This is a genomic window from Coleofasciculus sp. G1-WW12-02, from assembly GCF_040219735.1.
GTDB lineage: Bacteria > Cyanobacteriota > Cyanobacteriia > Cyanobacteriales > Coleofasciculaceae > Coleofasciculus.
Window position 1 is genome coordinate 1 of record NZ_JAVJRX010000140.1, and the last position, 53,757, is coordinate 53,757.

Consider the following 53,757-nt stretch of genomic DNA (forward strand, 5'->3'; position numbering starts at 1 on the left):
CCCACTCAGTTAGTTCTCTCCGTGCCGGAGCAAAAGGGGCAAGCCTTCGCCTCTGCCAAACTGCTGTACTCGACTCATAGCCAAAACGAGGCGAAGCCTTCCCCCTTCATCGGATTTCCACGACCCCTGAATCCTTACGATAATTGTTGATTTATCCCCATTATCAAAGCTAGAGTGCTGATTTTCATGTTGCCAGAGGCTGAACTTGGGGGCACCAGTAATCTAACTGAAGTTCAGTTCACTCGCAGTAGCGGTGTCCGTGACACCACTTATAAGCATAACTCATTAAGGTTATCAGGTTAACTGATAGTTGAGGAAGCGATCGCAAAATCTTCGGGATTGCTCTGGTATCGGCGATTCATCGATATCCGCTCCATGGGGTCAGGTTGCCTCTGCTCAATCCCCTATCTGCCTATCTGGTAGTCACTCATCTGAGATCGGCAAAGGAATGCGATCGCGCCAGCTACTTTTTGCATAAATCTGAAATCGAGAGGCAATACGCACGATGGCTACACCGATACAGACACTGAGGAGGATTGAACCTAAAATCAGTATTTTGGATCGCCGAAACCTTTGATATACCCTAGGGTGGGCAATGCCCACCAGCCTTAACCATGAAATCGACTAACGCCGTTGTTCTGATCACAAGTGTCTTCATGTTCAGTGTCTGGGGATGGGGAATCACTCAAGCCGCCGAACCCAGTCTGGGGAGTTCTTTTCGGGATTTTTGTCTTCAAAAAGAAAGTTTGTCAGCCGAGACGAGAAAAACGGTGGAGGTGCTTTTAGAAGCAGCAGGCACGAGTGATTGTGAACTAGCTACTAAAAATCTGTCAAGTCGTACTGAGCTTTACCTAAACAGAAACAGAACAGGAATCAGTGACCTGAGTCCTTTATCAGGACTCACTAACTTAGAGGTGCTTTACTTAGATTACAACCAAATTACCAATATTAGTCCTCTAGCCGGACTCACTAACCTGAATACACTTGTCCTTAATCAAAACCAAATTAGCGATATTAGTCCTCTAGCCGAACTCACTAACCTTGAGACACTTCAACTCATCAACAATAAAGTGAAAGATATCCGTTCTTTAGTCGGATTAACCAGCCTGAGTTGGCTTCTACTTGATGACAACCAAATCACCGACATCCATCCACTAAAAGAACTCAAAAACCTTGAGACAGTAGTCCTTAACAACAATCAAATAGCTACCGTCCACCTCGTGAAACTCACCAACTTGAAAGAGCTTCACCTTAGCAATAACCAAATCACCGATATCACTTTAGCAGAACTTCCCAATCTTTATTGGCTTAGTCTTAATGATAATAAAATCAAATATATTAGCTTTCTAGCGAGACTCACTAACCTTCAGACACTTCAACTTGATGATAACCAGATTGCAGATATTAACCCATTAGCGGGACTCACTAACCTCAAGTGGCTTGCCCTCAGTGAAAACCAAATTACAGATGTTAGCCCGCTAGCGGGACTCACAAATCTGGAGATGCTTCTGCTCAACAACAATCAAATCAAAGATGTCAGCCCTCTATCAGGACTCACAAATCTGACGATGCTTTTTCTTGAAGGCAATGAGATTTCTTTGGATAGCTCCGCTAATGCACAACCAACTTGCCCAGTCAGTCCCCCAGATATTTGCCAATTTTGAAAACGTAGCAAGAGTGTTATTTTGACTCAATCTATGTCTAATCAAAATGAAGTTTTTGAAATTCTGAAGGGATTTCTGTTACTTCTACTCTTTTATCTCTGTGCTGGTCGGAGCCAATAATAGCATTACTCCCATCTATGGCTACTGAATTACCAAATCGGTAGGTAGAACCCATAAATTTTTTAATGAAGTTATTAGTATTCTATAAAGTTATTTTAGAAATAACATCTCGTAAAAAAATACATTTTTTTGGACTTTTATCGACAAGCTATCTCTGGCAGCGAGAGCAAGCGCTTGAACTTGCCGAGCTGATCCGTAGTTTTCTGAATACATCTTATGGAAAACCACTTCAGCAGCAAGTTTCTAATAATCTAAAGCAAAAGTGGAATGTAGATGGAGAAATTCCCATAAAAATTTTACAACATACTCCGACTCACTTAACTCTTAAAGACCAAAGCAAATGGATTTGGGCAGTGAAATTGATATCTAGTCCCTTTTTGATTCTTGGTGGTTTTGGACTCTTCTTATGCATTACTGAAAAAACTTATCCCAGTTTATTTATCATTTGCTGAGCGTTTCAACAAAAAGTTCACCTCCTTCAATTACCAGGAAGGTTGACTCCCCGTCAGAACCCAAACAAACCCGATTCAAATAGTTGAGTTATTCCGATGAAAAGTTTAACAGTTTTTTGGGCAACAATTACGATGATTTCTGTATCGGCTTTAAGCTTACTATCTCGGGCAGATACTCCCGCTTACTGTGATTTTTATCCCATCGGGGAAGATAGGGCATCCTCTAGTATGCCCTGCATATTTTCCCAACACCAAGGTTTTATCGCGATTGCCATAAACGGTGATGTCTTGTACGAATTTAACCCTGTGGGTAACTCTCCTGGCAACTATACAGATGCGGCTGGCGATGCTGTCTATCGGCAGGCAGGATTAGGCAGTCGGGGTCTGATTTTCCAACTCCGCTACGAAAAGATATACGTGTATTGGTTTCCAGATACTCGGATTGGCACCTTAAGAGGAAACAATGTTGGATCGCGCATTAACCTGCGGCAGCAGCCCACCCTTAACTCTGGCACGAATGGGTATGGACTCGTGGGCGATCGCGTCACCGTTTTGGAATGTCGCCAAGACAACGACACACTGGGCAGCAACCTCAACTGGTGCAAGGTGCAGTTTCCCAAGTCCACAGAGATCGGCTGGATTCGTAGCGACTTTATTATCTTCCCCGTAGAGATTGAACGCTGGAGTTGATTTGAGGGAGAAGGTGATCACTGTCCACTCTTGAATCTTTTGGCTATTGGGACAATGGCTCTAGCGTACTTGAACAATTTAACGCAGCAGGCTGTATTGCCGAAGAATTTAAATAACAAAAGCTGTCGATTAATTGAATTTTTTGATAATGTTTCATCTATCTATCAATTGGGTTGATGTGAGGGAAGTCTCAATGCCTAAAAGAATAAGTTAGGTTTCCTGCGTCAACCCAACCTACAAAATACCAACCCAATCAGACTTGATGGCATCCTATCAACATTGTAGAGACGTACCATGGTACGTCTCTACAGTCGGAATAATCTAAGAAGCAGCCTTAGCTGCTGTACGCTGACGCCGACGTCCTACCGTTTTCACAGGAGCTTCCTCTGGATTTTGTAGTAAGAAAACCACTAGAGGACGGCTTTGAAGTTCGCGGCGAGTTAACCGTTCTATATCCCGCTCAATTTTCTGTTGCAATCCTGTCCAGTCAATTTCTGGTTGTTTTTTGTCATCAAAGGATTTGGCAAAGTCTGTCCACCCATCGCTCAATGTTCGTTCAATCGTCTTAATCACTAACTGCTGAAGCAAGGATTTCTCCACACTGGCGACCACACCCCGCAGGTGTATTTCCGGTTGGGCGAGGAGTTTACCCTCCCAACTTACGGCGGCGGCGACAGTCACTACACCATCTCCTGCAAGCTGCTGACGTTCCTTAAGCACTTCATGATGCACGATACCTGATCGATCCACTAGCTCAATACCAGAGGGGACTTGACCGACAACGCTAATACTATCCTCGGTTAATTCCACCACATCCCCGTTATCGGTAATCACAATATTTTCTGCTGGTATACCCATACTTTGTGCCATTTTCCCATGTTGGATCAGCATCCGATGTTCCCCGTGAACGGGCATGAAAAACTTGGGTCGCGTCAAGGCGAGCATCAGCTTATGATCTTCTTGAGCGCCATGACCCGAAACGTGAATCCCTTGATGGCGTCCATAGATCACGTTTGCCCCTTGCATCATCAGGCGATCAATTGTATTTACAACGGCGATTGTATTACCGGGAATGGGATTAGCAGAGAAAACAACCGTGTCACCTTCTTGAATTTTCAGTTTCCGGTGTTCTCCTTTGGAAATACGGGTGAGAGCAGCCAGGGGTTCACCTTGAGACCCAGTGGTTAAAATTAACACTTTTTCTGGGGGTAAACTATGGGCGGCGTGGAGTGGCTCAAATAAGCTATCGGGACATTTTATATACCCCAGATTCCGAGCTTGAGCAATAACATTGAGCATGGAACGACCGACAACCGACACCACTCGGTTTTGTTTTTGTGCCAGATTTAAGATGAGTTGCACTCGATGAACCGATGAGGCAAATGTGGTGACCAGGATTCGTCCCGGTGCTTGGGAGAAAATGCGATCCAGGTTGGGATAGACGGACGCTTCGGAAGGGGTGTGTCCGGGAACTTCAGCGTTGGTAGAATCGCTGAGGAGACAAAGCACTCCTTTTTCACCGTGTTCGGCTAACCTCTGGAGATCAAAGTATTCACCATCGACCGGGGTATGATCAACTTTAAAGTCTCCGGTGTGGATAACAACCCCAACGGGCGTGTGAATCGCTACGGTAAAACTATCGGCAATGGAGTGAGTGTTGCGAATATATTCAACCATAAAGTAAGAACCGATCCGCACCATGTCACGAGGACTAACCGAATTTAACTTTGTGCGATCGGCAACTCCTGCTTCCTCGAGTTTGCCTTTCAGCAGCGCCATCGCCAGTCGAGGTCCGTGAATGACGGGAATATCAAATTGCTTCAAGTGATAGGGAAGTCCACCAATATGATCTTCGTGACCATGGGTGACAATCATGCCCTTGATTTTATGGCGATTTTCCCGCAAATAGGTCATATCGGGCAGAACGATATTAACCCCGTGCATTTCATCATTAGGAAATCCTAATCCTGCATCCAAGAGAATAATTTCATCGTTGAACTCGAAAATACAGGTATTTTTGCCAATTTCATGCAGCCCACCTAAGGGAATTATTTTTAGAGCGGCTGAAGATTTATTACTAGTCAATTTGCCTCCTTTGAGATTTCTATTTCTCATTAATTACAACGTTAAACCTGAATTGAAAATTGCCGTTTTTTAGAAAATAAATTTTGGGCAATAAACTAATCTTAATCTAATCTAGACTAACTCAAGTTTGTTAGAAGTGGTAGTCATTCTTATTCGAGTTATGCGTGAACCTATCGAAAAGAAAGAACATAAGATCTGATCAATAATTGAAAACGGCTATCAAAAACCGACATGAAAGAACAAGAGGTTACCATTCAAAACGATATCCTTGGCTTAATGCCTGCTGTCATGAATTCAACTGGACTAACAAGTCGTTTTATTATGAAAACTGAGCTTGTTTCTAGAGTTTATCGATAAAAATATGGAATTATCGATCAATGATCACTCTAGCACCTCAATGGGCAAGGGGCAGATAATAGGCTACTTTAGCCAAACAATTAAGAGCCGTTCATAGATAAATGTTTTGTTTTATTTTAAGGGCAATTTAACTCTCCTAATATGAACATTGATGAGAATTTATAGTAAAGAAAGCTCTTGGAGAACCGTCTTGACTTGTTGTTGCAATTCCATAGGCAGATCACTCAATGGTGGACGCGGTGAACCGACATCCCATCCTTGGAGTTTTAATGCAGCTTTGAGTGGAATAGGATTGGCAGTACAAAACAAGACTTTAAATAAAGGAAAAAGCTTTAAGTGAATGTCTTTGGCTAGGTCTGTTTGACCCGCTTGGAAAGCCTGGATCATCTGCTGGAGTTCTCGACCAACTAGATGGGAGGAAACACTGACTACGCCACTTGCCCCTAGTGCTAATAAAGCTAAGGTAAAGGAATCTTCTCCTGAGTAAATGGCAAAATCCGGTGGTGTTAAACGTCGCACTTGACTGCCTTGCTCGAAGCTGCCACTTGCCTCTTTAATCGCTACAATATTGGGAATTTCCGCTAAACGGGCAACGGTTTCCGGTTGGAGGTTTTGACCCGTGCGGCTAGGTACATTATAGAGCATCACAGGCAAGTCAGGACTGGATTTGGCAATTGCCTGGAAATGATTATAGAGTCCCTCTTGTGGGGGTTTATTGTAATAGGGAACGACTTGTAATGAACCATCTACCCCTAGTTTAGCGACTTTTTGGGTAGCTGAGATCGCTTCTTGGGTGGAATTTGACCCTGTGCCAGCAATTACCTTGGCTTTACCCGCCACCGCTTTTTGCACCACCTGAAATAACTGGCACTCTTCATCCCATGTCAATGTCGGTGATTCACCCGTCGTACCACAGACGACGACGGTATCGGTACCCTGCTGTACTAAATGAGCCGCTAATTCCTCAGCAACCTGATAATTCACACTGCCGTCTTCTTTAAACGGCGTAATCATTGCCGTTAATACACGTCCAAAATTGACCACCCTTATTTCACTCCTCTTTGGTCATTAGTTATTGGTCATTGGTCATTAGTCATTAGTTATAAGCCATTGGTCATTAGTTATCGAGCTAAGCAACTCTCAACTAACGACAATAGACGCACAACTGCTTTGCCACAGGATTGAACAAAGGACAAATGACCAAGGACAAACAAATTAATAAGCCATCATTGCTGTTGCTGGCTTTAACCAATTCCGTTCCACCAACAACTCGGCAATTTGTACGGCATTCAAAGCTGCCCCTTTGCGAATTTGGTCACCACTCAACCAAATCTCTAATCCACACGGATGAGACAAGTCTTGTCGAATGCGTCCCACCAGTACATCGTCCTTACCCGTAGCATCTATAGGCATGGGGAAATAATTCGCCTGCCAATCTTCCACCAGTCGCACTCCCGGTGCATTGGCAAGTAGATCCTTGGCTGTGGCGACAGACATAGGTTGAGCAAACTCTAGATTAATCGCTTCTGAGTGAGCTCGCAGCACAGGAACTCGAACACAAGTAGCGCTGATTCGGATCTGGGGATCATTGAAAATCTTGCGGGTTTCATTAACCATTTTCATCTCTTCCTCACAATACCCCTGATCATTCAACGGAGAATTGTGGGGAAACAGGTTAAACGCCAAGGGGTAGGGAAAGCTTTCCGTTGGTGGCGTTTGCTCCTGCAAAATTGCCTGCGCCTGTACTTTTAGTTCTTCCATCGCCCGTCTACCTGCACCGCTAGCCGATTGATAGGTAGCGGCAATAATCCGTTGGACGGGTTGCACCCGATGCAGAGGCCAAACGGCTACTGCCATTAGTATTGTCGTGCAGTTGGGATTGGCAATAATCCCTTTATGCTTCGCCGCCGCTTCCGGATTGACCTCAGGAATAACCAGTGGTACATCAGGATTCATGCGAAAAGCACTGGAATTGTCAACAACCACAGCTCCCTGCTCAACTGCTTTAGATGCCCAAGCTTTAGATGTTGAACCACCAGCCGAGGCTAAAACCAAATCCACCTCTTTAAATGAATCTTCCCCCACGGCTTCCACCGATAGGGATTCGCCTCGAAACTGGAGAGTTTGTCCCGCCGACCGGGGTGAGGCTAAGAGTTTTAGATGGGTAAGGGGAAAGTTGCGGGTTTCTAGTAATTCCAGTAACTCGGCGCCGACTGCACCCGTTGCGCCCAGTATAGCAACGCGAACTTGACTAGACAAATGATCTACCTCCAATTTTTTTTAACACATCGATCCTGTTGAGAGTGATTTAACTGAGCCAGAAAGACCAAGTGAACTACCCAGCGCTCACCCTATCGGGTATAGCATGGGCTTCTGATTTCATTGGGGAATGCCTTAGTTTAGTACAGACCCGCCATGGCGCGTCTGTACGTCCACGCTTCGGTCTTATTTCCCCTCCCTCAGCACAGACGGCTGTCCCATCCGCCTGTATTATTCTGATGCCTTCAGCTCCGATATTTGCTGAAGCGTTACCATCTCTATCATGGTGAGTACCACAACCAGGGCAAGTCCACTCCCTCACTTCTAGCGGCATTTCATCAACCTGGTAGTAGCAGTTTGAACAGAGTTTAGAACTGGGAAACCATCTATCAATCTCTACCAAGACCTTACCCTCTTTCTCTAGTTTGTACGATAGAAAATTGACAAACATCCCCCACCCAGCATCCGATTAAGGAAATTATCTAATCTATATCCTGACAAAATCCATAAGATTTTAACAAAAAAGATGTTTATCTGTGATAACACGATAGACCTAGGTTCGCGCCAATTGACTGAGATATTGCCGTTGGCTTGCCCTTAAAGGGACAGATTAACGATAACAGTTCTCGTTCGGACTTGATGAGTAGGCTAGCTCAATGCATTAGTACAGGGTGACATAGATAACTCATTCGTCAAAATTATTTCCCAGCTTCCAGACGAAGCCGACTACGTCTGCTGGAGAAGGCTGCCCCAGTTCTCCCGGCTTCGACAGTGGAAAACGTCTGCCGAGCTGGTCTAGAGGGTAGATTCGCTGCTGTAGACGCTCTGAATGTACTATCATCAGATACGGAAACCCCTCCAGACAGACTCCATCTATGTCTCTTTTATACCCTGAAACAATGACTAGAACTCAAATTAACTAGTTGTCAGACTAGCATATCATGAGGTGTTTGGATTAGCCTGTGACAGCTCTACACACTGACTCTTACGAGTACAGCGTGGGCTTGTAGAGGAGCCTTTGTCATTAGCCTGAGTGTTTCGCTCTCTTACACAAGCACGCTCGTTATCCCAGGATAGATACTTGGTGAACGTACAGACTGTCTATGTTTGGTCGGGAACTTGTTCCAGTTTTGAACAATACGGTTCTTTGATTTTACATTCGGCGCTGTGGAGAGGGGAAGTGTTGAGAACAGAAAACTTAGGGATAACATGGGCGAGGAACACCACATCCATTCTGGATGCCATGCCACTATGATTGGCATTACTGGCGATTTATCCCACCTCTGCAACAGCAGTAGGGCGTGGGAAACCTATCGCCGGATTCGCTAAAGAGCTAAAATTCAGTTGTCTCCAAAAAAAGCGTCAATGAAAGTTACTCAGGAAAAACTCCCCAAGAGCCAACTCGGTCTGGAAATTGAGATTCCCGCCGAAACGACCAAGAAGGTCTACGAGAAGGTCGTGCAAAATCTTGCCCGCTCTGCCAACATTCCTGGGTTTCGCAAGGGAAAGGTGCCGCGTCAAATTTTGCTCCAGCGCCTCGGTCCGGGACGGATCAAAGAAGCCGCGCTGGAAGATTTGGTACAAAATAGTTTACGGGACGCCCTGAGCCAAGAAACCATTGAGGCACTGGGCAACTATAAGTTGGTTTCCACCTTTGAAGAACTGCTGAGTCAGTTCCAGCCGGGACAACCGTTAACATTCTCGGCATCGGTGGATGTGCCTCCAGAAATCAATTTGGGAGACTACAGGAATCTCAGCGTCAAAGCCGAAGAGGTTAAGTCAGACCCTGAGGCGGTGGATAAATTTTTGGCAGAACGTCAGGTTCAGCACGCCACGCTGATTCCCGTCGAATCGCGCCCCGCCCAAATGGGTGATGTGACGGTTGTGGATTATAAGGGTCGTTTGACACCTGAGGGAGAGGAATCTGTTGATATTTCTGGCGGTGAGGCGACTGACTTTCAGCTGGAACTCGAAGAAGGACGGTTTCTGGCTGACATTGTGCAGGGAATTGTGGGCATGACACCGGGGGAAACCAAAGAGGTGCCGGTGACGTTTCCGGAGGATTATCCGCGAGAGGATTTAGCCAGCAAGAGTGCTGTCTTTACTCTTACCCTCAAAGAACTCAAGGAAAAAGAGTTACCCGAACTCGACGACGACTTCGCCCAAGACATTAGCGAAGAGGAAACCATCAGCGAATTGCGCGACTCCTTGGCAGAACAATTTACCGAAAAAGCCGAGCAAGAAACCAAAACCAATAAAGAAAACGCTCTGATCGAAGCGCTGGTGGCACAAGTTGAGATTGACCTACCCGAAACCCTGATTGAGCGGGAAGTCCAGACGATATTAACCCAGACTGCGATCCAGATGGAGAACTACGGGATGGATCTGCAGAAAGTGTTTACAGCGGAAATGATGCCCCAACTGCGTCAGCGTTCGCGTCCCGATGCGATCGCACGCCTGCGCCAATCCCTTGCCCTTGAGGAACTGGCTAAACGGGAATCACTTACTGTGGATGATGAACAGATGGATGCCAAATGTCAAGAAGTGATGAAACAATTGGCAGGGCAAGATGTCGATCCGCAACGCTTGCGGGAGTACGTTAAAGCCGATTTGCTCAAAGAGAAAGCCCTTGAATGGTTGGAAGAACACGCTACCATTGAACTGGTTCCTCAAGGCTCACTAGCGACAGAAGAAACAACGGATACACCGGAAACTATCTCTGAGGCAAGTGAAGACGCCGCCGATCAGCCTGAAGCCACGGCTGATCAAGACAGCGAGGAAACATCACCCACCCCTGATGCTTCTGAACAAACGGCAGCGAGCGAATAAACTTGGGGTTTGGGGAGTTAACCCAGACAAAGCAGGAGCTCTCAGTCTTGGGAAAAAGATTTAATCGCCAACCTCAGCACTTATTGATGTTGCTAAGGCATAATGGTGAGTAGAAGTTAACGTGGGTTAACTCCCGCCCAATGTGTTCAAACCTGCCTGCCGGGAAAAACATTCACTTGTTGACACCAATACTTTACTCCTTGTTCTATGCTGCAATCCCAGTTCCCTGACCACTCATTTACAAGCTGGAGTTCCCCGGAAATTGACTCGGTTAGTACAAACAGTCATTCAAGCAACGTCGTACCGATGGTGATTGAACAGTCTGGCGTAGGGGAACGGGCGTTTGATATTTACTCGCGGCTACTGCGGGAGCGGATTGTGTTTCTGGGAACAAGAATCAATGACGTGGTGGCTGACTCGATCATTGCCCAGCTCCTGTATTTAGAAGCCGAAGATCCAACCAAGGATATCCAAATTTACATTCACTCCCCCGGCGGACCTATTCTCGGATTAGGGGGAGTGATTGCTGGGATGGCAATTTATGACACAATGCAACAGATTCGTCCCGATATTGTCACAATATGTTTTGGTGCGGCGACGGATATGGGCGTGATTCTGCTAACGGGAGGAACACCCGGAAAACGCATGTCCCTGCCCAATGCACGGATCATGATCAGCCAACCGCTAGGCGGCGCCCAAGGACAAGCCGTTGACATCGAAATCCAAGCCAAGGAAATTTTATATCATAAAAATCAGCTCAATGAGCTAATGGCGTATCATACAGGTCAACCTTACGAAAGAATCGCCACGGACACTGAGCGCGACTTTTTTCTGTCAGCAGCGGAAGCCAAAGAGTATGGTTTAGTTGACCAAGTTATCTCGCGAGAGAATCTCAAGAGCGACGCCACCGTCACTTCTATTAAGTAAGAGGCTCCTTATGTCTAAATACGACTCCCATCTAAAATGTTCATTTTGTGGCAAGTCTCAAGAGCAGGTTCGCAAGTTAATTGCTGGACCGGGAGTCTACATTTGCGACGAATGTGTAGATTTGTGTAACGAAATTTTAGATGAGGAGTTGCTCGATTCCAGCGCTCCGGCTCCCCAGCAAGTTCCCCGCTCGGAACCCCCACAAAAACGTCGCACTCGCACATCAGCTTTGTCACTGAATCAGATTCCTAAACCTCGGGAACTGAAAAAGTATCTTGATGAACATGTCATCGGTCAGGATGATGCTAAAAAAGTCCTCTCTGTAGCTGTTTATAACCACTACAAGCGCCTAAGTTTTCTCGAAGCCAAGGCAAAGGGTAAAGCTGGGGTAGACGATGCGGTGGAACTGCAAAAGTCTAATATTCTGCTCCTCGGACCCACTGGTTGTGGTAAAACATTACTGGCTCAAACCTTAGCGTCTGTACTCGATGTCCCCTTTGCTGTCGCCGATGCAACAACGCTGACGGAAGCCGGTTATGTGGGTGAAGATGTGGAGAACATCTTACTGCGGCTGTTGCAGGTGGCGGATTTGGATGTTGAAGAAGCGCAACGGGGAATTATTTATATCGATGAAATCGATAAAATTGCCCGCAAGAGCGAAAATCCTTCGATTACGCGGGATGTTTCTGGGGAAGGGGTTCAGCAAGCTTTACTGAAGATGCTAGAGGGAACCGTTGCCAACGTGCCACCTCAGGGCGGACGTAAGCATCCCTATCAAGACTGCATTCAGATTGACACAGGCAATATATTATTTATCTGTGGTGGTGCCTTTGTCGGCTTAGAGAAGGTGATTGAACAGCGTTTAGGGAAGCGCTCAATCGGCTTTATTCAACCGGGAGAAGGTCACTCGAAAGAAAAACGTGCGGCGGATTTACTGCGACATTTAGAACCCGATGACTTGGTGAAGTTCGGGATGATTCCGGAATTTATCGGTCGTATCCCGATCGCGGCTGTGGTTGATCCTTTGGATGAAGAAGCTCTGATCGCGATTTTGACTCAGCCGCGCAATGCTCTGGTGAAGCAATATCAGAAATTATTGAAGATGGATAACGTGCAGCTTGGGTTTACTGAAGACTCGCTGCGAGCCATTGCTCAGGAAGCGTATCGGCGAAAAACGGGAGCGCGAGCGCTTCGGGGTATTGTGGAAGAGTTGATGCTAGAGGTAATGTACGAATTACCCTCGCGTAAAGATGTGACTCGCTGTACGATTACCCGGGAAATGGTGGAGAAACGTTCGACAGCCGAACTGCTGGTGCATCCGTCATCCCTACCCAAGCCGGAATCGGCATAAACTTATCAGTGGTGGTATCAAAACGAATTAAGAATGCCTCTAGTTAACGTTCGCGGCGTCGATCATTACTATGAGTGGATTGGTGCGTCTCAGTCGTTGGATGATAAGCCTGTAATGGTTTTCATTCATGGGTGGGGCGGTTCTGCTCGGTATTGGCAAAGTACGGCTGAGGCGCTGTCGGATCAGTTTAATTGTTTGCTTTACGATTTGCGCGGATTCGGGCGATCGCGGCTTCCTCTAGAACCCGTCGGGTTACTCTATGAAATGGAGGACTATGCCCAAGATTTGGCAGCGTTGTTAGAGAAGCTCGCTCTCAAGCGCGTCTATATTAATGCTCATTCTATGGGCGCATCCGTGGCGACGATGTTTCTCAACCGCTATCCGGAGCAAGTGGAACGGGCAATTTTAACCTGTAGCGGTATTTTTGAATACGAGAAAAAATCCTTTGCCGCTTTTCATAAATTTGGCGGTTATGTGGTAAAGTACCGCCCACGCTGGTTTTTACGCATTCCCTTTGCTGGGGCGTTATTTATGGCGCGATTTTTACATCGTCCTCTACCGGGAACGGTGAGTCGGGCATTTTTGGAAGATTTTATCATGGCGGATTATGATGCCGCCTTGGGGACGATGTTAACGTCGGTGAGTAAGTATGCGGCGGAGGTAATGCCATCGGAATTTGCCCAGTTAACAGTACCGACGCTATTAGTGGCGGGGGAATATGATCAAATTATTCCCTCTGCCTTAGGACAACGGGCAGCCGCTTTGAGTGACAAGGTGGAGTATTGGGAAATTCCAAATACGGCTCATTTCCCGATGTTGGAAGCCCCGGATGTTTATCTCAAAGGGGTGCGGCAATTTTTAAAGGGTGATCAAGAGATAAAAATTTGACAATACGCGATGTAAAAATTGTTGTAGAGACGTTCCGGCGGAACGTCTCTATTATTAGGTGCGGTCGCTATATCAATAAACGTAACGTTACTTTACGCCATCAATAAGAGTGAGTTATGAGAATATAGGGCTTTATGAAGAGCGGGTTTTTCAGGGAAATGAGCGGATTATCTCGCCAATGCTGCCAGATTTGGAGTTAATGACTGAGATGGTACTGAATGCGGGAGGATGAGATGAGGAATTGCTGTGATCAATATTGCTATAAATCCAGCTTGTATCGGTCGGTTGATTGGCTAATCCATTCTGGCATCTCTCTTGTTTGATTCTTCGATAAATTTAGTTGTCTCAGCCTCGATATAAAAGTGTTTTTGGCAATACTTTCTGGTATCTATCTTATCTGATTGTTCGATAAATATAGCTCTTTCAGGCTCAGCATGGAAGTGCTTTGAATAATACATTTTGGCATCTCTCTTATCTGATTGTTTGATAAAATAAGCCACCACCGGTTAGTGAGTTTGGTAATAAATTCTGGTATCTCTCTTATCTGATTGTTCGATAAAATAAGCCATTCTAGGTTAGCGAGTTTGGCAATAGTTTCCGGTATTTCCCTTATTGTTGGCTAAATTCAGCGATCGCAGATTCGTGAGTTGGGAAATTCCTGCGGGAATCTCTGTTAGGTGACTATTGGCTAAAGTCAAGGAGTGCAGATTCGTGAGTTGGGAAATTCCTGCAGGAATCTCTGTTATCTGATTGTTAGCTAAATTCAGCGATCGCAGATTAGTAAGGTGAGCAATTTCATCAGGAATTTTGGTAATACGTTTGTTTGACAAATTTAGTTCCGTTATTCCCTGGTGGATAGCTTGAGTAATAATTTTGAGTAATTCTGCACGAGTTAGTCCGCCCACTGTATCAATTAATACATTATTCTGTTCATATTCTTCTTGGTTAGTCATGCTGTTATAACATCAGTATTACCCGTGAAACCCTCGTTCTATCTAGTTTATTTCTGGCATCTGCCTCAAATTAGATAATACCCCTTGGAGCCTCTCCTTTTCTAGATATTGGTATACTACCCACAGGCATGAGCCACGTTTTGACCTGAATTGACCTAGGCACATTGATATGGAAACACTGGTAAGAAGCTTAAATAGCATTGTTGTAAATATCTGCCAATTGCTGGCACTTTTTGTGATTTCCATTGGTATCATCAAAGCCTTATTTATTTTTCTCAAGCACAATCTGATCAATTTTCAATCCGCCACAGCGTTCCAAGAAAGTCGCCTGCAAATGGGTTACTCATTCTCCTTGGGATTAGGCTTTCTCATCGGTGCGAGTATCCTGAAAACAACGATCGCGCCGAAATGGAATGATATTGGACAGCTAGCGGCGATTATCGCGATCCGAACTGTACTAAACTATCTATTGCTACAAGCGATAACCAACAGTTCCGAACCCATGGAAAAGTCCCCAGACAGCCAGGATGCAGACAACTCAAAGCTAGTCAGTTCAGTTGATCGCTGATACTTTACCAACCATCTCCCGATGATGGGCTTCCAGAAGATTGGACACATCGGGACCACTGGGGATAATTCCGCCGGGATTCAGCGGAAACAAATTCCCATAATAATCTCGCTTAACACTCTCCAAATCACAGGTATCCGCAACCCCCGGAAGCTGATACAAATCGCGCAGGTAAGGACCTATGTTTTGATAGTCTTTAATCCGGCGACGGTTGCACTTAAAAAGTCCATAGTAAACAATATCAAAACGGAATAGGGTTGTAAATAGACGCACATCTGCCAACGTCACTCTATCCCCACACAAATAGCGATTCGTTTCTAATACCGCATCAATTTCATTGAGTGTGGTAAACAGTTCATCACAGGCTTGATCATAAGCTTCTTGAGATTGGGCAAAACCGCAGCGATAAACCCCATTATTGACCCTGTGGTAAATCTTATCATTCCACTCAGCGATCGCGGACTTCAGATCCTCTGGATACAAGTCAAGTACGGAATTTTGGGCAAACTGATTAAACTGAGAGTTGAGCATAACAATAATCTCTGCACTCTCATTATTAACAATCGTCTTTGTCTGGTTATCCCACAAGACTGGCACCGTCGAACGTCCACTGTAACCGGATTGGGCTAACTGGTATAATTCCGGCAAGGTGTGACAGCCTTCTTCGGGTTTCTCAAACACCCAGATTCCCTGATCTGAAGATGGCGAGACAATAGACACTCCGATAACCTCATCCAATCCCTTCAGCGCCCTAACAACAAGCGTCCGATGCGCCCAAGGACATCCGAGTCCCACAAAGAGAGTATAGCGCCCTGGGGCGGGTGGATAGGGATTTCCAGCATCTGTACCAATCGTCTGTCTAAACTGACTCTCTGGGCGAATGTATTCTCCCTTTTTGCTGGGTGGTGCCAGTTTGGACATCATAATCTGCCACATTGTCGTCCAGACAAACTTGCCAAACCGAATAATCACGGTTGACGGGAGAGATTTTCCTTTAGGTTTCCAAGAAGACGTTGCCATGAGTAGAGGATTGAGCTTTATCCTTACTTTATCGAATAGCGGTGATTAACAGCGATCGCACCCAGGAATGATAGTCTAGCTACTGTTGGGTTTTCCTGCTGATACCAACTTGCAGTCAAAGAGGTAATCTGTCATGGTTCGCCAAACCCAGTGTAGCGAAGTATCTCGGAGATTCTTCCCTTCGCTGAGAATGACACGAACGCAACTTGGGATGATTACCCAACACAAAAGCACACCAGACAAACGTTAGATATGGCTAACATCACCATCCAATCCGCCACTGAACTTGACAACGGCTGGTCTTTTCAGGTGAAACTAGAAAACAGTCGCGAGTATAACTACGACGTCACCCTAAATCAGTCAGACTATGACCAATGGTCTCAAGGTAAAGTGTCACCTGAACAATTAGTCGAGGCGGCGTTTGAATTCCTACTGGAACGTGAACCCGCCTCGTCTATTATGTCAAAATTTGATTGTTCCGTAATCCGCCGCTATTTTCCAGAAGTGGATAGCGAGTTACCGAAGAAACTTTAACGGTTAAAACTCAGGCTATTCATCATGTAGAGGAGCGATCGCTCTTTTCACTCACTCTGTTATCCCTTAACTCCTGCCGTATACGACAGAAGATTCCAAGCTTCCATAAATGCCTGATAATCTGCTGTCTATAATCTCTGTTTAATTAATTCTAGCATTAATTTACTCTCCAACCCGGTTCAGCGCTTCTTGATAGAGCGATTGGCTGAGGCGAAATTTACCTTGATTTTGTAAGGCGTCTAGTTGTTCCTTTAGAGTTATAATCAAACCCTGTTGTTTCGCCCAAATTAGAATTCCCACCGTACCTAATACAGGTAAACCCATTTGCCGCGCTACTCGCCGTGCGTTCTTCTCATCTAGTAAAATAGTGTCTACAGGGTTTTCAGCAAAAAGAGCGATCGCTTCAGCTTCCCCTTCATCCAGTTCTATCCTTAACAGCGATATTACAGAAGTGTTTGTCACTTGACGAATAGTCAGCCATGATGCTGAAGCCACATCCTGTGCGCCGGGTTGTCCTTTTCCAGTTTCGACAACTTCTCTCCAAACGGCTTGAGGGAGAAACACACCATCAGGAAATCGCTGGTGCAACAGAGAAAGCTGCCCAATTGTACTTAGGGCAATTAAAATTGAAGAATTGGTAACGGCTCTCAACCCAAAGACTCCAGTGTTTCAAGGTCTGCTTCCAATTCTTCTAGATCATAGCTCCGTTCAATCCTTTCTTGACCTAACAACTCGTGAAATTGCCATTTAGTCATTTGTGCGAGTTCTCGGGCTTTACCGAAGGATAGTATTCCCTTTTGGTATAATCGGATGGCGAGTTCCTGACGCAGACGGGGAAGGCGTTCGGTTGGTGGTACTCGCAACGCTTCGGCAAGGTTATCGGGAATTTCTAGAGTTAGTTTGGTCATAGTAATTATCTAATTTTGGCATTCTTCCTTAATTCTACCTATACTAAAGAGGTACTGCATAAATCCCCGTAACTATAACATGGAATTCAGTAATTTTAGCTCTTTTGATCCCCTGAAGGTTAAACTTACTGCTGGTACAGAGGCTCAAGCCAATGCACTAAGAAGAGAAATTGAAAATATTTTGAAATCTTACGTCGGTTGGTATGACCCCTTTTGTGAAGCAATTCAAAATGCTATAGATTCTGTTTAAAAGCGCAGTAAACTCGGCGAAGACAATTATCAGCCTTCGGTCTGGATTATCATTAACATACAGCATTATAAAATAACTTCTCTTTTAGACAAAAATAACTTAGATCTTCGGCAGTATCATGGTGTTACGCACACTATAACTAGCTTAAGTACAGGACAGTTAGAGATGGAACTCATAGTTATTGAAGAATTAATACACTATCTAAATGCTCCTGATGAAACACAAAAACAACAAGTTAATAAATATGAAGATGAATATTAATTTCCAAAAATAATTACACTTTCAGGAAAACAATTGAGACAATTACATTTAACAATTGCCACTTCATACAAGTCTAGGCATTGTGATACTCATTGCTGACTCTGAATCAGTACCAAGGAAGGTTGACAAAGCGGTAACGATCATCTTTCACAAGGTTTATAAGTATTTCTACTCAGAACCTATAAGGATTTCTGATAAAGCCTCTGGGGTTAATCGTGTAAAAATGAAGAAAAAATAAATCTTTTAATAAACGTTGCTGATACAGGAGTCAACATCAATGGTAGTACTCACCGATCGCACCCAGAAGCGCTTAACCATGCAGACGGGCGAAATCGCGCCAGATACAACGGCTATCCGTTCCCTAGATTGGGATCGCGATCGCTTCGATATTGAGTTTGGGCTGCAAAACGGCACCACCTATAACTCGTTCCTGATTCGGGGTGAGAAAATTGCTCTGGTGGATACCTCCCATGAAAAGTTTCGTGAACTTTACTTAGATACCCTCAAGGGACTCATTGAACCCAGCCAGATTGATTATCTGATTATTAGCCACACTGAACCCGATCACAGTGGCTTAGTCAAGGATATCGTCCAACTCGCACCAGAGATTACCGTCGTCGGCTCAAAAGTGGCGATTCAATTCCTGGAAGACTTGGTGCATCAACCCTTCAAACGGCAAATCGTCAAAAACGGCGATCAACTGGATTTAGGTAAAGGGCATATCTTGGAATTTGTCAATGCCCCCAACCTACATTGGCCCGACACCATCTTCAGCTACGATGCCGGAACCCAAGTGATGTTTACCTGTGATGCTTTTGGGATGCATTACTGTTCTGATAGCACCTACGACGAAGACATGAGTGCCATAGAAGCAGACTTCCGCTTCTACTACGACTGCTTAATGGCACCCAATGCCCGTTCCGTTCTCTCCGCCCTGAAACGGATGGATAAACTCCCAGAAGTAACCACCGTCGCCACGGGTCATGGTCCCTTGTTATCTCATCATGTCACCGAATGGTTGGATCGGTATCGGCGCTGGAGTCAAGCCCAGGCAAAAGCAGAAACCTCTGTGGTAGTCTTTTACGTATCCGATTACGGATATAGCGATCGCCTCTCCCAAGCGATTGCCCGAGGCATCACCAAAACAGGGGTGGGTGTGGAAATGATGGACTTAAAATCGGCTGATCCGCAAGAAGTCCAGGAAACCGTGAGTCGCGCCGGGGGAATGGCGATCGCGATGCCTCCCGCCTCCAATAAAGCCGCCACCGCCGCTGTGAGTACCATCCTCGCTGCCGTAAAATCAAAGCAAGTCGTGGGTATCTTTGAATCTTATGGGGGGGATGACGAACCCATTGACCCCCTGCTGAGTCAATTCCGCAACCTGGGACTCAAAGAAGGATTTGCCGCGATTCGGGTCAAAGAAACCCCAACCGAAGCCACCTATCAACTCTGCGAAGAAGCCGGAACCGATATGGGGCAACTCCTCACCCGCGATCGCGAAATTAAGCAACGTAAATCCCTGGATAGTGATCTCGACAAAGCCCTAGGACGGATCAGCGGCGGACTCTATATTATTACCGCCCAAAAAGGTGACATTAAGAGTGCCATGTTAGCCTCCTGGGTATCCCAAGCCAGCTTCAAACCCCTCGGCTTAACCATCGCCGTCGCTAAAGATCGGGCGATTGAGTCGTTAATGCAAGTTAGCGATCGCTTTGTGCTGAATATTCTAGAAGAGGGCAATTATCAGGCATTAATGAAGCACTTCCTCAAGCGGTTTCCCCCTGGTGCCGATCGGTTTGAAGGGGTGAAGACGCAAACAGCGACGAATGGATCGCCAATTCTCACTGATGCGTTGGCTTATGTGGAATGTAAGGTCGAAAGTCGGATGGAGTTGAGTGACCATTGGATTGTATATGCCTCCGTTGACGCTGGACGAGTGTCTAAGGCGGATGCGTTGACGGCGGTTCACCATCGCAAAGTGGGGAATTACTATTAAAACGCAGAGGTTCGCAGAGGTCAACGCAGAGGGGCGCAGAGGATGACTGAGAATGAGGTGTCGGGGAAGATCATTGGGTTGGCGATGAAGGTACACACGGCGTTGGGACCGGGTTTATTGGAGTCAGCTTATGAAGCCTGTTTGAGGTATGAACTGAACAAGGCTGGCTTAAACTTTGAACCTCAGAAACCATTACCGTTAGTCTATGAAGAGATTCGTCTTGAATGTGGATATCGAGTTGATCTCCTCGTCGAAAACAAAGTCATGGTTGAACTCAAAGCCGTTGACGCCCTGCATCCCATCCACACCGCCCAACTCCTAACCTACCTCAAACTCTCCCACCATAAACTCGGACTCCTAATCAACTTCAACGTCATCCATCTCAAAGACGGCATCAAACGAGTCGTCAATCACCTCTAACCCCCTCTGCGAACCTCTGCGCTTCCCTCTGCGCCCCTCTGCGTTAAAAAAAACCATTCACCCCAAACTAAACCATGAACTCTCCTACCCCTCGCGACGTTCAAGTCCTCCCCATCGCCTCCGACACCACTGTTCTCCGTTCCCGGACGTGGGATAGACTCAAATTTGAAATCGAATATGCCCTGCAACGCGGCACCACCGCCAATTCCTATCTGATTCAAGCGGATAAAATCGCCCTGATTGACCCTCCGGGCGAATCGTTCACCGAAATCTTTTTAACGGAACTGCAACGCCGGATTGACCCCAAACAAATCGATTATGTGATTCTCGGTCACGTTAATCCTAACCGAGGCGTTACCCTAAAAGCCTTACTCAAACTCGCCCCCCAGATTCAATTTGTCTGTTCCAATCCTGGTGCGATCGCGCTGCGTGGTATCTTAGATGCACCGGATTTAAAAATAACTGTGGTACGGGGGGATGAAACCCTGGATTTAGGTAAGGGTCATCATCTGCAATTTATCCCCACTCCCAACTCTCGTTGGCCCGATGCCCTTTGTACCTACGACCCCCATACAGAAGTTCTCTTTACCGATAAGTTATTTGGTGCTCATCTATGTGGTGATCAAGTATTAGATGAAGGTTGGACAACGATTAGCGAACACCGCCGCTATTATTTCGATTGCGTCATGGCACCCCATGCGCGACAGGTGGAAAAGGCGCTGGATAAGGTCGAGGAGGTGCAAGCAAGGCTGTATGCTACAGGTCATGGGCAATTGGTACGCTATAGCTTAATTCCCCTGACCCAATCCTATCGCCAGTGGTGTGAGAGGCAAAAAACCCAAGACATCACCGTCGCTCTGTTGTATGCTTCAGCTTATGGGAATACCGGTACCGTTGCCCAGGCGATCGCACGGGGGATGACTAAAGCTGGGGTTGGTGTAGAATCCATTAACTGCGAAATCGCTGACCCGGAAGAGATTCGCACCGCCGTGGAAAAGGCGGAGGGGTTTGTTATGGGTTCTCCTACTTTAGGGGGTCATGCACCCACCCAGATTCAAACGGCTTTGGGGATTGTTTTATCCACGGCGACAAAAACGAAATTAGCGGGTGTTTTTGGGTCTTTTGGCTGGAGTGGTGAAGCGATTGACTTAATTGAAAATAAGTTTAAGGATGCGGGGTATCAGTTTGGCTTTGAAACGATTCGGGTTAAATTTAAGCCCACTGAAGCCACATTGAAATACGCGGAAGAAGCGGGAACAGATTTTGCCCAAGCCTTGAAGAAAGCCAAGAAATCCCGTACTTCTCGCCAACCCGTCAGTGATGCCCAAGTTGCCCGCACAGAACAGGCTGTGGGGCGGTTAATTGGGTCACTTTGTATTATTACGGCGAAGCAGGGAGAACTCACTGGGGCGATGTTGGCAGATTGGATTTCCCAAGCCACCTTTACTCCACCGGGTTTAACGATAGCGGTGGCGAAAGACCGGGCGATTGAGTCGTTAATGTATCAAGGTGATCAATTTGTGGTGAATATTCTGGAGGAAGGGAAGCATTTGGGGTTAATGAAGCATTTCCTCAAACCCTTTGCCCCAGGGGAAGACCGATTTGCGGGGGTGGCGACGGAGACGGGTGAAAATGGTTGTCCGATTCTTAGCGATGCTTTGGCTTATGTGGAATGTACGGTGGATAATCGGATGGAATGTGGGGATCATTGGTTGGTTTATGGGGTGGTGACGAATGGCAAGGTATTATCGGAGGGGGTAACGGCTGTGCATCATCGGAAGTCGGGGACACATTATTAGTACAAGGTGATGGGGGGATGGGGTATTTTTTTAACGCAGAGGAACGCAGAGGGAAAGCGCAGAGGAACGCAGAGGGGGTTAGCGGTTGAGATGCAAGTTTTATCGGTATGGAGAAGATAAAGTTGGGTTGATAATTGAGAGGCGTTCAGGAGGAATGCCTCTATGTTTTACTTGCCACGAATGGCTATTACTGGACATATCCTAGAGGATGGCGGTTGGGTCAATGTCAAGATAGAGGTTAAGGCTATGGGATAGGAGACTGATGGGATGGAATTGATTAGCGGGTTAGGAGGGTTTGTTTTTGTCGCCGCCCTATCGGGGATTATTGGGAATAAGGCGGATTTGGGGTTAGATACTTTAATCAGGATGATGAATCGCCTGAAACCTGGAGAGACGCCGACGATACAAAGGGCGGTGGGGCGGGCGTTTTTGTTGGCGCAGCAAAGTTTGGTGGAAGAGTGTCTGAGTGAATTGATTGGTGAGAATAAAAGTATCTGGGATTGTCCACCTCAGTACAAAAATGAGGTAAGTTGGCTAGACCACAAGTTAAAACGGCTAAAGGCGGATTTGCAGAAGCAGGAATTGGGGGAATTTGGCGAATTAGCGGCGACACCTGTAGCGGATATTGACTCCCTGTTAACCCCAGATGGGGCGTTGGTTGGGGATACGGTTCAGGTGGTACGTCAGCAACTCAAGGTAATTTTACAGCAGGAGCATGCGATCGCACTTTACCAAACCAAGGCTGTAACTCCCCAGGTGGGCTTGTTTGAACGGATGTGTGCCTATTTTGCAGTGGAGATGCAGAACAATCCGGTACTGCGGGAGATGATTCAGGGACAATTGCTGACTCAGATTAACGGTAATTTGAAACGCCAGCAGGTGACAGTTGAGGATATCGAAACGTCTCTGACAAATCTAGGACGAGATATGGGCGAAATTAAAGGTTGGTTAGAACGCATCCATAACCAGTTATCTACACATCCGGCGGTTCCCCTACAGTTTCAATCCCTAATTGCGGAGAAGACAGAAGGATTTGTCGGGCGGGAGTTTGTATTTGGGGCAATTCAGGACTTCTTACAGCAGCAGCCCAATGGTTATTTTATTATTGAAGCTGATCCCGGTGTGGGCAAAAGTGCCATACTCGCCGAATATGTGCGACAGACCGGATGTGTGGCATACTTTAATGTGCGATCGCAAGGCATTAATCGCGCTGATGATTTCCTCAAGAGTGTTTGCCGCCAGTTAATTGAACGCTATCAGTTACCTTATGATTTGCCTTTGCATCCAGAGAATACCCGCGATGGCAATTTCTTAGCGCAACTGTTAACCGAAATTGCCCCTCACCATTCCCCCGTCGTGATTGCGGTGGATGCGTTGGATGAGGTGGAGATGAAGAGTCAGACGGATGGGGCGAATGTTCTCTATCTTCCCCAGTCTTTGCCCAATGGCGTTTATTTTATCTTGACAAAACGCCAGACTCATGTTCTCTTAACGGTGAATAAGCCCTACCTATTTAATTTAATGGAGTATGGGGCAGAAAGTTTACAAGACGTACAGCGTTATATTGAGCAACAGGTAAAGAAAAAGCCCGGATTACAACAGTGGGTAGAGAATCAGGGACAAGACACAGCCACCTTTATCACCACTCTGGCACAAAAGAGCGATCGCAACTTCATGTATTTGCGCTATGTCTTAGAAGATATCGAGTCTGGCGCGTATCAGGATTTAAATCTTGCCAACTTACCCCAAGGTTTACAGCAATATTATTACCAGCATTGGCAACGCATGGGGATGAAGGATAAACCGTTACCGCGAACCAAGATTAAAATCGTCTATGTTTTAGCGGAAGCCCGGAAACCCGTATCATCCTCACTGATTTCCCAATTTGCGAAGGAAGATGAATTAACCGTGCAGGAAGTTTTGGATGATTGGGATCAATTTTTACGGGAGGAACAGATTGAAGGACAAACCCGCTACAGTATTTATCATGCCAGTTTTCAGGATTTTCTCCATCGTAAGGAGATAGTTAAAAAGGCGGGGATAACGATTCGAGATATTAATACCTTAATTGCCGATAATTTAGCCGAAGAATTGGGATTGTAATTGAACGTAGGGGTGCACTGATGTGCGCTAAAGCCAGTAGGGTGGGCATTGCCCACCTTACCCCTATCAATAGGATTTGAATCCTCAAATTGCATAAATTATATTTTGAGTAATAATTCCCACCTCACCCCTATCTGAGTTATTACCAGTACAACCAAATTACAGATTATACAATTGAATTTTTAAGGAGACACAGCAATCATGACCATCACATCCCAGAAAATGACACTTGAGGAGTATCTTAACTATAACGACGGAACAGATACCCAGTATGAACTGGTTAATGGAGAATTAATCGTTATGCCACCAGAAAGCGATTTAAATCAGCGCATTGTCATGTTTTTACTGAGCCATTTTCTCCAACAAGGAATTCCCTCCTATCGCTTGCGAATTGGGGCGGAAATTGTGGTGAGTGGTTCACGAGCAACAACGCGCTTACCCGATTTAATGGTACTTTCTGAGGAACTGGCAACGGCGTTAGAGGGGGCAAGTCGGTCTACAATAATTATTGATATGCCCCCGCCTCAGTTAGTGGTTGAGGTGGTGTCACCGGGACGAGAAAATTCAGACCGAGATTATCGGTACAAACGTTCTGAATATGCAGCGCGGGGGATTGCTGAATATTGGATTGTTGACCCACTACAACAACGGGTTACAGTATTGGAGTGGGTAGAAGGGCTTTATGAGGAGAGGGTTTTTCAGGGTAATCAGCAGATTATCTCACCGATGCTACCGGATTTTGATTTAACGAGTGAGAGAGTGATTAATGCTGGAGGTTGATATTAACTCACCTGTTCAGTTTGTTATTATTGATCCATCAACTGTTGTGCCGATCCTCCTCTTCTTTTATAGATCCCCCTCTTCCCTTGAGATCCCCCTCTTACCTTTTTAGATCCCCCTTCCGTCCCCCTATTAGATCCCCCTTCCGTCCCCCTTCAAAAGGGGGAGACCAAAGGATGCTTCGCTTTTGTTCCATGGGTGAGACCAAATGTTGCTTCGCTTTTTGTTCCATGGGGGAGACCAGATGTTGCTTCGCTTTTATGGTACAGGAGAACAATAAATTACAGCATATTACAGGTTTATAAGGTATACCTAAATTACAGAAAAAGGATAACTAATCAGCGACAATGGATAAAATAACCAATAATTTACCTCACGAACTTAACAACCACTGGTATCAAAGTCCCCCTTAAAAAGGGGGATTTAGGGGGATCTACACGACTCAATTCCGTGAGTTCTGTGATACTCTTCTCCCCTTTGTCCTCGTCTCTCCATTTCCAGATATACTTCCAACCAAGATAGTCATGGGTGAATTAAAGCAAAAACTCGCAACAATGTCACCAGAAAAGCGACTCTATACCTTAGAAACCCTACCCACTCATTTTGGTGAAGCGGGACAGTTTGAGCGATTGTATCGTTTGCTAACTGATTTTGATTTTATCGAGGCTAAATTAGATGCATTGGATGTGCAGGCGCTGATTCAGGATTATGAATTCGTCGGCAATTTTACTCCCTCTCCTTTCTCGGAAAAGCCAGGAGACGAACTCCCCGCCCCAGCCAAAACCCTCACCTTAATTGAAGATGCGCTTCGGCTATCAGCGTATATCTTAGCCGCCGACAAAAACCAACTAGCCGGACAATTTTGGGGGAGGTTGATGGCGTTTGAATTGCCAGGAATTCAGGCACTCTTGGCGCAAGCAAAACCACAGAACTCGCCCTGGTTACGTCCTTTAACCTCTAGCTTGATGCCGCCAGGTACACCATTACGGCGTACTCTCACTGGTCATAGCGCAGTGGTAAATTCTGTAGCCGTGACACCAGATGGCAAACGAGTGGTTTCCGGTGCTGAGGATTACACTCTCAAAGTATGGAAGCTAGAAACGGGAAGGGAGCTTTTCAGTCTCAATGGTCATACGGGGATAGTCAAATCTGTGACAGTAACACCGGATGGCAAGTGGGTAATTTCTGGTTCAGTGGATAAAACTCTCAAGATATGGGATTTGGACACTAAAAAGGAACTTTTTACCCTAAAAGGTCATACTAGTTCGGTAGACACTGTAACGGTGACACCCGATGGCAAGTGTATTATTTCTGGTTCACATGATAAGACTCTTAAAGTCTGGAATCTGGAAATTGAAGAGGAAGTTTTCACCCTAATAGGTCATACAGACAGGGTAGCAGCTTTAGCCGTGACACCAGATGGTAAGCGGGTGATTTCTGCATCAGCTGACAACACCATAAAAATATGGAATCTGGCAACTGGTAAAGAATTATTAACACTCCATGGTCATACAAAATGGGTTGAATCTGTAGCCGTGACACCAGATGGTAAGCGGATAATTTCTGGTTCGCATGACGAAACTATCAAAATTTGGGATCTAGAAACAGAAAGAGAAGTTCTTACTATCAGAGGTCATAACTATTCAGTAGAATCCGTGGCAGTGACTCCTGATGGTAAGCGCTTGATTGCTAGTTCACGTATCATTATCAAAGTCTGGGATTTAGAGACAGGAAAAGAACTTTTACCGCTCATCGGTCATAGCGACTGGGTAGGAACTGTAGCAGTAACACCCGATGGTAAGCAGGTGATTTCTGGTTCATATGACGAAACTATTAAAATTTGGAGTCTTGAATCAGGACGAGAATTTTTTTATTTAAAAGGTCATACTGATTCGATATATGATTTGGCAGTGACACCGGACAGCAAGCACGCGATTTCGGCTTCAGAAGACAACACTCTCAAGGTCTGGAATTTAGAAACATCAGAATCAATTTTCACCCTAAAAGGTCATACTGATACGGTAAAGGCTTTGGCAGTAACACCAGACAGTAAACAAGTGATCTCGGGTTCACAGGACAAAACAATTCGAGTGTGGAATCTAAAAAGGGGAAAGGAAGTGTTCCGTCTAAAAGGATCTAATCGTTCAGTAGAATCTTTAGTGGTGACTCCGGATGGTAAAAATATAATTTCTGCTTCCTATGATGGAGTTATTCGCGTCTGGAGTCTGAAAGCTAGAAAACAAATATTTATCCTGAAAAGTCAAACAAGATTGATATATCCTGTAGCAATGACACCGAACGGCAAAGCGTTAATTACTGGGTTAGCTGCCAATAATATTAAAATTTGGAATATTAAAATTTGGAATATTAAAAAAATCGGAAATGTCAAAACAGCCAAGGAGCTTTTCACCCTAGAAGGACATACTGGTTCAGTAGAATATTTGGTAGTAACACCAGACAGCAAACAACTGATTTCCGCTTCCTGGGATAACAGTATCAAAATCTGGAATTTGGAAAGTGGAGAAGAACTTTTCACTCTAGAAGGTCATACCGAATTTGTAAATGCTGTGGCAGTCACACCGGATGGCAAACAGATAATTTCTGTTTCAAATGATAAAATGCTCAAAGTCTGGGATTTGGAGACTAGAAAGATTGTTGCCAGTTTTAAGGGAGATGGTGAGTTACTTGCTTGTGCTGTTGCACCTGATGGGATCACAATTGTTGCAGGTGAGGCATCAGGGCGGCTACATTTTCTGCGGTTAGAAAATAGCAACGCATTTGGTAGCGAATGTAACGGATAAGTCAAATTTGAGCGATCGCCTGATTGCAGATTAGATCAGCCAAACAAAGATTATCAAACACCGTCTCTTTACCTGCCGATCGCGGTATAATATGTTCAAACTCAACAGTCGTGGCAGTAATGTTACAAAGAAATGATCAGGCTGAATTAAACATTACCACCTAATAGTTGTTCAGCCGTAAGTTCGAGGCGAGGAAATATCCCCGATTGAATCAAATCGCTGCAAACAAACTCCACCGCGTCATACCAACCTTCGACTAACGTGAGAACCGTGACTTTAGCATTTAGAGGATCAACAATCCAATATTCAGGAATATCTAAAACGCTATATTCGGCTCGTTTTGCACGATAGTCGGTGCTTTTCGTTGATTCGCTGACGACTTCAACAACGAGTAGAGGTGGGGGTTCATTTAATTCAATAACGGCTTCGCGATTTTGCAGGTTACGCCACTGTTCTAGAGGAATCACAACGACATCGGGAATACGAACGGTATCCCATCTACCAGCGCGGGGAGAACGCACACCGACGACTCCAGCCAAGGCTGTCCATTCTTGTCCTACTTGAGCGCATTGGTTATCAAAGGTGCGTTCCAAGAATTTTAAAATGGCTCCATGTTTTCCAGTACCCAAGCTCATCGGGACTAGCTCTCCATTAACCAGTTCATAGCAAGTGTCTGTCCCGTCGTCATACTTCAAGTATTCTTCAAGAGTCAGGCGGTTGGTGGTTGTCAGCATGGCAGGTTGGGGAAGAGTATATCAAGTGGCGGTCAACTATAACAACTAGAGCAGTGGGCAAATAACTGGGGACAAGAGACGTTGCATGCAACGTCTCTACTAAATTCTGATGCTGCTATTCAAAATTAGATGGTAATCGCTGTACCATCAAACTTGGTTAGTGAGAAACAGCCATCCTCGTTATAGGTCAGCTTTTGCTCCTGCAAAATCCCGATCGCGATCGCTTCTCCCAATTTTATCGATTCTGTGTAGTCTGTACGCCAGTGTACACCTGCCATATTGCGACCAATGGAAATATTTGCCGCTACCTTATTCAATTCCCCGCCTACAGTGAGAACCTCTGTACCAGGTCCACTATAAGGCATGTAACAAACCAATTCAGTCCCATCCTCATTCGGCACCACTGGGTTGGGAATCTGATAGGACTCATCAAACCACGCCTTCAATATCGTTACACAAGCCCCCGCCACTGTCGCATGTCCTGCACCATAAGCAGGATGAGTCGGTGATCCTTCCGGAAACACTTGCGGTAGCAGATAAGTACCATTCTTATCAAACATCGCTTTAAGTGCTTGGGAATTGAGAATCTCTGGATGAATTGGATACTCTGCCTGTCCCGTCATAAGATTGTGAATCAGTCCACCAAAGGCTTCAGGGCGCAGCCGCCGATGCACAAACCATTTTTGATACCAAACCGCTTTTAAGGCTCGCGTCGCCACTTCTGTGACTAAACTGAGGATATGCGGTCCCCCATAAGTCCCAAACCCATCCTGATTCTCTGACGAAAGATATGGATTTCCCCGATCAAACGGTGCCTTCATATCCAACAAAATCAAACAAGCATTCAAATAGGCTTGATAGAGCGCATCAAAATGCACATAATTGCCTAAATCCCGCATATTCCGGATATAGCGTGGCACTTTGTCAAATTTATCCTGACCACTGAAATCAAAGCCATTTTGCACCGCCAACCACGTTTTGGAATCGGTCATAAAGTCTTTATTGGGAACAACCGTCCGTTGGCGTTGGCTAATTGTCTGGGTGCCATATTGGATATCTTTGAGCAAAAATTGCGAGATAAAAGGACCCACGACATCTCCTGGCGTAGACCCTCGGAAAATCACATCCGGTGTCACCTTCCCATCTTCTTTCGGTCCCCGGAAGTCAGAGCAGTTTGAGAGTTCTGCGGCGGCTTTTTCAATGTCACCGTTATCGTTAAACTCGGTAAAGTTGACATCTCGTAACAGCGCCATCCAGTAAAGTTCTATGGCTTCACAAGCATTTTCTGCACCATCAATACGGGGAGCTGGGCGAATCGCCAATGACTGAGCGTCGGGTCCTTCTAAATCAAAGGCTAACCCGGCTTGCGGATTGATAAATCGACGACAACCACGGGGTTTCTTTTTATCTTTCTCAGAACTCGATTCAGATAACTCTAATTTGCCGCGAGTACAGCCCCGTGGTATTGCCTCAAAATCGTCAGGATTTCCACTACACAAAGCTTTGAGTAAAATTCGGTAAGCTTTGGGGTCTACTTCCCCCAAATCATTATGGGGTAAACCTTTTGAATAATTAGCAATATAACTGAGTTCGTTATTACCATTCCGGTAAGCCGACTCCTCAGCATTATTTAAATGGTCAGGATGGGGGCGCAAAAATGCAATTTCAGCCGCTTCTTCACGAACCTGGCGAGCTACGCTGCGACGGGAAAAGATTTTCTTCATATTAATCTATTCTTGGGACAATAAGCTTTATCCTTCAATAACAACGGCAACCTATCCGGACGATTTCCAGGTCTGATTCAACCTAAAATTTTCCAGCTAACCTTGATCGACCTTCGACACACGGACGACAAGTACGCGGTTGCTCAAGTAAGAAGATTAGACTAATAGTAGATGCTTAAATAACGAGCTGTCCATTACCCACATCTTTCTTTACAATTCTCATTGCACTTGCTCCCTGGAATTTTACCAGTGATAAGAGGGAAATGGGTAAAATGCCAGGATTACAGGTTACGAAAATGGGAGGCTACCTGATGCGATCGCTCACAAAAATGTGTATAACGATGTAGAGACGTTGCATGCAACGTCTCTACAATTGTCGAGGAAGAGGGTTATAAGTGGATGGTATCATCCCCCAACCGAGGCGGCGGTAGCGGGTTGGTGTTGAATATCGCGCACCGAATCACCTAACTCGCGTACATAAGCGGCAAATTCGAGCAAAATGCCATCAGGATCAAAGAAATAAAACGAGGAAATAAAAGTTATTTCGTCGGCTTCAGGGACAAAACCCGATGGAACATCCGCATGGTGTAAAATTGGCGTCACCTTTACACCCTTAGTAATCGAATAGATTTGACGGTGAAATTGGGCGCACGCCATGCGCCCCTACAATGCTAATCCACCAATTAAGGTGTGCCACGCCACTACAGGTCTACAGGTGATTATTTTTTTGTGCGTTAGTGAAGCGATAACGATAAAGTTTGGATAGAGGATACTATCGCTGCTCGCTCCGCAACATGTTTAAACGCTTCTGGAACATTCTTTTTCGAGTCATCATCCTGCTTCTGGGGTTGTGGCTAGCCTGGGATTTGCTGGCTCACCTGGTTGCGGAAATTTTATGGTTCATTGAGCTTGACTATTTATCGGCGTTCTGGTTACGCTTACTGACTCAGCTAGGGTTGTGGGCGTTTGTGGGTTGCTTATCCGCCGGATTTTTACTCAGTAACTTGTTTCTCGCCAATCGGCTAAAGTATCCCGCCGCTATCGCCAAGGAGATGGGTAACCCCAGGAGGATACCTCCGGGGAATACTCAACTCAATCCGACGATACCAATGACTCCTACACAAGACTCCAAACCCTTCAACATTCAAAAGGGAGCGTTAGCGCTGAGGTTAGGATTACTTTTACCACTCGTACTATGCCTCGACGTAATCGTGGGGGTAATGCTACTACATTACGGCGAAGTGGCTATCTCCCTTTGGCAAGCTGATTTTAATTTGCCCAGTGTAACGCCATCACTACCGCCCCCTTTTGATTGGAGTTCCATAGGAAATATAGTGCTACAGTTGCTGGCACAAATTATACAACTTATTGTCCTAGTAATCATTGTCATCGCATTGGTGGTTAATTCTCAGTTCTGGTTAACGGCGATAGCTGTTGCTTTTTCAGTGGTTTTTGCCTTAGTGGTATCGGGACAATGGGGCAGGATTTTGCAGTATTTCCAGCCAACAGCCTTTAATGCTAATGAACCCCTCTTTGGCACGGATATTAGTTTCTATGTCTTTAAACTTCCGGTGTGGCAACTGTTGGACTTTTGGTTGGGGGGATTATTTCTGTTCGGTTTAGTTGCCGCAACCTTAACCTATTTGGTATCTGGAGATAGCTTGTCTCAGGGGCGTTTTCCCGGATTTTCTGGTCATCAACTTTATCATTTACACGGATTGGGTTCCTTGGCGATGGCGACGGTGGCGTTTCATTATTGGCTATCGCGCTATGAACTGTTGTATTCCACTCGTGGCGTTACCTATGGTGCCAGCTATACAGATGTTAACGCGCAGTTACCTATTAATACGGGATTGAGTATTTTCGCCCTGGGGATTGCTCTATTTTTACTCCTGAGACCGATAATCGGTTTTAAGTTGCTGCACAAGAGTGGCTTGGGCACACTTTCCCTATTGGGATTGTATGTGATGATGGTCGCGATCGCAGGCTGGCTAATTCCGGCAACGGTGCAACGGTTTGGCGTGCAGCCGAATGAACTGGAACGGGAACGTCCCTATATTGAACGGAGTATCGCCCTGAGTCGAGCTGCCTTTGACCTTGATAGTATTAATGTGGAAATCTTTGACCCCGAAGGCGAACTCACCAGTGCTGATTTAGATGAAAACATTTTAACGATTCGCAATATCCGCCTCTGGGATGCTCGTCCCATCCTGCAAACTAATCGTCAGCTACAACGTATCCGCCTCTACTACGAATTTCCCGACGCTGATATTGACCGCTACAGGCTACCCTTAGAAGTCAGTGGTGTTCCCCCTTCTTTTGATGGAGAAGAAGGCGATGAATTAGAAGCAGAAGACACAGATACTTCTCTAACCGTACCCGCACCCAGTTTCACCCTTGAAAAGCAACAGGTGATTATTGCACCCAGGGAATTATCCTACGAATCCGTTCCCGAACAAGCCCAAACCTGGGTCAACCAACACTTAGTTTATACCCACGGCTATGGCTTTACCATGAGTCCCGTGAATCGGGTGGGTGATGGGGGATTACCTAACTATTTTGTTAAAGATATTGGCACTGGTGCTGATCCCGGTGTTGGTGGAGATTTATCCACGTCTAGTGAACTGATTCGCGAAAGTATTCCCATTGGGGCGCCCCGAATTTACTACGGACAACTCACAGAAAATTATGTGATGACTCCCACCAATGTTCAGGAATTTGATTATCCCAGTGGTGAGGATAATGTTTACAATACCTACGATGGCGATGGTGGGGTCAGCATTGGTTCACTCTGGCGCAGGCTATTATTTGCTGAGTATCTCAAAGACTGGAAAATGCTGTTTACGGACAACTTTACGCCAGAAACTAAGGTATTATTCCGTCGCAACATCAACCAACGAATTCGCGCGATCGCACCGTTCTTGCACTATGATCGCGATCCGTATATCGTCACCGTTAATCCTCAGGGTGGGGAAACCGAAGCCGAACAAACCTATCTTTACTGGATTGTTGACGCCTACACCACCAGCGATCATTATCCCTATTCCGATCCTGGTGATAATGAGTTTAACTATATCCGCAACTCCGTGAAAGTCGTCATTGATGCCTATGACGGCAATGTTACATTCTATGTTGCCGACCCCGACGACCCAATTATTCAAACCTGGACAAAGATTTTTCCCACGCTATTCCAACCTCTAGATGCCATGCCTCCGGCGCTGCGACGTCATATTCGCTATCCGGTAGACATCTTTACTGTTCAGTCTGAACGGTTGCTCACCTATCACATGACTGACCCCCAAGTATTTTACAACCGGGAAGACCAGTGGCGGATTCCCCAGGAGATTTACGGCAGGGAGTTGCAACCCCTGGACCCGTACTACCTGATTATGAAACTACCCACCGCCATCGATGAGGAGTTTATTCTCCTACATCCTTTTACGCCTCAGGCACGTAATAATTTAATTGCTTGGTTAGCAGGGCGTTCGGATGGTGAGAATTATGGCAAATTATTCTTATATCAGTTTCCCAAACAAGAACTGATTTACGGACCTGAACAAATTGAAGCCTTAATTAATCAAGATCCGGTAATTTCTCAGCAAATCTCACTGTGGAATCGTCAGGGTTCACGAGCAATTCAGGGGAACTTGTTAGTGATTCCGATTGAGCAATCGTTGCTTTATGTCGAACCGCTTTACCTAGAAGCCGAACGCAATAGCCTACCTATCTTAGCGCGGGTAATTGTTGTCTATGAAAATCGCATTGTTATGGCGGAAACGTTAGAAAAGGCGCTGCAGGGAATCTTTCAGCAACCGGAACAAGAACCCGCCCCTACGATTATCCGTCCCCTAGAGGAACCGCTTTTGCCGTTAGAGGGGGGGTAATATTTTTTCTATTATGTCTATGTCTCCTGTAGGGGCGAGTCGCTGAACTATCGTTACGGGGAAATCCATTAATTTACTCGACTCGCCCCAGTATCGTGAAAGGGGAAAAGATTAATTAGTTCCAGGAATCCTCATCGCTAGTTCACTCGGAAAGAAACGGTAACGTGGTGGGTTACGGCGGATATAAGATTGAAGGGTTTGTTTTCTCAATTAAGTACCGCCTAACCCACCCTACAGGTTAAGGTTAAATCAAGATTAAAACGTCAATGTAACTCGGATAGTGCCAACATAAATCGTATTATTATCATCATTGTGTTCTGGATTAGTAATCACAAAAACTCCTGGAGTAATCGCGATATCGTCATTAAGCGGAAAACGGTAAAATGCTTCTAGATGTAAAGCTGTATCCCGATCCTCAAAATCCGTACCCAGTTCATTATCAAGAATCTTCGGCGGTTGACCAATTACAATACCTGCCAAACTATCTTCTTTGCCCAAATCCGGCAAAGCTAACACCATTGCCCAGGTTAAAATATTAGCATTGGGTTGATCCGGTAAGTCCTTAGCCTGGGCTTGAATTAAACCAATTCGTCCGCCTAAAATAAATTCTGGATTGACTCGTATAGAGGCTTCAGCCGCGAAAGAATTAGCCATTACGTCTTCAGCATCGCGATTAAACGGATCACTGGTTAATTCGCTACCTGTTCCCGTATTAAAACTATTCGAGGAACGGGCATAAGTGAAACTTAAAGACGCGACTTCATTAGGTTGCCAGGTTAATTGCGCGATCGCAGCATAAGTATCATTGCCCAAAATCCCATTATCAGCTTCATTCGCATCGATCGCAACATACCCCAAGGCTAGATTAACAGACTCACCCAAGTCTTGAGAAATGCCAATTCCTGCCCCTTCTCCTTGACGGCGAATGGGATTCTCTCGCCCAAAGGTAGAAATGGAACCATCTCCACTCCCGCTAAATAGAGGATTGACGGTGGGGATTAAATCACCTAACCCAATCCCTACTGTACCCAAACTCACTTGGGTTTGGGGAGTGACTAAAAATCGGTACTCTAATTCATCAATTTCGACTTTATTGTCATCATTTCCATCAAACCCCAAATTCGCCATTTGTGTGCCTGTTGCGTCTTGAAATTCGGGAATAGAACGACCTTGTAAACGAATTTGTAGTCTATCTTTTCCGGTAAAACTCGTTTCTAATGTGAGGCGAACGCGATTGCCAAATGTAAGATTGTCGTCAATGGGTTCACCACTTCCATCGGCTCTTTCTGTACCCTGAACTCCACTGAGCGCAAAAATAACTTCTCCTTCTAATTCAGACGTGGTAGAAAATTGCTGAGATTCTAATTGAGTTGTGCTAGTTTCTAGGTTGTATAACCGTTCTGTAAGTGTGCTTAATTCTACAGCAAAATCCTGTTGTAACCGTTGCAGGGTTTCTAGATCATTTGCGGAAACTGAGTTTGTTGTACTGTTGACATTTTGTTGATAAATGTGATCTAGACAAGCCTTTAATCCAGCGGCAAATTCATAGCGAGTCAGGGCTTGATTCCCTCGATAGGTGTTATTGGGGTATCCGGTGACACAACCATAGCGATCAATGAGCGATCGCAACGCCTGAAACGCCCAATCATCAGCACTGACATCGGATAGCTCAGACACGGGTGTAATGGCGTTCATCCCCAGATTAGTGGGTTCCTCTATGATGGAACTATTGTGATTAATATCTGTTGGTAGAAACTCCTTGGCTAGAGTGGTATTTGTTCCCATCATAGGACAAAGTAAAACAGACATCACAAGCCCTAGTTTTTGAGATAAACGTTTTACAATCATCTTCCATTTAAAACTTAGCTAGAGTTGGTTGACTTCTGAGGTGACACACTTAATTTAGATCAGCATTACATCCAGAAACTGTAGGGGCGCCCACCGACATGCGCCGGATTTAATCGTAAAATTTATTCCACAGTTTTAGCTGGTTAATACTATCTATAAAAACTGCCTCTACATTCGGAAAAAATTGAAATGTTTCGCCAGACGTTGTTCGCACAGTTCTAATATTGTTTCGGTAAATTGACACCGTTTCGGAAACTGAGTGCTGATGTAAATATGTCGAACTAAGGTTAAGGTTTTATAAGACTGGATGGCAGGAATAAGGGCTTCACCCGCAATCTGAATAAATCTCTCGGTTAAAGCATTTTCTCGATCCACTAATGCCTCTGGATTCCCCAACGTCCGCAAACTTTGCTCGGTGATATGTCCAATAAAATTACCAATATCTAAGCCGGGATTGCCTTGACAATATAAATCCAGATCCAGTAAATACAGGCGAGTTCCATCGACAATAATTTGGTCAGAATAAAAGTCGCGATGAATACCTAAAAATTGCGGTTCTGGGGTCATCGCCGCCACGCGATCGCACCCAACTAGAACTTTCTCCAAACGGTTTTCCCACTGAGGTTTGAGTTGAGCGACTAGGGGGAGACGTTCGTGCAAAATTCGCACTTCATCTGCCATTGTGTGGCGACGCTGGGGCGAAATTTTGGCTTGATGTAATTTATGGATGGCTTCGGCAATGTGTTTAGCTAAGGGAATTCCCTTGGCTTGGGGAAGTAAATTTGTGGCGGTTACTCCGGTAACTTTGCGCTGAAGCCACATCTGAAATTTAGGAATTACTCCGATGGGTTCGGGTATACTAATGCCATCGTTACTATTGTCTATAAATCCTCTATGCCAAAGGGTTTGGTTGAGTTGATAGCTTTTAAAATCGGTGCCTTTTGCCCGTACTTTACCGAGAAGGGTGATGGGAATGGTGGAATGATTAGGATTTGTTAGGTTATATTCTATTAAACAACGCCGTCCGGGTTTGTGGCGAATTACGCGAATGGCACAAAGGTTGCTTTTTTGAAGGGGTTGTGGTAGGTTTTTGCTAAGTTCTTGCTGGACGGTGATTGGGTTAAGGGCTGCGGTAAGGAATGACAGGTTTGGATCGGTGGTGATGTTGAATGGATCGATTACTGGAATGGTCATGAGATTGACGATTTTAGATTGATGATCGACTTGTGATTGGGGTTAAATTGGTGGCGTCGAAATGATGTTTTTTTAACGCAGAGGTACGCAGAGGTAAGCGCAGAGGGGCGCAGAGGTATTGGGGGGATTTGGATGAAGGGTTGGGGAAGTTGGAGGAATAAGGGGAAATGATTGGAGTGCTGTGTTAATAGTTATTGTTTTCTTGTCCTTTGTAAGTTTATGTCTTGCCTTCTGCTTTCTCTATCGGCTGGAGATTGCATTTGATATAAGCTGGTATATTTTCCATTGAGTTGCATGAGTTGAGAATGGGTTCCTTGTTCAAGTATTTGTCTGTTTTCCATGTAGAGAATTAAATCAGCACGAGCGGCGAGGGTTAAGTCATGGGTGATGAGGAAGGTGGTGCGGTTTTTGGCTACGCTTTCTAGGGCGGTAATCACGGCTTTTTCGTTATGTTTGTCTAAACCTGTGGTGGGTTCATCGAGGATGAGAATGGGGGCTTTGCGAATGGCGGCTCGCGCTATGGCTAAACGTTGACGTTGTCCCCCGGAGAGGGTGGAACCTCGCTCACCTAAGATGGTGTCGTAGCCTTGGGGAAGCGCTTCGACAAATTCATGAGCATTGGCAAGACGCACTGCTGCTTCAATCTCGGCGTGGGTAGCATTGGGTACTCCATAAGCGATGTTTTCCCAAACGGTGGCGGCAAAGAGTAAACTGTCTTGCATGACGACACTAATTTGAGTTCGCAATGATTTGATGGTATAGTCACGAATATCTCGTCCATCAATCATGACTCGCCCTTCGCTGGGGTCATACAGACGCAAAAGTAGGCTCACAAGTGTCGATTTACCACTCCCAGAGGTGCCCACGAGAGCCACTTTTTGTCCCGGTTTTACGTCTAATTCAATCCCTTTGAGTAAGGGATTACCGGCTTGATAGGCAAAGCTGACACAATCAAATCGGACAACTCCTTGAAATGGAGGCGCGACAATGGCAAATGGGGAATCGCTAATCTCTGGTGTTTCATCTAAAATGTCTAAAACACGCTCCCCAGAGGCTACCGCTTTTGATAGTCGCCCGGTATATTTAGCAAAGTTCTGTATCGGTTTAAAGGCTTGTTTGAGATAGGTTAAGAAAACTAGAACATCTCCAGGGGTGAGATTATCTCGTAATGCTAATCTGGCACCGTACCACAGGACAATGGCTGTACCAATGGCAATGATTACATCGACAGTACGTTCTAAGCTAGCGGATAAGCGTTGGGTTTTTACACTTTCCTTGAGACTGCGATGATTGGCTTGGGAGAAGACATTGGCGAAAGCGTCTTGGAGGGAAAGGGCTTGCACCAATTTAATCGCACTAATTGACTCGGCTAGAGTGGCGGCGACAGCCCCCTCACGCTGACGCTGCTGACGCGAGGCTTGCTGGATTCGCTCACTCAGACGGGTGGCGGCGAACCAAAAGAATGGTAAGGTGATTAATGCTAGTAATGTTAGATCGCGATCGATCCAAACCATGACCCCAATCATACCCAAGAGTGTCAGAATACTGACGATAAGGGGCATGACGGCGGTTAGGACAATTTCTTGCAATCGGGTTGTATCGGTGCTGATTCGCACTAATAAATCACCACTTCTGGCTTTAGTATGGTAGGAAAGAGATAGGCACTGAAGATGGCGATACAGTTGTTCGCGAATTTCAGTTAAAATACGGCTACTTGCTAGGGCTAAATTCACGGTACTCCAGTAAGATGCCATTGCTCGCAGTGCGGTGATGGCGATTACCCCTAAAGCCGAGAGAGTTAGCAATGTTACTGGTTCAAAACGATTTAGAATACCAATATTTGCATCAGGAGTATCAATTAAAATATAGTCAAAAACAAACTTCAGGGGCCACGGTTCAAGTAATCGCAACACTACCTCAGCGAATAGAGCGAATCCCGCCGTGATTAAGAGTAAACTTTGTTTCTGAAGATAGGGGGCGAAGCGATGTAATATTCGCCAAAAGCTAGGGATAGATTTTTTTTTCATTCGTCTTATGTCATTGTCATTTGTCATTCCCAATCTGCTCCCCCATGGGGATTGGGCGAAGCTTATGCGTTGGTATCTTGGCATAAAACCGAAACATCTGGGCGCATAAGCTTCGCCCCTACACCCTCTGCTCCTCTGCCATACCCGCGATTTCTAATAGACGTTTCGCGATCGCATCCCAGGTATGATGGTGCTGTATCGTCTGTCTGGCGGCTTTTCCTAGCTGTCTGCCTAATTCAGGATTATGGTAGAGGCGCTCTAGGGTTGCGGCTAACGCCACGGCGTCACCTGGAGGACACAATAAACCATTAATTTCATCCTCAATTAATTCTCTTAATTGTCCAATACGACTCGCCACCACGGGTAATCCGGCTGCCATATATTCATAGACTTTTAACGGTGAAAAATAGAAGTCAGATTGGTGCGGATAAGGGGCAACGGCAACGGTCATTTTTGCCAGAAGTACCGGAATTTTATCAGGAGTAACGGCTCCGGTAAAATGAGTCGCATCTAATAATCCGCGTGCTGACAATTCTGTGACTAAATTCTCCCGTTCAGGTCCATCGCCGACAATCAGTAGTCGCGTATTCCTATAGTTTTGATGCAGGGTGTCAAAGGCTTCGACTAAAATTGATAATCCATGCCAAGGCTTGAGTGTGCCAACAAATCCCACGGTGAATGTTTCCTGCTGAATCGATAATGGCGATTTAATATCACAAAAAAAACGCTCTGGGTTAACACCATTGGCAATCACATGCACTCGTTGATCCACTTCTAGATATGCTTCTAGATAAGTCTTAATTTCTTCAGAAACGGCAATAATTGCACTCGCCGTACTAAACACGCGCTGCGCTACTTGTTCAGCACTGGTGCGATTAACTAATCCCCGATGGTTTGCCTGTTCTTGAATCAAGGGAGCATTGACTTCTAAAAGTCCTGGTATTCCCCTAGACTGGGCATACTCCATCCCGGCAAAACTCCACAGAGAGTAACGCTCATAAACTAAGTCAAAAACACCGTTTTTTTCCAGTGTTAGACGCAGATTCCTATTAGCAGATAGGGCAGCTTGTTCACGGGCAGCTATTTCACCTTTGGGAATAGAGGGTAAACGATGAACAATCATAGTTTCTAAACCGGGTGGCGGCTCACCACCGATTCGGGTGGCAAATAACTCAACCTGTATCCCTAGTTTTAGCCAAGCGCGAATCACCTCCTGAACATGAATCGAGCAGCCTTTTTGACCAAAAACCGGAATACCTGGATCAGCGCAAATGTAAGCAATTCGCATAATTTATCTCCTCAATAAACGATAAATGAGTCTGTAGGGGCGGGTTTCACAACTTAATTCTATTCTTGACCCTAATGTCAATAAACCCGCCCTGTATCAGGGATGAAATAAATGGGGTTGTCGGGGCGGGTTTTACAATTTAACTTTATTCTTGACCCTAATGTCACCAAACCCGCCCTGTATCAGGGATGAAATAAATGGGGTTGTCGGGGCGGGTTTCACAACTTAACTTTATTCTTGACCCTAATGTCACCAAACCCGCCCTGTATCAGGGATAAAATAAATGGGGTTGTAGGGGCGGGTTTCACAACTTAAGTTTATTCTTGACCCTGATGTTAATAAACCCGCCCCGTTCCAAGTCTGGAATAAAAGGGTTATTTGACTAATGACAAGATATCCTGTAGGGTTTCGCTATCGCTCAACCCAACCTACTTCTATTTAAATGTTTTGTGCAAAACTAATATGATCTCCTGGGTGAGACTGGTGCGAGATATGATCAGAAACTACCGGAAAATAATTTAACTTATCTGGATTAACGACTTGATTAAAAATATTTCGCAAAGCAGCAGTATTACGATGAATATCAAACTCTGACTCAATTAATTGCCGCGCTTTTGTTGCCAGTTTCACCCGTAAACTTGGATTAATCAGTAAGCGTTCCAGGGCATTTGCCAACACCTGAGAATCATGTTGATCCACCATCAATCCCGTATCTTCATTACGCACAACTTCTGGAATCCCCGTTACATCAGTCGCCACACAGGGCGTACCCAGTGCCATCGCTTCCAGTAAAACTGTTGGTAAACCCTCACGATTTCCATCACTGCCAATAATATAAGGTGCAGCAAATACAGCCGCATTCTGGATATGCTCAAAGACTTCATTTTGAGGACGTGAACCGATAATTTCAACGGTTGATTGTAAACCGAGGCGTTGAATTTGCTCTCGCAGAATCGCTGCTAATGAACCTGATCCAATAATTTGACAATGAAACGAACAGCCCCGATGGGCAAGAATGGCACAGGCGTCAATTAAAACCGAAACCCCTTTTTTCTCCACCAATCGGCTGACTGAAAGAATGGTGGGTGGGCGATTTTGGGGAGATTTATACGCCAATTGCTTTAAATTTAAGCCATTATAAATCCGCTGGATATGGGCGGCGGCTGTACTGTATGTCTGTTGTAAATAGTTGAGATTATAGTCACTAACCGTAATCACACTTGCCGCATCTTGCAGCTTCCGTTTCATGTCTTCAGGTTCGACACTTTCATGGAAAATATCCTTAGCATGAGCGGTGAAAGTGTAGGTTATTCCGGCAAAGTGGGCAGCCAGACGAGCGACACTGGTTGCCACTGTACCAAAGTGAGCATGTAAATGATGAATGTTTTTTAACCGAACCTCTCGTGCTAACCAAGCGGCTTGATAAACGGTACTGGCTTTTTCCCCTTGAGCAAACTCTAACTTTGCCCAAAAATTGGGGATAACTTTACTGGCTTCCTGAAGTTCTGCCCAGAAGAAGCTCGCGGCTGTTGGGTTAAGGCTATTGAGAGAATCACTTACTCGCCCTTGGATGGGTTTACGAATATAGTAAACGGGAGCGCGGACTTGGGAAATAATATTTTGGAAATGAGTCTCAGCCGGAGGGCGCAGGGCAAATATTTCTATTTCTAATCCAGCGGCTTCATGGGCTAAAATCTCATTGACGACGAATGTTTCTGAGTAGCGCGGATAACGCTTGAGGACATAACCAATGCGGTTTAATTGTGTGGAAAGCATCATTTAAATGGGGGATTGGGTAATTTTTGAATATGTAGGCGCTGGTTTTACCGATAAGGTTCCGGCTCAAACCACTAACTGAACTAAACCCGCCCCGATTTGATCCGTTTTATCCATCAACGACATCACCGGAGCATTAGCCATGGAAACAACGGGGGAAGCCACGACGGATTCGAGGAAGTGAGGCAAACGTGCCAACCCATGGAAATCGATGCGATCGCGTCGGTGTGTCGATGTTCCGATTGTCCGCGACAGCCATTCACTTAAGGCGGTGGGAGTGACATCATCGGGATGCAGCATATCAATTAATCCCAAATCCTGTAACCGTTTAGCCCGGATTAACTGTTCCCGTCGTGGTTTGACTCGTGGTACAATTAGCGCGGGTTTGTCAAAGGAAAGAACTTCGTAGGTGGTGTTGTAGCCGCCCATCGTAATTACGCAATCAGCCCGATTCAACAGTTGGGTTGGTTCAGCCAGAAACTCCAGCACTCGTAAACGGGGATGTTTCGCCGCCATTTCGTGTAAGTGTTGACGCACTGAAAGGGGCATAAATGGACCGGTTAAAATCACCCCATTGGTGTCTGGAGGTAAAGTCGTTTGGGCAAAAGTTTCAGCTAGCTTATCCCCATCTTGTCCTCCGCCAACCAGACAAAGCGCCAGCCGCCCAGGGGGGAGGTTTAGTCTCGCTAAGAGGTCAATCTCAGAATTATCCACAAATTCCAGTCGTTTGCGCTGGTCAAAACAGCCAGTATACCGTACTTTAGCCGCTATATCTGGGGAAAATTTACACTCCTCAACCAGATCCGAGATTCTGGGATCGCCGTAAATCCACACGGCATCATAATACTTACGAATAATTTCTTCATTAGCCGCCTGCTGCCATTCATGCTGTACTTTTATCGGATCATCGAGGACATCCCGTAAACCTAAAACACAACGGGTGTCTGTTTGAGTATGCAAATACTCTAGGGTTAAATCTAATTCTCGAATTGCCCCTCGTGGCACATTATCGACAATGAAGACATCCGGTTGAAAGGATTCGACAGTAGCCCGAATAATATTAGCGCGGAGATTGACAATGTGCTGAAGCGAGAGATCCAAGCGACGGGATTGATACTCTCCATTCGTTCCTTTATGCAGAGCCGGAAGCGCCACATAGTCTACGCCATCAGGGATATGCAGATTACTTGCCTCACTCATGCCACTAATCAGCAGAATGTCTGTGGGTAAAGCAGACTGGGCAAGGGTTTGGGCAATTAATAAGTTGCGTCGTTTATGACCCAAACCCATCGTATCATGAGAGTACAACACCACCCGCAATTTCCGAGTTCTGGCGCTATTCGGTTGGACAATCGCTGGAGCTAGATGGGAAAACCAGCCAGTATGAGCCGCATCAGTCGCACTACTGGTTTGTTCCTCTAAATGAAGATGTGGTTGAATCCTTAAGGTTGGCGACTCAATACGGGAATATCCTGGTGTGTGTAAATAACTTCCGAGTCTTGGCTGGTGTGCTGACATCGTTCTCTCCTTGTACTCTGAGCTTTGTCTGAGCGGTTGAATAAACCTTTGGCGTAGGATTAGAAACTCGGATTTCTACACGAAATGTGCTTTACGTTTACTTAACTTTAATTTAATTAAGCTTTGTTAAGAGTACATGAGACTTTCATGAGAAATCTTTCATGTTTGTCAAACTGTAGAGACGTTCCATGGAACGTCTCTACATGGATTGTTTATGAATTTGTACAGGTAAAACTACTGATCAAGTGCGGAGGCGATAACCCATCCCTCTGACGGTTTCAATTAAGTCACTCCCTAACTTCTTACGCAGATATCCAATATAAACATCGACGATATTGGAACCCGGATCGTAATCATACCCCCAAACATGACTGAGTAACCGCTCTCGACTCATCACTTGCCCTCGATGGCGTAACAGGGTTTCTGCCAGGGTAAATTCTCGCGCAGATAGCTCAACGAGCTGACCCTTGACATGAACCTGACGAGTCAGTAAATCTAAAGTAACTTCCCCTGTCGTCAGCACCGTCTCCTCTTGGGCTTTGGGCAAATAGTTATTACGCAACCGCAGGCGCACCCGGGCTAAGAGTTCTGCAAACTGAAAGGGCTTCGTCATGTAATCATCAGCCCCTCCCTCCAATCCAGCCACCTTATCATGGATGTCATCACGGGCGGTGAGAATAATAATCGGGATCTGTTCTCCTTGACCCCGTAACTCCTCTAGGATCTGTAAACCATCTTTGCCTGGAAGCCCCAAATCCATGATCAGCAGGTCAAATTCGTGGGAGAGAACCATAGCCAGCGTCTCTTGAGCATCGGTAGCGACGCTGGTGGTAAATCCGTTAGATCGCAGCCCTTTCTCGATAAATGCGGCAATACGGGGTTCATCTTCAGCAATCAGAATTCGATTCATCGGGTAGGATATCCTGTTTTGGCTCTAGAGGGATAACAATTGTAAATTGAGTGCCAGCACCAAGTCTGCTTTTGAGTTTCACTTGACCCCGATGCGCCTGAGCGATCGCTTGAACGATAGACAATCCTAAACCCGCGCCTTCAGAACAACGACGACTATTAGGGAGTCGGGCAAATCGCTCAAAAATCCGCTTTTGGTTAGCTGGATCAATTCCGTCGCCAGTATCACGAACCCAGAAACAGGCGTAGTGGCGATTGATCGCTGAACCCAAGGCGATTTGCTCTCCCGGTTTGGTGTGTTGGCTGGCATTTTCAGCCAGATTCATGATTGCTTGCGTGAGGCGCTGACGATCGGCGACAATTCGACCTGACGCGATCGCATCCAATTGCCAGTCTCGTTCGGCTAAGGCTTTGGCTTTAGCAAAAAGTTCCTCGGTGAACGAGTCAATATCTATTATTTCAACCTGTAAAAAATCTCGCCATTCTGCTTTCGCCAACAGGAGTAAATCATTAACAAATCGGTTCATCCGATCCAATTCATCAAGGACTAATTCTAATGTTTCCTGTTGGGCTTTTGGGTCATCATCCCATAATTCCAGATGACCTCGGATAATCGTAATCGGTGTCCGCAATTCGTGACTCGCATCATTGATAAAGTCTCGTTGGCTGGTAAAAGCTCTTTGCACACGATCCAGCATTTGATTCAGCGTGATTGTCAGTTCAGCCATTTCACCGTAGCCTTGTAGAGGAATACGTTGGGTCAAATCCGTTTCACTAATCGAACGCGCCGTTTCTGTGATCGAACGTAGGGGGGCTAACACTCGTCCAGCCGCAATCCAAGCCACGACGAAAGCCGCAACCATGACGATCAAGGTTACCTCAATAATCACCACAATCACTTCATTAATTTCTTCCTCTTCACCCGCGATGGAATTGGCGACAATGAACAGTCCCCGAAGTTCTCCACCGATTTCCACAGGTTTGACATAGTAAAGGATAGAACCAACAGATGTTTCTTCCTGACCTTTTGTCGATTTTGTCAGATTACTCCAGCCTTTAAGTAGCTCTGAATCCGGTTGCAGCGGAGCGGGTAGTGCTTTTGGGCTGGATTTGTAGAATTGACCATCCACAATTGTCAGCAGAAACTCTCCGTCATTGGGAATATTACGGGATAGAAATACATCAAATAAAGTGGTTATATCATCGTCAAACGGCTGACCAGTAAAGGGGTTTTTTCCTTGTTGGAGTAATTGCTGAAACTCCTGCATCTCTTGGATGAGATAGCCGTCGATTCGTTTGTATACCTCCTTAAATAGAACTTGACGAATCAGCCCAACTGATGTAGCCGTAAAGCAAACCATTAGCAGGACATACCAGACAAGAATACGAGTTCGTGCTTCCCAAAATAGATGACGCCAACCCCAACACCTTTTAGTTTTACTCGCCTCATGATTTTGATCAAACTTGGCTGAGGTGAGGTTGTTACCCGGCTTAGTCACGTCTGTTCCCTGGTCGTTCATGAGTTACAAAACCTGATGTTGATTTTAGCGAATTTAATAATTCAGATGCTGTCGATAAAGTCATAAATTTCTACTTTTTATAAATTGTTTAAAATTTAATACCAAAATAAGGTAAACTAAATTTGAGTTGGGTGTAGGGGCGGGTTTCACCACTATCGTTTCTTACCTGACCCAGATGTAACTAAACCCGCCCCGACTTGAGGGTGTATGTCAACTTTGTAGGTACTGACTTAAGGTTGGTGGGTACTGCCCACTCTACTGGACTGACACAACTAAAATTGTGGGATAGATTTGACGATTAAATCGGGCGCACACCGTGTGCCCCTACAATTCTAATCCACCAAATAAGGTGTGCCACGCCACTACGGCTTAAGGTTAAATTGGGTCTATAGGACACAAATAAGTCAAACAAGCGTGAAAGAAATTAATGTATACTGCCAACAAAACAGTGAGCGACTCGATCGCTATCTTGCCCAACAATTACCCGATCTATCTCGTTCTCGAATCCAAAAACTGATTGAAGAAGGGAATGTGCAGCTCAACGATAACCTCTGCACCTCAAAAAAAGCCACGATTCAACCTGGAGACTCTATCCACCTCACTATCCCCGACGCCAAACCCTTAGAGCTAAAACCAGAAGCAATTCCCCTGGATATCCTCTATGAAGATGACCAAATCCTGATTGTCAACAAACCCGCTAACTTAGTCGTGCATCCCGCCCCTGGACACGAAAACGGCACACTTGTCAATGCCCTGCTTGCCCATTGCCCCAACTTAGCTGGAATTGGTGGCGTACAACGTCCCGGAATTGTCCACCGTTTAGACAAAGATACCACCGGTGCGATCGCGATCGCCAAAACTGACCACGCCCACCACCACCTACAAGCCCAACTCAAAGCCAAAACCGCCCGTCGAGACTATCTCGGCGTTGTCTATGGTTCTCCCTCAACCGAGACAGGTACAATTGACCTGCCCATCGGACGTCATCCGAGCGATCGCAAAAAAATGGCAGTCGTTCCCCTAGAAAAAGGTGGACGCTCTGCAATTACCCATTGGCAGATTAAAGAACGCCTGGGCAACTACACCCTAATCCACTTCCAACTCGAAACCGGACGAACCCATCAAATTCGCGTCCATACTGCCCATATCGGACACCCTATCGTCGGAGACCCCGTTTATAGTAAAGGTCGAGATATCGGCGTCAATCTCCCTGGACAGGCACTTCATGCATGGCGACTGCGGTTACAGCATCCCAATACAATTGCCCGTCCCCTCTCTCCTAACCAAGGAGACCAAAGGACGGGCAATAAACCTGGGGACTGGATTGAGGTCATTGCCCCTCTCCCCCCAGCCTTTAACACACTCCTAACCGTACTGCGACGGCGTGCTTCATCCGTTCCCTTCCCTAACGCTTAGGTACACGGGACATGTAATCGATATTCTGGGCAGACACGCGGGGAAGTGGATTGGGTTGGGCATTAACTCCCCGTGCCATATCCAGGAAGTTCGTAGGATCACCTGCTTTAGCCTGCTTGTCTTGCGGGACAAAGCGGCGTACTTCGTTCTGCCAAATAATTTGGGGGAAGCCCAGTTGAGCGCGGTAGTAGCCGTCGTAGCGGGGTGATTTAATGTTAAAGGGTCTTTCACCTTGACGGCGACCGGGCAATACACGACGCCGTTGATAGGGAACGGTGTCATAACCAAAGTTGGTCAGGTACTCTTCGCTGTTGAGTAGTTGATCAACAAAGCCCTTAATCCCCTTGGTCGCCACAACGATAGACCAAGCAATTTTTTCGCGTTCGTTGTAAACATCGCGCCCTAATACCCGTTGCACGCACTGTTCAACAAAGCGATAATTGCTGTTTTTCTCGTAGAAGCTGTTGTAGAAGGTTTTCGACAGCAGCAAGCCACGAATGAAATCCCGCACCGTCAGTTGACCGTTGCGGAGTTGGGATTCTAGGAACCGTTCCCGATCCCAAGCAAAAGCATAGAAGAAGATCTGACGGTATGCCGCTTCGATCAATTCATCCATGTCTGTGCCGAACAGGATGTTCTCTGTTGTGTAAATCCTTGGTTGCTCATCTCCGGGTACTTCATAACCAGCGACACGCTGATTTTGACTTACCGGAGTGTAGCTTAATAAAGGTAGCGCCACGTTTGAATCTCCGTAATCTTAGAAAATCTTACAAACCTTAACTTTCAAATATATAACAGATTATGTAACCTTCTTACAAAATTAGTCATTAGTCATTGGTCATTGGTCATTGTTCATTGGGAATCTTTTCCCTCATCTCCTCCGCACCTGTGCTCCCCCATCTCCCCGTTCCCAACTAAAAGTAACCCATCCAGAACGCCAAGGGATTTGCTAGTGAGCGACAGTGGGGCCAATTTCGCAAATAGTTTTCCAAATCAGGTTGCCAGACTGGAGGTCTTAATCCAAGTCCTAAGCAAAGATGAGACAAAACTTCAAAAAACCGCCGATCATGACCCGGTGATCCTACATGAGCATGGGCATATTCATGGACGACGATACCTAACCAATCTGGCGGTGCTGTTCGTCCCACATCAATGAGGATGGTAACTGGATTGAGGAGAATGTTACAAAAGCCATCAATCCCATACTCCTGGGCTAACGGCGCTGCCCCGATCTGGATCGGACGACGCAATTCTGGATGAAAACAGTCATGACAGGCGTTGAGACAAGAATTGAGTTCAGCGTTGACTGTATCAATGTTATAACCAATCCAGGTACAGATGCGATCGCGTACCCGATGATTATCACTGATATCAACCATACGTGGCTCTAATGCTAGCTGACGTACAGCCTCTAGGTACTCATAGCCACGTACCAACGGTTCATTTATACTCTGGGATTTCCCCACCCAATACGGACTCACTTTGTCTCGCTGCTCAAACATTTCGTGACATGCTCCCACACCAGATCAAAGATTCTGGTGTGAGCTTCCAAGCTTCACAAATTGGATTTCCTGGTTTTTCCCGTTCGGCTGACGCTCACGGCGGAAGCCTTGCGGGATTTCGACACTTACCTAGACTCAGGCGAGTACATTTGGGTCCCCGGTAGACCGTCTGCACAGGCAGTTTCCATTCCCGCTAGCCCGGCGGTACTGATTAGTTTGATTTGCGTTGGTTGTTGATTATCAAATTCGAGAATCAACTCACGGTGCAGCAATTTCAACTAGCTTTGTGAGCAGATGTATCGAAGGATGATGTCAATTTACCACATTGATCTTGGGGGAGTCCAGTGTATCCCAACGCCCAATGAAAAATTATGGCGTGGGTCTTATTGCTCCCCCTCTCCCCCCACAATTAGATAAATTCTAACTGCTGATGGGGTGACAAGCAAGCTGAAACCACTACCAATCAAGCTTTCAGGACTTTACCCCCATAGAGACATTTTGACAGGTTTCCCAATTTCCCAAATAATGATAGATAAGTCTGATGAAAATGATAAGCACTTGTAGCGGATAAAAAACTGCCAAAAAAGATACAAAAAAATCTAAATATATATTTACACTTACTTACAATTTGTTACTATTGTTTTTAGCGAAGAGATTTTATGCCTGCCCTAGAGAGTCCAAAACAGCTCAGGACAGGCGCTTACGTAGCATTTTGATAAATTTTCCTACTAGGAGAGTCTTATGCCTTTTACCATTGATTCAGCTCGTAGTATATTTCCTGAAACCCTAACAGCCGATGCTGTACCAGCCACGATTGCCCGTTTCACTCAACTTAACGCTGAAGATCAATTAGCTTTAATCTGGTTTGCTTACCTGGAGATGGGAAAAACCATCACCATCGCTGCGCCAGGAGCCGCAAGCATGGTGCTTGCAGAAGGAACATTGAATCAAATTCGGCAAATGTCTTTCCAAGAGCAAACTCAGGTCATGTGTGACTTGGCAAACCGCGCCGATGCGCCGATTAGCCGTACTTATGCCAGTTGGTCGGCTAATATCAAGCTGGGCTTTTGGTATCAGCTAGGACAATGGATGGAACAGGGGACAGTCGCACCTATTCCAGAGGGTTATCGGCTATCCGCCAATGCAGCCGCCGTGCTACAAGCCATTCGTAACTTAGATCCGGGACAGCAAATTACGGTGCTGCGGAATGCGGTTGTGGATATGGGGTTTGATCCGAGTAAACTGGGTAGCTACAAAAAAGTCACTGAGCCAATCGTTCCACCTAAGCAAATGTCCCAACGGACGTCGGTGACGATCCAGGGAGTTGACAACCCGACGGTGTTGAGCTACATGAATTACATGAATGCCAATGACTTTGACGCCCTGATCCAACTGTTCACTGATGATGGAGCGCTGCAACCTCCGTTCCAAAGACCGATCATTGGTAAAGACGCCGTCTACCGCTTCTTCCGGGAAGAATGCCAGAACCTGAAGCTGATACCGGAACAAGGTGTTTCTGAATCGGCACAAGAGGGTTATACTCAGATCAAAGTCACAGGTAAAGTTCAAACTCCTTGGTTTGGTGCCGGGGTGGGAATGAATATGGCATGGCGGTTCTTGCTTAACCCTGAGAACAAAGTCTACTTTGTGGCAATTGATTTATTAGCCTCGCCGAAGGAGTTACTCAACTTAACTCGGTAACAACTCTAAAAACTGTACTCATAAGAGTCAGTTTGAACTTCTAGAGGAGCTTATCTAAAGCCATGTTGAGTAGGAGTAAATCGTAGCACGTTGTAAATGATTGAGTGAGCACTCCCTGCTCTTATGGGTTGGGAGTGTTCAAAACACTGGACAATGCAAGTAAACGAAACTATTTGGTCTGACGTAGAGCAACAAATCGCCAAAGATGCTTTTGAGAAAGCGTATCAACGAGAAACTAATGCTTTGATCACACAGGTGCGGGAATACGCCAGTGGAATTACTGAACTCGATCAGGTTTGGCGTCTGCACGATTTTTTGAGTGCAAGGCGGCACGATATTGATGGTAAGTACGACTATGACTATTCCGCTCTCCTGTTTCTTTTCGCTAGGTTAGTTAAAGAAGAGTGGCTAAAACTGGAAGATTTGAGCGGTCTAGATCAGAGCAAACTGGCTAAAATAACTGCCCTGGCTCGGATGTAACCTTCCGCTTTGCTATAATCTGAATGTTTAAATCCGGAAACCCGGATGCCTTAGTTAGCAAACTTAAAGGACTTGTAGTCGTTTTGGAATTACCACCTCTCAAACCTATCGAGCCGCCAGGAGAACCGCCCCCTGTTCACAGCAATTGGTACTTGGTCAATGTTCGCCATAAGAAACGTGATTTATTTTTGAGATGTCTGAATATTGTTATCGAAAAAAATCAACTGAACGATCTAATTTTAGCGGTTGAAACTCCTGATGATTCAGTGTACGAAGATATCGTTTTACTGAATTTGGCTAGCTTTAAAGCTGTGCAAACCCACATTCAAACGATTGAGTCCTGTCAGAGAATCGAACCGAAACCATTACCACAAGCACAAGTAAGTCTAATGTTGGCAGCGAGCAGCTAGATGATGGATTGTAACTGTGCGATCGCGCGGTTCAATCGTGCTTGTACCACCCGATCCGACTCTTGAGTCAACGCCTGTTGTAAGGGAGGCATAACTTCTGGCTGGGCAATATCTTGTAAGGACGCGATCGCAGCATAACGCAGCGCCCAATCCTCTGGTGTCAGTAACGCCCAGGTCAATTTGTCTATGGCTTGACTAATAATTGCTGCATCCTTGGCTAAACTGCCAATCCTTCCTAACCCGCGTGCAGCTACGCGCCGGACATTTCCTTGACAGTGATTCGCGACGGATGTGCCGATGACATCCTCTAACAAACTCAGCGCCTTTGGGTCACCAATTCGCGCTAAAGCCTGAATGATATGGGCTTGCACAGCCTGGTCACCCGAGGCTTCAAAGGCGGCAATTAAAGGATTAACGCTGGCTGACCCCAATTTCACTAACCCGTCTACAGCGGCGACTGGGACAGCCGGATGATGATGACTTAATGCCCCAATTAACGCTGTGATTACGTCATCGCTAGCAGGCTGCGCTTGAGCAACTAACGCCTGAATTGCTTCTATGGCTTCGTTGGGCGTAGCCGCTTGTTGTAATTTTTGTCCTTTGTTATTTGTCATTGGTCATTCGTCATTGGTCATTGGTCATTCGTCTTATGTACAGTCGGGGCGGGTTTAGTTACATCTGGGTGTAACCGAAAAGATAGTAGTGAAATCCGCCCCTACACAATCTCCCCCATCTTCTGATAACTGATAACTGATAACTGATAACTGATAACTGATAACTGATAACTGATAACTGATAACTCCCTCATCTTCCCCAGCTTCCCTGCTAGAGCTGAATTAACAACTGATCAATCGTGTCAAGCAGAAACTGGCATTTATCCTGTTGATTTAATTCTGCTTCTGTATCACTTTCTAAGATAGCTTCTAACATCCGCTTGATATTCAGCAGCTTTAAACTATTAGGAACCTTCGCCTGAATAATCGCCTGCGCTGCGGCTAAATGACCGATCGCGCCGAGATCAAACATCGCCGCCCAGCGCAAATACATATTGGGATGATCCAAATTCTGGATAATCCGCTCAATATATTGCGGCTCTTTTGTCAATAGATATAAATACCGAGCCGCTGCACATTGAACCCGTTCCGACTGATGGGTTAAAAAGGGTTCAATCTGGGGACGGGCTTGCCAAACCTCTAAAGTCCCTAACGCTTCAATCAAGGCTTCATAGGGTTGCTCTGCTTCAGCGTTTAGGAGATTCAGCAAGGGAGAGACAGCGCTGCGATCGCCAATTGCAGCTAAAGCCTGAATAATCGCCTCTCGGAGGCTGAGATCAGGACAATCTAAGGCAGCAATTAACGCGGGTACAGCTTGGGGATTTTTTAACTCACCCAACGCTCGCGCCGCTTGGCGCCGCAAGGGATATCCACCCGCTTGGGTGCGATAGGCTTCATCCTGGAGGGCTTCACATAGCACCGTCCACGAATCCTGTACCTGATGTTTACCCAGCCACCAAGCGGCATAATAGCGCAACTGATTATCGTCTCCTTTTAAGGCAGCGATCGCGGTTTGTGCCGAACTTATGGGTTGGGGAGGAGGAGCGGTAGTCATTTCTACAAAAAATTGGAGATCTCAATCGCCTTTTATATGAACTACCCGCCCCTCAACGAAGTAGGGGCGGGTTTCTACATCCTGCCCCGTAGGTTCCGTAGCGGATTTTTGACGCTTCATTTGCCCCAGTTGCTTCATCGATCCAGCTTGCTTGCGCTCACGGGTCTTTGAAGTAGAGCGTGGTGCATCTGCGTCTGCGAGGC

Annotated in this window: 46 protein-coding genes and 3 pseudogenes; 21 read left to right on the forward strand and 28 right to left on the reverse strand. The window is 45.8% G+C overall.

The features are described from left to right. Window positions 1-614: 614 nt before the first annotated feature. The 3 genes from RID09_RS22600 to RID09_RS22610 all read left to right on the forward strand — a co-directional run bounded on the left by RID09_RS22600 (window position 615) and on the right by RID09_RS22610 (window position 2,926). Window positions 615-1,664, forward strand: a complete 1,050-nt coding sequence (locus RID09_RS22600; protein ID WP_446338168.1) for a leucine-rich repeat domain-containing protein — start codon at window positions 615-617, stop codon at window positions 1,662-1,664. 185 nt (window positions 1,665-1,849) lie between these two features. Continuing rightward, window positions 1,850-2,236: a hypothetical protein gene (locus tag RID09_RS22605; protein ID WP_446338169.1), complete on the forward strand. Its 387-nt coding sequence runs from the start codon at window positions 1,850-1,852 to the stop codon at window positions 2,234-2,236. 96 nt (window positions 2,237-2,332) lie between these two features. After that, a complete protein-coding gene (locus RID09_RS22610) occupies window positions 2,333-2,926 on the forward strand; it encodes an SH3 domain-containing protein (protein ID WP_446338170.1) in 594 nt (197 codons plus the stop codon). Between the two features lie 321 nt (window positions 2,927-3,247). Here the strand turns inward: RID09_RS22610 and RID09_RS22615 are convergent, their stop codons facing one another. The 5 genes and pseudogenes from RID09_RS22615 to RID09_RS22635 form a co-directional block, all read right to left on the reverse strand. Further along, window positions 3,248-5,041: a ribonuclease J gene (locus tag RID09_RS22615; RefSeq protein WP_446338171.1), complete on the reverse strand. Its 1,794-nt coding sequence runs from the start codon at window positions 5,039-5,041 to the stop codon at window positions 3,248-3,250. A gap of 486 nt (window positions 5,042-5,527) precedes the next feature. Next, window positions 5,528-6,412, reverse strand: a complete 885-nt coding sequence (dapA, locus tag RID09_RS22620) for a 4-hydroxy-tetrahydrodipicolinate synthase (RefSeq protein WP_446338172.1) — start codon at window positions 6,410-6,412, stop codon at window positions 5,528-5,530. A 171-nt stretch (window positions 6,413-6,583) separates the two neighbouring features. Beyond that, window positions 6,584-7,627, reverse strand: coding sequence for an aspartate-semialdehyde dehydrogenase (locus tag RID09_RS22625; protein ID WP_446338173.1), 1,044 nt, complete (start codon window positions 7,625-7,627; stop codon window positions 6,584-6,586). A gap of 5 nt (window positions 7,628-7,632) precedes the next feature. Further along, window positions 7,633-8,096: pseudogene (locus tag RID09_RS22630) on the reverse strand (RNA-guided endonuclease InsQ/TnpB family protein); the annotation flags it as partial. A gap of 632 nt (window positions 8,097-8,728) precedes the next feature. Continuing rightward, the gene (locus tag RID09_RS22635) at window positions 8,729-8,872 is read right to left on the reverse strand and encodes a hypothetical protein (RefSeq protein ID WP_446338174.1); all 144 of its coding nucleotides are present in this window, start codon (window positions 8,870-8,872) and stop codon (window positions 8,729-8,731) included. Window positions 8,873-8,992: 120 nt separating this feature from the next. Here RID09_RS22635 and tig point away from each other — a divergent pair, with 120 nt between their 5' ends. From tig to RID09_RS22655, 4 genes are all read left to right on the forward strand, one after another. Next, window positions 8,993-10,456 carry a trigger factor gene (tig, locus tag RID09_RS22640; protein ID WP_446338175.1) on the forward strand — a complete coding sequence of 488 codons (1,464 nt, stop codon included), beginning with the start codon at window positions 8,993-8,995 and terminating at the stop codon, window positions 10,454-10,456. Between the two features lie 207 nt (window positions 10,457-10,663). Beyond that, window positions 10,664-11,383, forward strand: a complete 720-nt coding sequence (gene clpP / locus RID09_RS22645; RefSeq protein ID WP_446338176.1) for an ATP-dependent Clp endopeptidase proteolytic subunit ClpP — start codon at window positions 10,664-10,666, stop codon at window positions 11,381-11,383. 10 nt (window positions 11,384-11,393) lie between these two features. Next, the gene (gene clpX / locus RID09_RS22650; protein WP_446338177.1) at window positions 11,394-12,734 is read left to right on the forward strand and encodes an ATP-dependent protease ATP-binding subunit ClpX; all 1,341 of its coding nucleotides are present in this window, start codon (window positions 11,394-11,396) and stop codon (window positions 12,732-12,734) included. Window positions 12,735-12,767: 33 nt separating this feature from the next. After that, window positions 12,768-13,622 carry an alpha/beta fold hydrolase gene (locus RID09_RS22655; protein WP_446338178.1) on the forward strand — a complete coding sequence of 285 codons (855 nt, stop codon included), beginning with the start codon at window positions 12,768-12,770 and terminating at the stop codon, window positions 13,620-13,622. Between the two features lie 293 nt (window positions 13,623-13,915). Here the strand turns inward: RID09_RS22655 and RID09_RS22660 are convergent, their stop codons facing one another. From RID09_RS22660 to RID09_RS22670, 3 genes and pseudogenes are all read right to left on the reverse strand, one after another. Continuing rightward, entirely contained in the window at window positions 13,916-14,122 is a 207-nt protein-coding gene (locus tag RID09_RS22660) for a hypothetical protein (protein WP_446338179.1), read from the reverse strand. A 17-nt stretch (window positions 14,123-14,139) separates the two neighbouring features. Continuing rightward, window positions 14,140-14,235: pseudogene (locus tag RID09_RS22665) on the reverse strand (hypothetical protein); the annotation flags it as partial. Continuing rightward, window positions 14,198-14,575, reverse strand: coding sequence for a leucine-rich repeat domain-containing protein (locus RID09_RS22670; RefSeq protein WP_446338180.1), 378 nt, complete (start codon window positions 14,573-14,575; stop codon window positions 14,198-14,200). The pseudogene RID09_RS22665 and the gene RID09_RS22670, both read right to left, overlap by 38 nt. A gap of 169 nt (window positions 14,576-14,744) precedes the next feature. Between RID09_RS22670 and RID09_RS22675 the strand changes: the two genes are divergently transcribed. Next, a complete protein-coding gene (locus RID09_RS22675) occupies window positions 14,745-15,143 on the forward strand; it encodes a DUF1622 domain-containing protein (RefSeq protein WP_446338181.1) in 399 nt (132 codons plus the stop codon). Here the strand turns inward: RID09_RS22675 and RID09_RS22680 are convergent. Then, a complete protein-coding gene (locus RID09_RS22680; RefSeq protein WP_446338182.1) occupies window positions 15,129-16,163 on the reverse strand; it encodes a glutathione S-transferase family protein in 1,035 nt (344 codons plus the stop codon). The genes RID09_RS22675 and RID09_RS22680 overlap by 15 nt on opposite strands. A 252-nt stretch (window positions 16,164-16,415) precedes the next feature. Between RID09_RS22680 and RID09_RS22685 the strand changes: the two genes are divergently transcribed. After that, window positions 16,416-16,697 carry a hypothetical protein gene (locus tag RID09_RS22685; protein ID WP_446338183.1) on the forward strand — a complete coding sequence of 94 codons (282 nt, stop codon included), beginning with the start codon at window positions 16,416-16,418 and terminating at the stop codon, window positions 16,695-16,697. A 162-nt stretch (window positions 16,698-16,859) separates the two neighbouring features. Here RID09_RS22685 and RID09_RS22690 read toward each other — a convergent pair whose 3' ends face one another. Next, a complete protein-coding gene (locus RID09_RS22690; RefSeq protein ID WP_446338184.1) occupies window positions 16,860-17,348 on the reverse strand; it encodes a DUF3368 domain-containing protein in 489 nt (162 codons plus the stop codon). Further along, the gene (locus tag RID09_RS22695; protein ID WP_446338185.1) at window positions 17,345-17,605 is read right to left on the reverse strand and encodes a UPF0175 family protein; all 261 of its coding nucleotides are present in this window, start codon (window positions 17,603-17,605) and stop codon (window positions 17,345-17,347) included. The genes RID09_RS22690 and RID09_RS22695 overlap by 4 nt, the downstream gene beginning before the upstream one ends. 79 nt (window positions 17,606-17,684) lie before the next feature. Between RID09_RS22695 and RID09_RS22700 the strand changes: the two genes are divergently transcribed. From RID09_RS22700 to RID09_RS22730, 7 genes are all read left to right on the forward strand, one after another. Then, window positions 17,685-17,855, forward strand: coding sequence for a hypothetical protein (locus tag RID09_RS22700; protein ID WP_446338186.1), 171 nt, complete (start codon window positions 17,685-17,687; stop codon window positions 17,853-17,855). A gap of 538 nt (window positions 17,856-18,393) precedes the next feature. Further along, complete coding sequence (locus RID09_RS22705; protein WP_446338187.1) at window positions 18,394-20,112, forward strand: diflavin flavoprotein; 1,719 nt, start codon at window positions 18,394-18,396, stop codon at window positions 20,110-20,112. A gap of 42 nt (window positions 20,113-20,154) precedes the next feature. Further along, window positions 20,155-20,532, forward strand: coding sequence for a GxxExxY protein (locus RID09_RS22710; RefSeq protein ID WP_446338188.1), 378 nt, complete (start codon window positions 20,155-20,157; stop codon window positions 20,530-20,532). 74 nt (window positions 20,533-20,606) lie between these two features. Further along, the gene (locus tag RID09_RS22715) at window positions 20,607-22,331 is read left to right on the forward strand and encodes a diflavin flavoprotein (protein WP_446338189.1); all 1,725 of its coding nucleotides are present in this window, start codon (window positions 20,607-20,609) and stop codon (window positions 22,329-22,331) included. A gap of 267 nt (window positions 22,332-22,598) precedes the next feature. Then, entirely contained in the window at window positions 22,599-24,434 is a 1,836-nt protein-coding gene (locus tag RID09_RS22720; RefSeq protein ID WP_446338190.1) for a hypothetical protein, read from the forward strand. 201 nt (window positions 24,435-24,635) lie between these two features. Next, entirely contained in the window at window positions 24,636-25,214 is a 579-nt protein-coding gene (locus RID09_RS22725) for a Uma2 family endonuclease (protein ID WP_446338191.1), read from the forward strand. Between the two features lie 524 nt (window positions 25,215-25,738). Further along, window positions 25,739-28,015 carry a beta-propeller domain-containing protein gene (locus tag RID09_RS22730; protein ID WP_446338192.1) on the forward strand — a complete coding sequence of 759 codons (2,277 nt, stop codon included), beginning with the start codon at window positions 25,739-25,741 and terminating at the stop codon, window positions 28,013-28,015. A gap of 1 nt (window position 28,016) precedes the next feature. On the opposite strand, the gene RID09_RS22735 is transcribed toward RID09_RS22730, so the two are convergent. From RID09_RS22735 to RID09_RS22750, 4 genes are all read right to left on the reverse strand, one after another. Further along, the gene (locus RID09_RS22735) at window positions 28,017-28,136 is read right to left on the reverse strand and encodes an HNH endonuclease (protein WP_446338212.1); all 120 of its coding nucleotides are present in this window, start codon (window positions 28,134-28,136) and stop codon (window positions 28,017-28,019) included. A 25-nt stretch (window positions 28,137-28,161) separates the two neighbouring features. Next, window positions 28,162-28,749 carry a Uma2 family endonuclease gene (locus tag RID09_RS22740; protein ID WP_446338193.1) on the reverse strand — a complete coding sequence of 196 codons (588 nt, stop codon included), beginning with the start codon at window positions 28,747-28,749 and terminating at the stop codon, window positions 28,162-28,164. A gap of 125 nt (window positions 28,750-28,874) precedes the next feature. Next, entirely contained in the window at window positions 28,875-30,473 is a 1,599-nt protein-coding gene (locus RID09_RS22745) for a vanadium-dependent haloperoxidase (RefSeq protein ID WP_446338194.1), read from the reverse strand. Window positions 30,474-30,878: 405 nt separating this feature from the next. Continuing rightward, window positions 30,879-31,130 carry a hypothetical protein gene (locus RID09_RS22750; RefSeq protein WP_446338195.1) on the reverse strand — a complete coding sequence of 84 codons (252 nt, stop codon included), beginning with the start codon at window positions 31,128-31,130 and terminating at the stop codon, window positions 30,879-30,881. Window positions 31,131-31,267: 137 nt separating this feature from the next. Between RID09_RS22750 and RID09_RS22755 the strand changes: the two genes are divergently transcribed. Continuing rightward, window positions 31,268-34,357 (forward strand): UPF0182 family protein, encoded by a 3,090-nt coding sequence (locus RID09_RS22755; RefSeq protein ID WP_446338196.1) that lies wholly within the window; start codon window positions 31,268-31,270, stop codon window positions 34,355-34,357. 255 nt (window positions 34,358-34,612) lie between these two features. On the opposite strand, the gene RID09_RS22760 is transcribed toward RID09_RS22755, so the two are convergent. The 8 genes from RID09_RS22760 to RID09_RS22795 all read right to left on the reverse strand — a co-directional run bounded on the left by RID09_RS22760 (window position 34,613) and on the right by RID09_RS22795 (window position 46,437). Beyond that, window positions 34,613-36,145 carry an iron uptake porin gene (locus tag RID09_RS22760; protein WP_446338197.1) on the reverse strand — a complete coding sequence of 511 codons (1,533 nt, stop codon included), beginning with the start codon at window positions 36,143-36,145 and terminating at the stop codon, window positions 34,613-34,615. Between the two features lie 228 nt (window positions 36,146-36,373). Then, the gene (locus tag RID09_RS22765) at window positions 36,374-37,399 is read right to left on the reverse strand and encodes a phosphotransferase (RefSeq protein ID WP_446338198.1); all 1,026 of its coding nucleotides are present in this window, start codon (window positions 37,397-37,399) and stop codon (window positions 36,374-36,376) included. 191 nt (window positions 37,400-37,590) lie between these two features. Then, window positions 37,591-39,426: an ABC transporter ATP-binding protein gene (locus RID09_RS22770; protein ID WP_446338199.1), complete on the reverse strand. Its 1,836-nt coding sequence runs from the start codon at window positions 39,424-39,426 to the stop codon at window positions 37,591-37,593. Window positions 39,427-39,544: 118 nt separating this feature from the next. Beyond that, complete coding sequence (locus RID09_RS22775) at window positions 39,545-40,714, reverse strand: glycosyltransferase family 4 protein (RefSeq protein WP_446338200.1); 1,170 nt, start codon at window positions 40,712-40,714, stop codon at window positions 39,545-39,547. Between the two features lie 438 nt (window positions 40,715-41,152). Beyond that, entirely contained in the window at window positions 41,153-42,490 is a 1,338-nt protein-coding gene (locus RID09_RS22780) for a glycosyltransferase (protein WP_446338213.1), read from the reverse strand. Between the two features lie 66 nt (window positions 42,491-42,556). Next, complete coding sequence (locus RID09_RS22785) at window positions 42,557-44,008, reverse strand: glycosyltransferase family protein (RefSeq protein WP_446338201.1); 1,452 nt, start codon at window positions 44,006-44,008, stop codon at window positions 42,557-42,559. 241 nt (window positions 44,009-44,249) lie between these two features. Next, window positions 44,250-44,918: a response regulator transcription factor gene (locus RID09_RS22790; protein ID WP_446338202.1), complete on the reverse strand. Its 669-nt coding sequence runs from the start codon at window positions 44,916-44,918 to the stop codon at window positions 44,250-44,252. Beyond that, a complete protein-coding gene (locus RID09_RS22795) occupies window positions 44,896-46,437 on the reverse strand; it encodes a sensor histidine kinase (protein ID WP_446338203.1) in 1,542 nt (513 codons plus the stop codon). The genes RID09_RS22790 and RID09_RS22795 overlap by 23 nt, the downstream gene beginning before the upstream one ends. Before the next feature lie 414 nt (window positions 46,438-46,851). Between RID09_RS22795 and RID09_RS22800 the strand changes: the two genes are divergently transcribed. Then, window positions 46,852-47,853, forward strand: a complete 1,002-nt coding sequence (locus RID09_RS22800) for an RluA family pseudouridine synthase (RefSeq protein WP_446338204.1) — start codon at window positions 46,852-46,854, stop codon at window positions 47,851-47,853. On the opposite strand, the gene RID09_RS22805 is transcribed toward RID09_RS22800, so the two are convergent. Beyond that, window positions 47,843-48,592: a phycobilisome rod-core linker polypeptide gene (locus tag RID09_RS22805; RefSeq protein WP_446338205.1), complete on the reverse strand. Its 750-nt coding sequence runs from the start codon at window positions 48,590-48,592 to the stop codon at window positions 47,843-47,845. The genes RID09_RS22800 and RID09_RS22805 overlap by 11 nt on opposite strands. 175 nt (window positions 48,593-48,767) lie before the next feature. After that, a complete protein-coding gene (locus tag RID09_RS22810; RefSeq protein ID WP_446338206.1) occupies window positions 48,768-49,355 on the reverse strand; it encodes a hypothetical protein in 588 nt (195 codons plus the stop codon). A 741-nt stretch (window positions 49,356-50,096) separates the two neighbouring features. Between RID09_RS22810 and RID09_RS22815 the strand changes: the two genes are divergently transcribed. The 3 genes from RID09_RS22815 to RID09_RS22825 all read left to right on the forward strand — a co-directional run bounded on the left by RID09_RS22815 (window position 50,097) and on the right by RID09_RS22825 (window position 51,946). Further along, the gene (locus tag RID09_RS22815) at window positions 50,097-51,056 is read left to right on the forward strand and encodes an orange carotenoid-binding protein (RefSeq protein WP_446338207.1); all 960 of its coding nucleotides are present in this window, start codon (window positions 50,097-50,099) and stop codon (window positions 51,054-51,056) included. A gap of 153 nt (window positions 51,057-51,209) precedes the next feature. Continuing rightward, a complete protein-coding gene (locus RID09_RS22820; RefSeq protein ID WP_446338208.1) occupies window positions 51,210-51,536 on the forward strand; it encodes a hypothetical protein in 327 nt (108 codons plus the stop codon). A gap of 23 nt (window positions 51,537-51,559) precedes the next feature. Then, on the forward strand, window positions 51,560-51,946 hold the full coding sequence (locus RID09_RS22825; protein WP_446338209.1) for a chromosome segregation ATPase: 387 nt from the start codon (window positions 51,560-51,562) through the stop codon (window positions 51,944-51,946). Here the strand turns inward: RID09_RS22825 and RID09_RS22830 are convergent. The 3 genes and pseudogenes from RID09_RS22830 to RID09_RS22840 all read right to left on the reverse strand — a co-directional run. Next, window positions 51,943-52,560, reverse strand: a complete 618-nt coding sequence (locus RID09_RS22830) for a HEAT repeat domain-containing protein (protein ID WP_446338210.1) — start codon at window positions 52,558-52,560, stop codon at window positions 51,943-51,945. The two genes, RID09_RS22825 and RID09_RS22830, sit on opposite strands and share 4 nt — an antisense overlap. A gap of 211 nt (window positions 52,561-52,771) precedes the next feature. Beyond that, window positions 52,772-53,554 (reverse strand): HEAT repeat domain-containing protein, encoded by a 783-nt coding sequence (locus RID09_RS22835; RefSeq protein ID WP_446338211.1) that lies wholly within the window; start codon window positions 53,552-53,554, stop codon window positions 52,772-52,774. A 21-nt stretch (window positions 53,555-53,575) separates the two neighbouring features. Next, window positions 53,576-53,757 (reverse strand): annotated as a pseudogene (locus RID09_RS22840) (hypothetical protein); the annotation flags it as partial.

Coding starts and splice junctions, on each gene's coding strand:
- RID09_RS22600 (WP_446338168.1), top strand. CDS start 615: ATGAAATCGACTAACGCCGTTGTTCTGATCACAAGTGTCTTCATGTTC.
- RID09_RS22605 (WP_446338169.1), top strand. CDS start 1,850: ATGAAGTTATTAGTATTCTATAAAGTTATTTTAGAAATAACATCTCGT.
- RID09_RS22610 (WP_446338170.1), top strand. CDS start 2,333: ATGAAAAGTTTAACAGTTTTTTGGGCAACAATTACGATGATTTCTGTA.
- RID09_RS22615 (WP_446338171.1), bottom strand. CDS start 5,041: ATGAGAAATAGAAATCTCAAAGGAGGCAAATTGACTAGTAATAAATCT.
- RID09_RS22635 (WP_446338174.1), bottom strand. CDS start 8,872: ATGGCATCCAGAATGGATGTGGTGTTCCTCGCCCATGTTATCCCTAAG.
- tig (WP_446338175.1), top strand. CDS start 8,993: ATGAAAGTTACTCAGGAAAAACTCCCCAAGAGCCAACTCGGTCTGGAA.
- clpP (WP_446338176.1), top strand. CDS start 10,664: ATGCTGCAATCCCAGTTCCCTGACCACTCATTTACAAGCTGGAGTTCC.
- clpX (WP_446338177.1), top strand. CDS start 11,394: ATGTCTAAATACGACTCCCATCTAAAATGTTCATTTTGTGGCAAGTCT.
- RID09_RS22655 (WP_446338178.1), top strand. CDS start 12,768: ATGCCTCTAGTTAACGTTCGCGGCGTCGATCATTACTATGAGTGGATT.
- RID09_RS22670 (WP_446338180.1), bottom strand. CDS start 14,575: ATGACTAACCAAGAAGAATATGAACAGAATAATGTATTAATTGATACA.
- RID09_RS22675 (WP_446338181.1), top strand. CDS start 14,745: ATGGAAACACTGGTAAGAAGCTTAAATAGCATTGTTGTAAATATCTGC.
- RID09_RS22680 (WP_446338182.1), bottom strand. CDS start 16,163: ATGGCAACGTCTTCTTGGAAACCTAAAGGAAAATCTCTCCCGTCAACC.
- RID09_RS22685 (WP_446338183.1), top strand. CDS start 16,416: ATGGCTAACATCACCATCCAATCCGCCACTGAACTTGACAACGGCTGG.
- RID09_RS22695 (WP_446338185.1), bottom strand. CDS start 17,605: ATGACCAAACTAACTCTAGAAATTCCCGATAACCTTGCCGAAGCGTTG.
- RID09_RS22700 (WP_446338186.1), top strand. CDS start 17,685: ATGGAATTCAGTAATTTTAGCTCTTTTGATCCCCTGAAGGTTAAACTT.
- RID09_RS22705 (WP_446338187.1), top strand. CDS start 18,394: ATGGTAGTACTCACCGATCGCACCCAGAAGCGCTTAACCATGCAGACG.
- RID09_RS22710 (WP_446338188.1), top strand. CDS start 20,155: ATGACTGAGAATGAGGTGTCGGGGAAGATCATTGGGTTGGCGATGAAG.
- RID09_RS22715 (WP_446338189.1), top strand. CDS start 20,607: ATGAACTCTCCTACCCCTCGCGACGTTCAAGTCCTCCCCATCGCCTCC.
- RID09_RS22720 (WP_446338190.1), top strand. CDS start 22,599: ATGGAATTGATTAGCGGGTTAGGAGGGTTTGTTTTTGTCGCCGCCCTA.
- RID09_RS22725 (WP_446338191.1), top strand. CDS start 24,636: ATGACCATCACATCCCAGAAAATGACACTTGAGGAGTATCTTAACTAT.
- RID09_RS22730 (WP_446338192.1), top strand. CDS start 25,739: ATGGGTGAATTAAAGCAAAAACTCGCAACAATGTCACCAGAAAAGCGA.
- RID09_RS22740 (WP_446338193.1), bottom strand. CDS start 28,749: ATGCTGACAACCACCAACCGCCTGACTCTTGAAGAATACTTGAAGTAT.
- RID09_RS22745 (WP_446338194.1), bottom strand. CDS start 30,473: ATGAAGAAAATCTTTTCCCGTCGCAGCGTAGCTCGCCAGGTTCGTGAA.
- RID09_RS22750 (WP_446338195.1), bottom strand. CDS start 31,130: ATGGCGTGCGCCCAATTTCACCGTCAAATCTATTCGATTACTAAGGGT.
- RID09_RS22755 (WP_446338196.1), top strand. CDS start 31,268: ATGTTTAAACGCTTCTGGAACATTCTTTTTCGAGTCATCATCCTGCTT.
- RID09_RS22760 (WP_446338197.1), bottom strand. CDS start 36,145: ATGATGGGAACAAATACCACTCTAGCCAAGGAGTTTCTACCAACAGAT.
- RID09_RS22765 (WP_446338198.1), bottom strand. CDS start 37,399: ATGACCATTCCAGTAATCGATCCATTCAACATCACCACCGATCCAAAC.
- RID09_RS22770 (WP_446338199.1), bottom strand. CDS start 39,426: ATGAAAAAAAAATCTATCCCTAGCTTTTGGCGAATATTACATCGCTTC.
- RID09_RS22775 (WP_446338200.1), bottom strand. CDS start 40,714: ATGCGAATTGCTTACATTTGCGCTGATCCAGGTATTCCGGTTTTTGGT.
- RID09_RS22780 (WP_446338213.1), bottom strand. CDS start 42,490: ATGCTTTCCACACAATTAAACCGCATTGGTTATGTCCTCAAGCGTTAT.
- RID09_RS22785 (WP_446338201.1), bottom strand. CDS start 44,008: ATGTCAGCACACCAGCCAAGACTCGGAAGTTATTTACACACACCAGGA.
- RID09_RS22790 (WP_446338202.1), bottom strand. CDS start 44,918: ATGAATCGAATTCTGATTGCTGAAGATGAACCCCGTATTGCCGCATTT.
- RID09_RS22795 (WP_446338203.1), bottom strand. CDS start 46,437: ATGAACGACCAGGGAACAGACGTGACTAAGCCGGGTAACAACCTCACC.
- RID09_RS22810 (WP_446338206.1), bottom strand. CDS start 49,355: ATGTTTGAGCAGCGAGACAAAGTGAGTCCGTATTGGGTGGGGAAATCC.
- RID09_RS22815 (WP_446338207.1), top strand. CDS start 50,097: ATGCCTTTTACCATTGATTCAGCTCGTAGTATATTTCCTGAAACCCTA.
- RID09_RS22820 (WP_446338208.1), top strand. CDS start 51,210: ATGCAAGTAAACGAAACTATTTGGTCTGACGTAGAGCAACAAATCGCC.
- RID09_RS22825 (WP_446338209.1), top strand. CDS start 51,560: ATGTTTAAATCCGGAAACCCGGATGCCTTAGTTAGCAAACTTAAAGGA.
- RID09_RS22830 (WP_446338210.1), bottom strand. CDS start 52,560: ATGACAAATAACAAAGGACAAAAATTACAACAAGCGGCTACGCCCAAC.
- RID09_RS22835 (WP_446338211.1), bottom strand. CDS start 53,554: ATGACTACCGCTCCTCCTCCCCAACCCATAAGTTCGGCACAAACCGCG.